General features: G+C 70.6%; 58 protein-coding genes and 2 pseudogenes (2 of these 60 cut by a window edge). 37 read left to right on the plus strand and 23 right to left on the minus strand.

The features are described from left to right. The 4 genes from ABZS61_RS26460 to ABZS61_RS26475 form a co-directional block, all read right to left on the minus strand. Window positions 1–557, minus strand: partial view of a response regulator transcription factor gene (locus ABZS61_RS26460; protein WP_356426187.1) — the 5' portion only. It extends 175 nt beyond the left edge of the window; the window shows 557 of its 732 coding nt (coding positions 1–557); the start codon lies at window positions 555–557; the stop codon falls past the left edge of the window. A 158-nt stretch (window positions 558–715) separates the two neighbouring features. Continuing rightward, window positions 716–1819 (minus strand): trypsin-like peptidase domain-containing protein, encoded by a 1104-nt coding sequence (locus tag ABZS61_RS26465; RefSeq protein ID WP_356426190.1) that lies wholly within the window; start codon window positions 1817–1819, stop codon window positions 716–718. 93 nt (window positions 1820–1912) lie between these two features. Beyond that, complete coding sequence (locus tag ABZS61_RS26470; protein WP_356426194.1) at window positions 1913–2956, minus strand: LacI family DNA-binding transcriptional regulator; 1044 nt, start codon at window positions 2954–2956, stop codon at window positions 1913–1915. Between the two features lie 24 nt (window positions 2957–2980). After that, window positions 2981–3784, minus strand: a complete 804-nt coding sequence (locus ABZS61_RS26475; protein WP_356426197.1) for a response regulator transcription factor — start codon at window positions 3782–3784, stop codon at window positions 2981–2983. Window positions 3785–4082: 298 nt separating this feature from the next. Between ABZS61_RS26475 and ABZS61_RS26480 the strand changes: the two genes are divergently transcribed. From ABZS61_RS26480 to ABZS61_RS26515, 8 genes are all read left to right on the plus strand, one after another. Continuing rightward, window positions 4083–5000, plus strand: coding sequence for an alpha/beta fold hydrolase (locus tag ABZS61_RS26480; protein ID WP_356426200.1), 918 nt, complete (start codon window positions 4083–4085; stop codon window positions 4998–5000). A gap of 41 nt (window positions 5001–5041) precedes the next feature. Beyond that, entirely contained in the window at window positions 5042–5296 is a 255-nt protein-coding gene (locus ABZS61_RS26485; protein WP_356426203.1) for a MoaD/ThiS family protein, read from the plus strand. Between the two features lie 10 nt (window positions 5297–5306). Then, window positions 5307–6656, plus strand: coding sequence for a hypothetical protein (locus ABZS61_RS26490; protein WP_356426206.1), 1350 nt, complete (start codon window positions 5307–5309; stop codon window positions 6654–6656). 143 nt (window positions 6657–6799) lie between these two features. Further along, the gene (locus ABZS61_RS26495) at window positions 6800–7495 is read left to right on the plus strand and encodes a DUF2993 domain-containing protein (RefSeq protein WP_356426209.1); all 696 of its coding nucleotides are present in this window, start codon (window positions 6800–6802) and stop codon (window positions 7493–7495) included. A 251-nt stretch (window positions 7496–7746) separates the two neighbouring features. After that, window positions 7747–7827, plus strand: coding sequence for a putative leader peptide (locus tag ABZS61_RS26500; protein WP_350310325.1), 81 nt, complete (start codon window positions 7747–7749; stop codon window positions 7825–7827). Between the two features lie 151 nt (window positions 7828–7978). Further along, the gene (locus tag ABZS61_RS26505) at window positions 7979–8818 is read left to right on the plus strand and encodes a sulfurtransferase (protein WP_356426212.1); all 840 of its coding nucleotides are present in this window, start codon (window positions 7979–7981) and stop codon (window positions 8816–8818) included. A gap of 48 nt (window positions 8819–8866) precedes the next feature. Beyond that, entirely contained in the window at window positions 8867–9154 is a 288-nt protein-coding gene (locus ABZS61_RS26510) for a DUF1416 domain-containing protein (protein ID WP_014154938.1), read from the plus strand. 122 nt (window positions 9155–9276) lie between these two features. Further along, complete coding sequence (locus ABZS61_RS26515) at window positions 9277–9537, plus strand: DUF3099 domain-containing protein (RefSeq protein ID WP_356426215.1); 261 nt, start codon at window positions 9277–9279, stop codon at window positions 9535–9537. 19 nt (window positions 9538–9556) lie between these two features. Here the strand turns inward: ABZS61_RS26515 and ABZS61_RS26520 are convergent, their stop codons facing one another. Beyond that, entirely contained in the window at window positions 9557–9919 is a 363-nt protein-coding gene (locus ABZS61_RS26520; RefSeq protein WP_356426217.1) for a DsrE family protein, read from the minus strand. A gap of 244 nt (window positions 9920–10163) precedes the next feature. On the opposite strand from ABZS61_RS26520, the gene ABZS61_RS26525 reads away from it, so the two are divergent. The 6 genes from ABZS61_RS26525 to ABZS61_RS26550 all read left to right on the plus strand — a co-directional run bounded on the left by ABZS61_RS26525 (window position 10164) and on the right by ABZS61_RS26550 (window position 15138). Beyond that, on the plus strand, window positions 10164–10937 hold the full coding sequence (locus ABZS61_RS26525; protein WP_356426220.1) for a hypothetical protein: 774 nt from the start codon (window positions 10164–10166) through the stop codon (window positions 10935–10937). A gap of 101 nt (window positions 10938–11038) precedes the next feature. Continuing rightward, window positions 11039–11833 (plus strand): hypothetical protein, encoded by a 795-nt coding sequence (locus ABZS61_RS26530; protein WP_356426566.1) that lies wholly within the window; start codon window positions 11039–11041, stop codon window positions 11831–11833. Further along, entirely contained in the window at window positions 11830–12771 is a 942-nt protein-coding gene (locus ABZS61_RS26535) for a hypothetical protein (RefSeq protein WP_356426223.1), read from the plus strand. The genes ABZS61_RS26530 and ABZS61_RS26535 overlap by 4 nt, the downstream gene beginning before the upstream one ends. A gap of 254 nt (window positions 12772–13025) precedes the next feature. Continuing rightward, window positions 13026–13598 (plus strand): FABP family protein, encoded by a 573-nt coding sequence (locus ABZS61_RS26540; RefSeq protein ID WP_356426226.1) that lies wholly within the window; start codon window positions 13026–13028, stop codon window positions 13596–13598. A 59-nt stretch (window positions 13599–13657) separates the two neighbouring features. Then, the gene (locus ABZS61_RS26545; protein WP_356426229.1) at window positions 13658–14152 is read left to right on the plus strand and encodes a transcriptional repressor; all 495 of its coding nucleotides are present in this window, start codon (window positions 13658–13660) and stop codon (window positions 14150–14152) included. A 20-nt stretch (window positions 14153–14172) separates the two neighbouring features. Further along, window positions 14173–15138 carry a folate-binding protein gene (locus ABZS61_RS26550; RefSeq protein ID WP_356426232.1) on the plus strand — a complete coding sequence of 322 codons (966 nt, stop codon included), beginning with the start codon at window positions 14173–14175 and terminating at the stop codon, window positions 15136–15138. Window positions 15139–15169: 31 nt separating this feature from the next. On the opposite strand, the gene dtd is transcribed toward ABZS61_RS26550, so the two are convergent. Further along, window positions 15170–15619, minus strand: a complete 450-nt coding sequence (dtd, locus tag ABZS61_RS26555) for a D-aminoacyl-tRNA deacylase (protein ID WP_329208738.1) — start codon at window positions 15617–15619, stop codon at window positions 15170–15172. Between the two features lie 115 nt (window positions 15620–15734). Here dtd and ABZS61_RS26560 point away from each other — a divergent pair, with 115 nt between their 5' ends. The 6 genes from ABZS61_RS26560 to ABZS61_RS26585 all read left to right on the plus strand — a co-directional run bounded on the left by ABZS61_RS26560 (window position 15735) and on the right by ABZS61_RS26585 (window position 23726). After that, on the plus strand, window positions 15735–16421 hold the full coding sequence (locus tag ABZS61_RS26560) for an ABC transporter substrate-binding protein (RefSeq protein WP_356426235.1): 687 nt from the start codon (window positions 15735–15737) through the stop codon (window positions 16419–16421). A gap of 54 nt (window positions 16422–16475) precedes the next feature. Continuing rightward, a complete protein-coding gene (locus tag ABZS61_RS26565; RefSeq protein ID WP_356426238.1) occupies window positions 16476–17444 on the plus strand; it encodes an asparaginase in 969 nt (322 codons plus the stop codon). 125 nt (window positions 17445–17569) lie between these two features. Next, entirely contained in the window at window positions 17570–18820 is a 1251-nt protein-coding gene (locus ABZS61_RS26570; protein ID WP_356426241.1) for a GNAT family N-acetyltransferase, read from the plus strand. A 213-nt stretch (window positions 18821–19033) separates the two neighbouring features. Then, window positions 19034–19984 (plus strand): GntR family transcriptional regulator, encoded by a 951-nt coding sequence (locus tag ABZS61_RS26575; protein ID WP_356426244.1) that lies wholly within the window; start codon window positions 19034–19036, stop codon window positions 19982–19984. A 133-nt stretch (window positions 19985–20117) separates the two neighbouring features. Beyond that, on the plus strand, window positions 20118–22583 hold the full coding sequence (locus ABZS61_RS26580) for an AAA family ATPase (protein ID WP_356426247.1): 2466 nt from the start codon (window positions 20118–20120) through the stop codon (window positions 22581–22583). 63 nt (window positions 22584–22646) lie between these two features. Continuing rightward, window positions 22647–23726 carry an aminoglycoside phosphotransferase family protein gene (locus ABZS61_RS26585; protein ID WP_356426250.1) on the plus strand — a complete coding sequence of 360 codons (1080 nt, stop codon included), beginning with the start codon at window positions 22647–22649 and terminating at the stop codon, window positions 23724–23726. A 70-nt stretch (window positions 23727–23796) separates the two neighbouring features. On the opposite strand, the gene ABZS61_RS26590 is transcribed toward ABZS61_RS26585, so the two are convergent. Together ABZS61_RS26590 and ABZS61_RS26595 are read right to left on the minus strand one after the other, a co-directional pair. Further along, the gene (locus ABZS61_RS26590; protein ID WP_356426253.1) at window positions 23797–24570 is read right to left on the minus strand and encodes an ABC transporter permease; all 774 of its coding nucleotides are present in this window, start codon (window positions 24568–24570) and stop codon (window positions 23797–23799) included. After that, on the minus strand, window positions 24563–25519 hold the full coding sequence (locus ABZS61_RS26595) for an ATP-binding cassette domain-containing protein (RefSeq protein ID WP_356426256.1): 957 nt from the start codon (window positions 25517–25519) through the stop codon (window positions 24563–24565). The genes ABZS61_RS26590 and ABZS61_RS26595 overlap by 8 nt, the downstream gene beginning before the upstream one ends. A gap of 98 nt (window positions 25520–25617) precedes the next feature. On the opposite strand from ABZS61_RS26595, the gene ABZS61_RS26600 reads away from it, so the two are divergent. Next, a complete protein-coding gene (locus tag ABZS61_RS26600) occupies window positions 25618–26412 on the plus strand; it encodes a TetR/AcrR family transcriptional regulator C-terminal domain-containing protein (protein ID WP_356426259.1) in 795 nt (264 codons plus the stop codon). A 19-nt stretch (window positions 26413–26431) separates the two neighbouring features. Next, on the plus strand, window positions 26432–27085 hold the full coding sequence (locus tag ABZS61_RS26605) for a TetR/AcrR family transcriptional regulator (protein ID WP_356426262.1): 654 nt from the start codon (window positions 26432–26434) through the stop codon (window positions 27083–27085). A gap of 43 nt (window positions 27086–27128) precedes the next feature. On the opposite strand, the pseudogene ABZS61_RS26610 reads toward ABZS61_RS26605, so the two are convergent. From ABZS61_RS26610 to ABZS61_RS26640, 7 genes and pseudogenes are all read right to left on the minus strand, one after another. Continuing rightward, window positions 27129–27729: pseudogene (locus ABZS61_RS26610) on the minus strand (HAD-IA family hydrolase). A gap of 51 nt (window positions 27730–27780) precedes the next feature. Further along, a pseudogene (locus ABZS61_RS26615) lies at window positions 27781–28449 on the minus strand (HAD-IA family hydrolase); the annotation flags it as partial. Further along, the gene (locus ABZS61_RS26620; RefSeq protein WP_356426265.1) at window positions 28446–28934 is read right to left on the minus strand and encodes a TIGR03618 family F420-dependent PPOX class oxidoreductase; all 489 of its coding nucleotides are present in this window, start codon (window positions 28932–28934) and stop codon (window positions 28446–28448) included. The pseudogene ABZS61_RS26615 and the gene ABZS61_RS26620, both read right to left, overlap by 4 nt. An 11-nt stretch (window positions 28935–28945) precedes the next feature. Further along, on the minus strand, window positions 28946–30388 hold the full coding sequence (locus tag ABZS61_RS26625; protein WP_356426268.1) for an MFS transporter: 1443 nt from the start codon (window positions 30386–30388) through the stop codon (window positions 28946–28948). A gap of 90 nt (window positions 30389–30478) precedes the next feature. Next, the gene (locus ABZS61_RS26630) at window positions 30479–30967 is read right to left on the minus strand and encodes a MarR family winged helix-turn-helix transcriptional regulator (protein ID WP_356426271.1); all 489 of its coding nucleotides are present in this window, start codon (window positions 30965–30967) and stop codon (window positions 30479–30481) included. A 72-nt stretch (window positions 30968–31039) separates the two neighbouring features. Beyond that, the gene (locus ABZS61_RS26635; protein WP_356426274.1) at window positions 31040–31369 is read right to left on the minus strand and encodes a deoxyxylulose-5-phosphate synthase; all 330 of its coding nucleotides are present in this window, start codon (window positions 31367–31369) and stop codon (window positions 31040–31042) included. Between the two features lie 68 nt (window positions 31370–31437). Beyond that, a complete protein-coding gene (locus ABZS61_RS26640; RefSeq protein ID WP_356426277.1) occupies window positions 31438–31800 on the minus strand; it encodes a hypothetical protein in 363 nt (120 codons plus the stop codon). Window positions 31801–31915: 115 nt separating this feature from the next. Here ABZS61_RS26640 and ABZS61_RS26645 point away from each other — a divergent pair, with 115 nt between their 5' ends. From ABZS61_RS26645 to rox, 4 genes are all read left to right on the plus strand, one after another. Next, on the plus strand, window positions 31916–32338 hold the full coding sequence (locus ABZS61_RS26645) for a helix-turn-helix transcriptional regulator (protein ID WP_356426280.1): 423 nt from the start codon (window positions 31916–31918) through the stop codon (window positions 32336–32338). Between the two features lie 10 nt (window positions 32339–32348). Then, complete coding sequence (locus ABZS61_RS26650; protein WP_356426284.1) at window positions 32349–32765, plus strand: VOC family protein; 417 nt, start codon at window positions 32349–32351, stop codon at window positions 32763–32765. A 135-nt stretch (window positions 32766–32900) separates the two neighbouring features. Then, on the plus strand, window positions 32901–35288 hold the full coding sequence (locus ABZS61_RS26655; protein WP_356426287.1) for an excinuclease ABC subunit UvrA: 2388 nt from the start codon (window positions 32901–32903) through the stop codon (window positions 35286–35288). Between the two features lie 382 nt (window positions 35289–35670). Next, on the plus strand, window positions 35671–37101 hold the full coding sequence (gene rox, locus ABZS61_RS26660; protein WP_356426290.1) for a rifampin monooxygenase: 1431 nt from the start codon (window positions 35671–35673) through the stop codon (window positions 37099–37101). A 104-nt stretch (window positions 37102–37205) separates the two neighbouring features. On the opposite strand, the gene ABZS61_RS26665 is transcribed toward rox, so the two are convergent. Next, window positions 37206–37667 carry an NUDIX domain-containing protein gene (locus tag ABZS61_RS26665; RefSeq protein WP_356426293.1) on the minus strand — a complete coding sequence of 154 codons (462 nt, stop codon included), beginning with the start codon at window positions 37665–37667 and terminating at the stop codon, window positions 37206–37208. Window positions 37668–37809: 142 nt separating this feature from the next. Next, window positions 37810–38544: an SMI1/KNR4 family protein gene (locus ABZS61_RS26670; protein ID WP_356426296.1), complete on the minus strand. Its 735-nt coding sequence runs from the start codon at window positions 38542–38544 to the stop codon at window positions 37810–37812. Between the two features lie 140 nt (window positions 38545–38684). Between ABZS61_RS26670 and ABZS61_RS26675 the strand changes: the two genes are divergently transcribed. The 3 genes from ABZS61_RS26675 to ABZS61_RS26685 all read left to right on the plus strand — a co-directional run bounded on the left by ABZS61_RS26675 (window position 38685) and on the right by ABZS61_RS26685 (window position 40299). After that, a complete protein-coding gene (locus tag ABZS61_RS26675) occupies window positions 38685–39194 on the plus strand; it encodes a helix-turn-helix transcriptional regulator (protein ID WP_356426299.1) in 510 nt (169 codons plus the stop codon). A gap of 28 nt (window positions 39195–39222) precedes the next feature. Continuing rightward, on the plus strand, window positions 39223–39852 hold the full coding sequence (locus tag ABZS61_RS26680) for a hypothetical protein (protein WP_356426303.1): 630 nt from the start codon (window positions 39223–39225) through the stop codon (window positions 39850–39852). Between the two features lie 111 nt (window positions 39853–39963). After that, window positions 39964–40299 carry a DUF2516 family protein gene (locus tag ABZS61_RS26685; RefSeq protein WP_356426306.1) on the plus strand — a complete coding sequence of 112 codons (336 nt, stop codon included), beginning with the start codon at window positions 39964–39966 and terminating at the stop codon, window positions 40297–40299. On the opposite strand, the gene ABZS61_RS26690 is transcribed toward ABZS61_RS26685, so the two are convergent. The 3 genes from ABZS61_RS26690 to ABZS61_RS26700 form a co-directional block, all read right to left on the minus strand. Next, the gene (locus tag ABZS61_RS26690) at window positions 40281–41621 is read right to left on the minus strand and encodes a fused response regulator/phosphatase (RefSeq protein ID WP_356426309.1); all 1341 of its coding nucleotides are present in this window, start codon (window positions 41619–41621) and stop codon (window positions 40281–40283) included. The genes ABZS61_RS26685 and ABZS61_RS26690 overlap by 19 nt on opposite strands. Window positions 41622–41866: 245 nt before the next feature. Beyond that, window positions 41867–42940, minus strand: a complete 1074-nt coding sequence (locus ABZS61_RS26695; RefSeq protein ID WP_356426312.1) for an NlpC/P60 family protein — start codon at window positions 42938–42940, stop codon at window positions 41867–41869. A gap of 222 nt (window positions 42941–43162) precedes the next feature. Then, a complete protein-coding gene (locus ABZS61_RS26700) occupies window positions 43163–43948 on the minus strand; it encodes a class I SAM-dependent methyltransferase (RefSeq protein ID WP_356426315.1) in 786 nt (261 codons plus the stop codon). Between the two features lie 195 nt (window positions 43949–44143). Between ABZS61_RS26700 and mshA the strand changes: the two genes are divergently transcribed. The 3 genes from mshA (at window position 44144) to ABZS61_RS26715 (ending at window position 47924) form a co-directional block, all read left to right on the plus strand. Further along, on the plus strand, window positions 44144–45496 hold the full coding sequence (mshA, locus tag ABZS61_RS26705) for a D-inositol-3-phosphate glycosyltransferase (RefSeq protein WP_356426319.1): 1353 nt from the start codon (window positions 44144–44146) through the stop codon (window positions 45494–45496). A gap of 37 nt (window positions 45497–45533) precedes the next feature. Next, entirely contained in the window at window positions 45534–46043 is a 510-nt protein-coding gene (locus ABZS61_RS26710) for a YbjN domain-containing protein (RefSeq protein ID WP_329208709.1), read from the plus strand. Between the two features lie 120 nt (window positions 46044–46163). Next, a complete protein-coding gene (locus tag ABZS61_RS26715; protein WP_356426323.1) occupies window positions 46164–47924 on the plus strand; it encodes a glycosyl hydrolase family 28-related protein in 1761 nt (586 codons plus the stop codon). 25 nt (window positions 47925–47949) lie between these two features. On the opposite strand, the gene ABZS61_RS26720 is transcribed toward ABZS61_RS26715, so the two are convergent. Genes ABZS61_RS26720 through ABZS61_RS26730 form a run of 3 tightly spaced genes read right to left on the minus strand, consistent with a single transcriptional unit; the run spans window position 47950 to window position 49459 of the window. Next, on the minus strand, window positions 47950–48954 hold the full coding sequence (locus tag ABZS61_RS26720) for an aminoglycoside phosphotransferase family protein (RefSeq protein ID WP_356426326.1): 1005 nt from the start codon (window positions 48952–48954) through the stop codon (window positions 47950–47952). A gap of 17 nt (window positions 48955–48971) precedes the next feature. Further along, entirely contained in the window at window positions 48972–49214 is a 243-nt protein-coding gene (locus tag ABZS61_RS26725; RefSeq protein ID WP_356426328.1) for a hypothetical protein, read from the minus strand. Then, window positions 49211–49459 carry a hypothetical protein gene (locus ABZS61_RS26730; protein WP_356426331.1) on the minus strand — a complete coding sequence of 83 codons (249 nt, stop codon included), beginning with the start codon at window positions 49457–49459 and terminating at the stop codon, window positions 49211–49213. The genes ABZS61_RS26725 and ABZS61_RS26730 overlap by 4 nt, the downstream gene beginning before the upstream one ends. A gap of 313 nt (window positions 49460–49772) precedes the next feature. On the opposite strand from ABZS61_RS26730, the gene ABZS61_RS26735 reads away from it, so the two are divergent. From ABZS61_RS26735 to ABZS61_RS26755, 5 genes are all read left to right on the plus strand, one after another. Continuing rightward, window positions 49773–50711: a MerR family transcriptional regulator gene (locus tag ABZS61_RS26735; protein ID WP_356426334.1), complete on the plus strand. Its 939-nt coding sequence runs from the start codon at window positions 49773–49775 to the stop codon at window positions 50709–50711. Between the two features lie 677 nt (window positions 50712–51388). Further along, a complete protein-coding gene (locus ABZS61_RS26740) occupies window positions 51389–53020 on the plus strand; it encodes a diacylglycerol kinase family protein (protein ID WP_356426569.1) in 1632 nt (543 codons plus the stop codon). Window position 53021: 1 nt separating this feature from the next. After that, window positions 53022–53975 (plus strand): YihY/virulence factor BrkB family protein, encoded by a 954-nt coding sequence (locus ABZS61_RS26745; RefSeq protein WP_356426337.1) that lies wholly within the window; start codon window positions 53022–53024, stop codon window positions 53973–53975. Then, window positions 53976–54779, plus strand: a complete 804-nt coding sequence (locus tag ABZS61_RS26750) for a phosphatase PAP2 family protein (protein ID WP_356426340.1) — start codon at window positions 53976–53978, stop codon at window positions 54777–54779. It begins immediately after the preceding gene. Window positions 54780–54818: 39 nt separating this feature from the next. Next, window positions 54819–54959, plus strand: the beginning of a protein-coding gene (locus tag ABZS61_RS26755) for an ATP-grasp domain-containing protein (RefSeq protein WP_356426343.1). The gene runs 1176 nt beyond the window's last position; 141 of the gene's 1317 nt are visible here — the first part of the coding sequence; it begins with the start codon at window positions 54819–54821; the stop codon falls past the right edge of the window.

Raw genomic sequence — 54959 nt, forward strand, 5'->3', positions numbered from 1 at the left:
GTCAGCACCTGCCGGGGGTGGGCCAGGAACATCTCCAGCAGGGTGAACTCGGTGCGGGTCAGCTCGACCCGGCGGGTGCCCCGGGTGACCTCGCGGGTGTTCAGGTCCATCCGGAGGTCGGCGAAGGCCAGTACGTCGTTGTCGGGTACGGCCCCGCCCGCCGCGACCGCGTACGAGCTGCGGCGCAGCAGGGCCCGGATGCGGGCGAAGAGTTCGTCCAGCTCGAAGGGCTTCACGAGGTAGTCGTCGGCGCCCGCGTCGAGGCCGGTGACCCGGTCGCCGACGGTGTCGCGGGCGGTGAGCATCAGGATGGGGGTGGTCGTGCCGGTGGCCCGGATGCGCCGGGCGGCGGTGAGGCCGTCCATGCGGGGCATCTGGATGTCCAGGACGATCAGGTCGGGGGCGTACGACTCCGCCTTGGCGAGGGCGTCGTAACCGTCCACGGCGACCTCGGTGCCGTACCCCTCGAAGGCGAGGCTGCGCTGCAGTGCCTCGCGCACGGCGGGCTCGTCGTCGACGATCAGGACGCGCTGCGGATCGTCTTCGGCGGGGCTCATCGCTACGTCGTCCTCTTCCTTCGTGTGACGGTTCCTGTGTGCTGTGCTCTCAGCCTCGCACGGCCGTCGCACGGCGTCGCGCGGCGCGGCGCCCGCGGCCGGTGGTGGCGGTGCGGACCGCCGCGGTGTCGGTACCGGGGTTCATGGCGACCTCCTCGTCAGGAGCCGTTGCCGGCGCGCAGGGTGTCCAGGTCGGCCTTGACGGTGTCGACCGGGATGGCGAAGCCGAGGCCCACGCTGCCCGCCGCCGAGCTGCCTGAGCCGCTCGCCGAACTGGGGGAGTACATGGCGGAGTTGATGCCGATGATCTCGCCGTCCATGTTGATGAGCGCGCCGCCGGAGTTGCCGGGGTTGAGCGAGGCGTCGGTCTGGAGGGCCTTGTACGTGGTCTTGGACGTGCCCGTGTCGCCGTTGAACTGCTGCCCGCCGAACTCGAACGGCCAGTTTCCACCGCCCTGTTGCTGCTGCTGTTCCTGCCCGGAACTGTCTTCGTCCTTGGCGACCGTGACATCGCGGTCCAGGGCCGAGACGATGCCGCTGGTGACCGTGCCGGTGAGGCCTTCGGGCGAGCCGATCGCCACGACCTGGTCGCCGACCTTCACCGAGGAGGAGTCGCCGAGGGAGGCGGTCTTCAGCCCGCTCGCGTCCTGGAGCTTGATGAGCGCCAGGTCCTTGTCGGCGTCGGTGCCGACGACGTCGGCGGTGTACGTCTTGCCGGTGCTCAGGGCCACCTTGATCTGAGAGGCCCCCGAGATCACGTGGTTGTTGGTGATGATCTCGCCGTCCGAGGTGATGACGACGCCGGAACCGGTCGCGTCACCCGCCGAGGACGTCGCGCTGATCTCGACGATCGCCGGTGACACGGCCGCCGCCACGCCGGAGACGGTGCCCGCGCTGCTCTGCGAGACGTTGGTGCCGCTGACGACGCTGCCGGTGCCGGTGCTGTTCGAGCCGCCGTCCGCGAGTTCGCCGATGAGGGTCGCGGTGCCGCCGCCGATCGCCGCCGCGGCGATCGCCACGGCGGCGAGGAGGGCGAGGGGCCGCTTGACCCTGCGCTCCGGGGCCGGGGCCGGGGCGTGGGCGTGGGCCGGGTCCGGTGCGGGGACGGGGGCGGGCTCCGGGGCGGGCCAGGCGTGGGGGCCGGGCTCCGCGGCGGCGTGCTGTGGGGGTTGGTACGCCGGCGGCGGCGGGTAGGCCGCCTCGCCGTTGCCGTACGAGGGGTACATCGGGTACTCGCCGCTCGGGCGGTGGCTGTCGGTCATGACTACGAGAGTGGACAGCGAACATGAGAAGGGCCTGAGTACGTCCTGAGAAGCCCGGCAGAACCGTGTATGCCCCACATAAGGGACGCGCGGCTACGGCGCGGTGACCGTCGGTTCCCCGCAGCCGCACGAGCGCCGCACCACGAGCGCGGACGGGAACTGCTTCAGACGCTCGCGCCGGGACCCCGAGACCCGCAGGGAGTCGTCGAGGACCAGGTCCACGGCCGCCCGTGCCATCGCGGGACGGTCGGAGAAGACGGTCGTCAGCGGCGGATCCGTCAGGCCCGCCTCCTTCACGTCGTCGAAGCCCGCGACCGCGAGCTCCCCGGGCACATCGATCCGCAGCTCACGGGCAGCCCTCAGCACACCGATGGCCTGGTCGTCCGTCGAGCAGAAGATCGCCGGCGGTCTGTCCGGGCCCGCGAGCAACTTCAGGGCCACCTGGTAGGCGTCGTAGCGGTTGTACGGGGCGTGGAAGAGCCGGCCGTCCGTGGACCGCCCCGACTCGTGCATCGCCCGGCGCCAGCCCTCGATGTGGTCGGCGACCGGGTCGCCGACCACCGGGGTCGACTCCATGCCGCCGAGGCACGCCACGTACTCGTTGCCGTGCTCCAGGAGGTGGCGGGTGGCGAGCTGTGCGCCGCCGATGTCGTCCGTGACGACCGCGACGTCGTCGATGGCCTCGGGCCGCTCGTGCAGCAGCACGACGCGGGCGTCCCAGGCCTCTATCTCGGCCGCCGCCCGCTCGCTGGGGCCCTGGCTGACGAGGATCAGTCCGGATACCCGCATGCCGAGGAAGGCGCGCAGGTAGTGGACCTCGCGCTCGTCGCGGTAGTCGGAGTTGCCGACGAGCACCATTTTCCCGCGCTCGGCGGCGGCCTGTTCGACCGCGTGCGCCATCTCCGCGAAGAACGGCTGGCGCGCGTCCGGCACGATCATGCCTATGAGGTCGGTCCGCCGCGAGGCCATGGCCTGGGCGACCCTGTCGGGCCGGTACCCCAGCTCCTTGATCGCGGCGAGTACCCGCTCGCGCGTGGCCGGGGCAACCGGCCTGGGTCCGTTGTTGATGACGTAGCTGACGACCGCGGTCGACGTCCCCGCCAGTCTCGCCACATCGTCCCGCGTCACCTTGGCCACGCGCGGCAGTCTACGCGGATCGACCTACCGCTTGGCAGGTCGGACCGGGGCTTCTTCCGTGATCCCGGCTTTCACGGACTGCTCCGAACGGGTTACGCCGTCCTCCACCGGCTTCGCTGCCGCCCTGGCCTTGGCCTCCTCGGAGCCCCGTTCCACCTTCTCCGGTGCGACGAAGCGGTAGCCGACGTTGCGGACGGTGCCGATCAGCGACTCGTGCTCGGGGCCGAGCTTGGCGCGCAGCCGCCGTACGTGGACGTCGACCGTGCGCGTACCTCCGAAGTAGTCGTAGCCCCAGACCTCCTGCAGCAGCTGGGCGCGGGTGAAGACCCGGCCCGGGTGCTGCGCGAGGTACTTGAGCAGTTCGAATTCCTTGAAGGTCAGGTCGAGGACCCGGCCCTTCAGCTTGGCGCTGTAGGTCGCCTCGTCGACGGACAGATCGCCGTTGCGGATCTCCATCGGGGAGTCGTCGGCGGTGATCTGCTGGCGGCCGGTGGCCAGCCGCAGCCGGGCCTCGACCTCCGCGGGGCCCGCGGTGTCCAGCAGGACGTCGTCGATACCCCAGTCGGCGGTGACGGCCGCGAGGCCGCCCTCCGTCACGACGAGGATCAGGGGACAGCCGGGTCCGGTGGACCGCAGCAGCTGGCACAGCGAACGCACCTGTGGGAGGTCCCGGCGGCCGTCGATGAGGATGACGTCGGCACCAGGGGTGTCGACGAGAGCGGGTCCCTCGGCGGGGGCGACCCGCACGCTGTGCAGCAGAAGGCCGAGGGCGGGGAGCACCTCCGTCGACGGTTGAAGGGCATTCGTCAGAAGCAGCAGTGAACTCATCGCCGCCCACCTGCCTGGGTCGTCGGTCGATCGTGCACGGTTCGCTCGCCCATTACGTCGGTCCTCCTCGTTCCCTGCGAGAGGGGCACTCCCGGGGTGGACCCGGGGGAGTATGCGGCACTGCTTCGTACTCGGTACGACGTTCCGCCCTGCGGCGGCCGTCATGCCGTTTTTACGGTGCGGCCCCGCGCCCCGGGACCGCTGAGCTTGTTGAAACGTCTCCGTAACAACGCGCGGAAAGCACAAAAGGACCCGGGGGCAACTTTGCCCGGATCCTCTTCGCAGCAGAATAGCCCACATGAGTTCTGTGTCCGAGGGTCGATTCACGAGTTCTTTTGTTCCCTCGATCACGCCGACGGCCCGGCGCACGACATTGCTGACCGGTGACGGCGTCCGTATCGAGGCGGTGTACACGCCCTGTACGCCAGGTTCCGGGGCTGCCGTCGACGGAAGGTCCGCCGGTACGGCGATCGTCGTCGCGCACGGCTTCACCGGCTCCGTCGACCGGCCGGCCGTGCGGCGCGCCGCCGAGGTGTTCTCCCAGCGTGCGGCCGTGATCACCTTCTCGTTCCGGGGCCACGGGAGGTCCGGTGGGCGGTCCACGGTGGGCGACCGCGAGGTGCTGGACCTGGCGGCCGCGGTGACCTGGGCGAGGTCCCTGGGGCACCGGCGGATCGTTACGGTCGGCTTCTCGATGGGTGGTTCCGTGGTGCTCCGGCACGCTGCTCTGTATACGGCGCCGGAAGCGCAGGAATCCCCGGGGAAGGGTCCCGGGGCAGGAGCCGAACGAGTGGTCCGGCGCGCTGGGGCGCACGCGGGGCGCACAGAAGCGCACACGGACGCGGTGGTCTCCGTCAGTGCCCCCGCCCGCTGGTACTACCGGGGTACGGCTCCGATGCGGCGCCTGCACTGGGTCGTCACCCGCCCCGCCGGCCGGTTCGTCGGCCGCTACGGCTTCCGCACCCGGATCGACCGCGGTGACTGGGACCCGGTCCCGCTCTCCCCGGTCGAGGCGGTCCCGCTGATCGCACCGGCCCCCCTGCTGATCGTGCACGGCGACCGGGACCCGTACTTCCCGCTCGACCACCCGCGGATGCTGGCGGGAGCCGCGCGGGGCAGGGCGGAGCTGTGGCTGGAGCGCGGGATGGGGCACGCGGAGAACGCGGCGGACGAGAGCTTGCTCACCCGTATCGCCGACTGGACGGTGACGGCGTGATTCATGATGGAGAGCTGACGCACGAGGAAAGGGGTGTCGCCATGGCAGCGGGGACGATCCGCTACTGGGCCGCGGCCAAGGCCGCCGCAGGAACCGCGGAGGAGCCGTACGCGGCGGCGACGCTGGCCGAGGCGCTCGACGGGGTGCGGGAGCGGCACCCGGGTGAGCTGACGCGGGTACTGCTGAGGTGCTCGTTCCTGATCGACGGAAACCCCGTCGGGACCCGTGGCCATGAGACCGTACGGCTGGCCGAGGGCGGCACGGTCGAGGTGCTCCCGCCGTTCGCAGGAGGGTGAACCGCAGACCATGAGCAACAGTGATCAGCAGTATCCGTACGGGCAGCAGCCGCCCCAGTACGCGCAGCAGGACCCGCAGTACGGGCAGCAGCAGGACCCGCAGTACGCGCAGCAGGCGCCGTACGGTGACCAGGCGCCCTACGACGCCGCCACCTACGACTCCGCGCCGTACGACTCGGCTCCGGAGGGCTCCGCGTGGCCGGCCGGTCAGGGAGACCAGCAGCCCGCAGTTCCGCAGGAGCCGGTGATCCCGCAGGGCAGTGCGGGCGGGCACCCCGACCAGGGTGCGACCCAGACGTGGCAGGGCCAGACCTGGGACACCCAGTACCAGCCGACGATCCGGCCGGAGCAGCAGGCCGCGTACCAGCAGGCACCGCCCGCTGACCCGTACCAGCAGCAGGCGGGATACCAGTCGGCCGCGCAGCCCGTTCCGCAGCCGGCCCCGCAGTCCGGCTCGCCGTTCGCCTCGCAGAGCAGCACCTCGGGCTCGTACCCGCTGCCGCCCGAGGTCCCGTTCGTCCCGGAGGCTCCGGCCGGCCCTACGGGCGCCCCCGTACAGGGCGGCTCCGGCTACGGCGCGCCCACCACGCTGGGCAACAGCCGGATCACCGACGCCCAGCGGGCCCGCGCCGAGGGGCGGTCGCCGATCATCGCGCCCGGGATGCAGCCCGCCGCCATCACGGCGGCCCTCGGCCTCCTGATCGCTCTCGGCGCCGCGATCGGGCCGTACGCCCTGCTCGTGCCGCTGGTCCTGCTCCAGGCCGTGACGGCCGCCGGCTGGTTCCGACTCAACGGCATGTGGCCTGCCCGGCAGGGCATCGCACTCGCGTTCGCCGGTGGGTTCGTCGCGGACGTCGTCCTGCTCGCGGCGGGCCGGGACAACGCCCCTGCGGCCATCCTCGGCACGCTCGCCGTGTGGGTGCTGCTCACGCTCGTACTCCAGCTGCGCAGTCATGCCGGGGCCGACGAGCGGATGTACGGCCTGACCGCCACGGTCGCTTCGGCCGCGCTCGCCGTCCTGGCCGCCGGGCACCTCGCGGCGGCCCCGGACGCGGTGACGGTGGGCGGGATCGCGGTCGCGGTGGCCGTGCTCGTCAGGGCCCTTCCGCTGCCGGGCCCGGCCTCGGTCGTTGTCGCGCTGCTCGTGGCGGCGGGCGCCGGAGCCGCTGTGGGCGGGCTGACGGGTATCGGCACGCAGGGCGCGTTCCTCGGGCTCACGGCCGGCGGCTGTGCACTCATCGGTCTGCGGGTGGCGAGCTACGACTACCCGTCGAAGTTCGTGCACATGACGGCCGGAGTGGCGCTGCCGCTCACCGCCGCGGCTCCCGCCGTCTATCTGATCGGCCGTGCGATCGCCTGATGCCGACCGTGCCGCTCCTCCCGTTTCCGATCGGGGGGAACCGGCCGGGCCGCTCGCTCGTCGATCACTCCGGGCGCGCCGCGCAGCGGCAGTAGGCTCACGGGCACGAGGGTCCGGCCGGTCGGAATGGGGGAGCAACAGGCATGCGCGCACTGCGAATACTGCTGATCATGGCTGTGGTACTGGGTGGCATATTCGTCGCCCTGGACAGGGCGGCGGTGTACTTCGCGGAGTCCGAGGCCGCGGACAGGGTCTCGTTCGGCGGGGCGGAGACCGGTTCGACCGAGGTCGACATCAAGGGCTTCCCCTTCCTGACCCAGATCGCCGGATCGGAACTCGACCAGGTCGACGTCAAGGTCAGCAGCGTGCGGACCAGCGCGGGCGGCCGTTCGCTACGGATCAGTGAGATCCAGGCCCAGCTGCACCAGGTGAAGCTCGGCGCCGGCTACACCAGTGCGACGGCCTCCCGGGCCACCGGGACGGCCGTCGTCTCGTACGCGGACCTCACCAAGGCGGCGGACGAGGGCGTCACCGTCGCGTACGGCGGCAACGGCAAGGTGAAGGTCTCCGGATCCGTCGAGATCCCGCTGCTGGGCCGTTCGGTCTCGCGCAGCGTCCTGTCGACCGTCACCCTCGTCGACGGCGACACCGTCAAGGTGCGCGCGGACGAGGTGCCGGGTGAGGGCATCCCCGGTCTGGAGGAGATCATCCGCAAGAAGACCGACTTCCAGCGCGAGATCGGCGGTCTGCCTGCCGGGCTGAAGCTGGAGAAGATCGAGGTGGCCGAGGACGGCCTGCGGATCTCGGTGACGGGCTCGGACATCGAACTCGCCGGGTGACTGCCGCACTTGGAGCAGTGGCGGATAGCCGTGGGCGGGGCGGGGTAGGGGCACCGGGCGGGCGGATGTGACGGCCGATCCAGATACTGAGACGGCCGCGTCCGACCTGTAGATGACTGTGCGGCCGGAACCCCCGGTACACCCGTCCTGCGCGCTACCGATCGGTACCTCGTCTCGTATCGCGGACGATCGTGTCTCACGATCCGACACGACGGTGACATCTCCGCCCGTACCTCCCTACGATCGGACACATGAAGCGACAGGCGGACCTCACGAAGCGGCGGGCAGTAGACCTGTGCCGCGTCGCCGCCATGCTCTGTCGCACTTTCTGAGCGGGACGTTCTCCCGTTTCGCCCGGCCCTTCGACGATGTCAGGGCCGAACCCGTGCCTTCCCGTACGCGTCCGCTCCCAGCACCTGCGCGTACACCTCGCACGTCGCACACCGCACCACCCCGCCGCAGACTGCCCCGGAGGAGAAACACATGAGCCGCGCAGACGTTCTGGTCGACGCCGACTGGGTCGAGGCCCACATCGACGACCAGCAGGTAGCCATCGTCGAGGTCGACGAGGACACCTCGGCGTACGAGAAGAACCACATCAGGAACGCGATCCGGATCGACTGGACGAAGGACCTCCAGGACCCGGTCCGCCGTGACTTCGTCGACCAGGCCGGCTTCGAGAAGCTCCTGTCCGAGAAGGGCATCGGGAACGACACCCTCGTCGTCCTCTACGGCGGCAACAACAACTGGTTCGCCTCCTACGCGTACTGGTACTTCAAGCTGTACGGCCACGAGAACGTCAAGCTGCTCGACGGCGGCCGCAAGAAGTGGGAGCTCGACTCCCGCGACCTGACCGACGCCGTCCCGACGCGCCCGGCCACCGAGTACAAGGCCAAGGCCCAGGACGAGTCGATCCGCGCCTACCGCGACGACGTCGTGAAGGCCATCGGCAGCCTGAACCTGGTCGACGTGCGGTCGCCCGACGAGTTCAGCGGCAAGCTGCTCGCCCCGGCGCACCTCCCGCAGGAGCAGTCGCAGCGCCCCGGCCACGTGCCGAGCGCCCGCAACATCCCGTGGTCGAAGAACGCCAACGACGACGGCACGTTCCGCTCGGACGACGAGCTCAAGGCGCTCTACGAGGACGAGCAGGTGGACCTGTCGAAGGACACCATCGCCTACTGCCGCATCGGTGAGCGCTCCGCGCTCACCTGGTTCGTGCTGCACGAGCTGCTCGGCCAGGAGAACGTCAAGAACTACGACGGTTCGTGGACCGAGTACGGCTCCCTCGTCGGTGTGCCGATCGAGCTCGGCGCCAACAAGTAATTCCGCAGGATCCGATCAGCAGGACCCCGACCAGAAGGACTGAACACCATGTGTGGAGCACAGGCCGGCGGCCCCGACGCTTCGACGATCAAGCCGGGCGAGACGACCATCCAGGGCAGTGTGACCCGTGACGGCGAGCCCGTCACCGGCTACGTCCGTCTGCTGGACTCGACCGGTGAGTTCACCGCCGAGGTTCCGACCTCGGCGACCGGACAGTTCCGCTTCTACGCGGCCGAGGGCACGTGGACGCTCCGCGCCCTGGTCCCGGGCGGCACCGCCGACCGCACGGTCGTGGCGCAGACGGGTGGCCTCGCCGAGGTCGCCATCGCCGTGTAGTTCCCGCGCACGACCGGCCGGAGGGCCGCACCCCAGGGGGTTGGACGCCACCTGAGCAGGGGTGCGGCCCTTCGCGCCGTCCGGGCCCCGCCGGACGGCCGGATCCGTTCTACGCTGGAGTCATGTACGCCCGACGCCGTCGCGCCTACTTCCTGCTGATGGGCGGATGCCTCGTCCTCTTCGTCTCCGCCTGGGCCTTCGTGCGCCTCTGGTCCGTCCCCGCGGCGGTCGCCATGTGCGTGGTCGCCATGGTCATCCCGCCCGTCGCCGCCATGGTCGCCAACCGGCGGGGGCCGGAGGACCGTTGGTGGGACGATCCCTCCGGCGACCCGAAGTCGGACGAGTGGTGGGACGAACTCGACGACAAGAAGCGCCGCCGGTAGAGCCGCTTCCGTGCGGCGGTCAGTAGACGAGGGCCTGCGTGCCGTCCGCCATGGCCTCCTGCACGAACACCTGGGCGCCCGCGATGCGTACGCCCTCCAGGACGTCCTTCTCCGCGATGTCGCGCCGTGCCGCGCACTGCGTGCAGAGCGTGATCCGGCCGCCGGCCAGGATCGACTCGATCAGATCGGGCAGCGGCGCGGCGTGCGGCAGTTCGAACTCGGCGGCACGGCCGGGCAGCGCGAACCAGGCGGATTCGCCGGTCAGCCAGAGCGAGACCTCGACCCCACTGGCGACGGCCACGGCCGCCACGGTGAACGCCTGTGAGCAGCGCTCGGGGGAATCGGCCCCGGCAGTCACCTTGATCACGAGCTTCTTCGACATGTACCGAACTGTAATCGTCGGGCGGGCAACCTCCCCCGGGACCTGTGGGTCAGTTGTGTGCGCAGGTAATGGAACCTGCGCTTCAGGTCTCTATGGGGGGACCCTTTTGGAACCGAACGACACTGTTCCTGCAGTGCCTGCCGAACCGGCAGCACCCGCAGGACCAGCAGCAGTGCCTGCCGAACCGGCAGCACCCGCAGCACCCGCAGCACCCGCAGCGCCTGCGGCACCCGCCGTGTCCGCAGTGCCCGATGGCCCGGCTGAGCCGTCCGCCCCATCCGTACGCGTCCGCCCGCGCGGGCGGACGACCCTGCTGATCGCCGCGGCGGCGCTGCTCGGGGTCGCGGGCGGTACAGCTGTCGGCTACGGCGTCCAGGCCGAGCGCCCCCCGACACCGCCGGCGGCGCTGTCGCAGGCGGTGCTGGCCTACCCGGCGAAGTCGCTGCCCGCGGACAAGGTCCCGGCCCCCCTGCCGGCCTCACAGGACCGGCTGGTGCGGACGGACGGCGATCTGCGCAAGCTGATCATGAAGCGGCCGGCCGGCTGGAGCGACGACAAGGACACGGACTGGCTGATCGACGGGTGGGTGAGCGTGGACACTTACGCGCGGGACTTCGAGCATGAGGACTCCCAGCTCGAGTACCTCCTGGAGTCCGACGTCCGCCGTGTCGCGGGTGCCGCCTGGAAGAAGGGCGCGCACCGCGAGGCCAACGTGCGGCTCGTCCAGTTCCGCTCCGGGGCGATCGCCGAGGCGGCGTCGTACGCCGACGGCCAGCGCTCGTACATGCCCTCGGAGGAGCGCGGCGCCGGCAACGACGGCGATCCGGTCAAGGGCAGCGGCAGCGGCCGCTATTACGTGTACGCCGTCGACCGGGAGCCCGGCTACATGCCGTTCTACCGCGCCAGGGCAGTCATGCACCGCGGCGACATCATGATCGAGGTCAACGTGTTCGACACCGAGCCGATCAGCAAGAAGGACATCCGGACGCTGGCCGAGCGACAGCTGGAGCTCCTGTGAACGACGACATCCCGCCCACCGCCGAGGCGCCTGCCGCGCCCGCCACGCCCGCCACGCCCGCCACGCCTGACGCGACTGCTGAGGCGCCCGAGGCGACCGACGTGCCCGCCGAGGCGCCCGACGCGCCTCCGCTCCAGGACGCCCCGGCGCAACCGGGGAAGGTCCGCCGGATCCTCCTCACCGCGCTTCCCGTCGTCCTGGTGATCGGTGCCGTCGGCGGCGCGGCCGCGTACACGAAGATCACCGTCGACGGCGCGGACCGGTCCGTGGAGACGACCGTCTGGGACCTGGCCGATCACGGGCCCCTCAAGGACCCGGCAGCCGACACCGGCCGGGGCCGGGCCGGCACGGAGCTCAGCAAGCTGATGCTGCCCGTACCCGCCGGTTACCGGCTCGGACCCGATGTCGAGGACCTCGGCAACGACGGCGAGGTCAGCGGCAAGGAGGCCGCCGCCGCGATGAAGCAGTCCAACCGCGGGCTCGCGGGCAAGCAGCGCCGGGAGTTCGACAAGCGGGTGGACAAGCTCCGCGTCCAGGGCTTCGTCGCCCGCTCGTACGTGTCGGAGTCCAATGACCTGGTCGTGAGCACCCAGATCGTGCGGATGAAGGACAAGAAGGCCGTCCGGGATCTCTACACCTTCGAGAAGGGGCTCTTCGACGCGATCGGCATCTTCCGTGACGGGCCGAAGATCAAGGGCCAGACGCGCAAGGCCACGTGCTTCCTGATGCCCAAGGACAGCAAGGACAAGCTCGAGAACATGATCTGCATGGCTTACGAGGGCGAGCTGAGCATCAGCGTCTCGGCGGTCGGCATCAAGCCCTTCGACAAGGCAGCCGTCGCCGAACTGCTGAAGGAACAGCTGGAGCACATCACGTCCCCGGGGGAGTACATATGACCGAGAAGACGGCGGAACAGACCGACGAGGCCGCCGCCCCCGCCGCGGACCTCCCCCCGCTGCCTGCGATGCCCCCGGTGCCGCAGGACCCGCCGCAGTCGGACCCGCCCCCGCAGGGTCTTCCGCAGTCGGCACCTCAGCATGACCTCGCGCAGCAGGGCCTCCCGCTCGTTCCGCCCCGGCGGCCGTGCCGGGTGCTGCGGGCCGTCGCCCGGTGGACCGCCGCCGTGCTGGTCCTCGGAGGTCTCGGCACGGGCACGGCCATGGGTATCGCGTCGATGGAGCGCACCGACGTACCGGGGCTGGCCACCGAGGACGACGGGCGCTGGGACTACCCCCGGCTGACCCTGCCCGCCCTCCCGGCCGACGCGCCCCGCCCGTTCAGCGACGCCAACACCGCAGAGGTCCACCACGCCGATCTGCGGCGCCTCCTCCTGCCGGCCCCGGCCGGTGCGAAGGTCGACAAGAAGGCCGACGGCTGGGTCACCACCGCGCAGTACGTCGCCGAGTACCCGAAGGACGACCGGGCGGAGCTCACCCAGCGGCTGAAGGACTCCGCCCTGCGACACATCGCGGCCCGCAGCTGGACCATGCCGGACGGCACGTCGTCCCGGGTCTATCTGCTGCAGTTCAACTCGGTGGCGTACTCCACCGAGTTCCAGGACGAGCTCTTCGGGGACGAGTCGTACCCGCAGCCGCTCGCCGGACTCACCGAGGCCGCCACCGACGACGAATGGCCGGGCACGGGCGGGGTGGAGTACACGACTCCCCGCGTGTACTCCGAGGCGCAGCCGTACGGCGCGGAGCAGGTCCGCCACGCGTACGTGCTGGCCGGGGACACCGTCGCCCTCGTCGTCCACGCGCGAAAGGGCGCGGCGGGCACGGAGACCGTTCCGTTCCACCAGACCGTGGTCCTGCAGAACCAGCTGCTGGGCTGACCGCGCCCGGGGAAACCCCCGACCGCCGTGCCGGGCCCCCACCCATTAGGCTGGGGGCCCGGTCCTGTACTGCCGTCACGTCGTTCGTCCCGAGGAGCTCCCCGTGCTTGAGGCATTCTTCTCCGCCCTGCTGATCCTGGTCTGCGTCGGTGTGCTCGCCTTCTCCGTAGTGACCGTGAAGAAGCTCTACCAGGGCCAGCGCTGACCCTCGCCGCACACCTGCCCGTACACCTCACAGATCGACTGAGCCGCTCATGATCGAGATTCCGTCCGACCTCCACCCGGACCTCGTGCCGCTGGCCTTCCTCCTCGGCAACTGGGCGGGTGCGGGCGTCTCCGACTTCCCCGGCGCCGAGAAGTGCAACTTCGGCCAGGAAGTCACCTTCAGCCACGACGGCCGGGACTTCCTCGAGTACGTCTCGCACTCCTGGGTGCTGGACGCCGACGGCCGGCAGGTCAAACCGCTGGAGACCGAGTCCGGCTACTGGCGCATCGACAAGGACCGCAAGGTCGAGATCGTCATGGTCCGTGACCAGGGGATCGTCGAGATCTGGTACGGCGAGCTGGCCAAGCAGAAGCCGCAGATCGACGTGGTCACCGACGCGGTGGCCCGCACCGCGGCCTCCGGCCCGTACAGCGGTGGCAAGCGGCTCTACGGCTATGTGAACAGCGACCTGATGTGGGTCGGCGAGAAGGCCACCCCCGATGTGGAGCTGCGGCCGTACATGTCGGCGCACCTGAAGAAGGTCGTCACCCCGGAGCAGGTCGCCGAGATGGCGAGGGGCCTCGGGGACCTGCCGGACGACGGCATCGCCTTCTTCAAGTAGGAGCTGACCGGCTTTCCGGCACAGACGTGCCGGTTCCTGCTCCGCCCTACACTGGGCCTGTGGTGAGCACCGACTGGAAGACCGATCTTCGGCAGCGTGGCTACCGGCTGACGCCGCAGCGTCAGCTTGTCCTGGAGGCTGTCGACCGGCTGGAGCACGCGACGCCCGACGACATCCTCTGCGAGGTGCGCAGGACCGCGTCGGGCGTGAACATCTCCACCGTCTACCGGACCCTGGAGCTCCTGGAGGAGCTCGGGCTCGTCAGCCACGCGCATCTGGGCCACGGGGCTCCGACGTACCACCTGGCCGACCGCCACCACCACATCCACCTGGTCTGCCGGGACTGTACGGACGTCATCGAGGCCGATGTCGACGTGGTCGCCGACTTCACCGCGAAGCTCCGCGGCGCGTTCGGCTTCGAGACCGACATGAAGCACTTCGCGATCTTCGGCCGGTGCGCGGACTGCGCGGCGAAGGCGGCGGACGCGGCGAACGAGGCCGGGGCCGGCCCCGAGGGGGCCGCTCCGGCAGAGGCACCCCGTAGCGAGTCGTAGCCGAGTCGTACGCTGGTCGCATGAAGAGCCCCTTGCTGTCCCTGCCCGGCGCCGTCCCCGCCGAAGGGCGCGACGAAGGCGTCGCCGCGCACTACGGCGACCTGTTCCGCGAGCAACGCGCGCTTGCCGACGGCCGCGGCCTCGTCGACCTCTCGCACCGGGGAGTCGTCACGGTCACCGGCGACGACCGGCTGACCTGGCTGCACCTGCTGCTCACCCAGCACGTCAGCGACCTGGCGCCGAACCAGGCGACCGAGGCGCTGATCCTCTCGGCCAACGGGCACATCGAGCACGCCCTCTACCTCGTCGACGACGGCACGACGGTGTGGATGCACGTCGAACCGGAGACGCAGGGCGAGCTGATCGCCTACCTGGAGTCGATGAAGTTCTTCTACCGGGTCGAGGTCGCCGACCGCACCGAGGACTTCGCCGTCGTCCACCTGCCGGCCGGTTCCATCGCCGAGGCCCCGGACGGCGTCGCCGTGCGGGAGACGCCGCACGGCCGCGACCTCTTCCTGCCGCGCGCCGACCTGGAGACGTACGCCGCCGGGCACGGTCCCGCCGTCGGCATCCTGGCGTACGAGGCGCTGCGCATCGAGTCGCACCGCCCGCGCCTCGGCTTCGAGACCGACCACCGCACCATCCCGCACGAGCTGGGCTGGATCGGCACCGCCGTGCACCTGCAGAAGGGCTGCTACCGGGGGCAGGAGACGGTCGCCCGTGTCCACAACCTGGGGAAGCCGCCGCGCCGCCTCGTCTTCCTGCACCTGGACGGCAGCGAGGTGTTCCTGCCCGGCCACGGAACGCCGGTGCGGCTGGCCGCCGACGGTGAGGAGGGCCGTCAGCTCGGCTTCATCACCACGTCGGCCCGCCACCACGAGCTGGGCCCGATCGCCCTGGCGCTGGTGAAGCGGAACGTCGCCGTGGACGCGGAACTGATCGCAGGTGACACCGCGGCGGCCCAGGAGACGGTCGTCGAGCCGTAGACGCCCTACGCGCGACCGTCCACCCGCGCTGCTACACGTCGATCAGTACGGTGAACGGGCCGTGGTTCGTGAGCGAGACACGCATGTCCGCCCCGAAACGGCCCGTCTCCACCTGCGCGCCGAGCGCGCGCAACTGCGCCACCACCTCGTCCACCAGCGGTTCGGCGACCTCGCCGGGGGCGGCGGCATTCCAGGTGGGCCTGCGGCCCTTCCTGGCGTCCCCGTAGAGAGTGAACTGCGAAATGACCAAAAGTGGTGCATTCACGTCCGAGCAGGACTTCTCGCCCTCCAGGATCCGCAGGGTCCAGAGCTTGCGGGCGAGCTGCGCCGCCTTCTCCGCGGTGTCCCCGTGAGTGACCCCCACCAGCACACACAGTCCCTCGCCGACGATCTCACCGACGGTTCCCGCCCCCGACGGATCGTCGGAGGTGCCCGCGACGGCGACGCTCGCGCCGTCCACTCTCTGTATCACTGCACGCATACAGACCAACCTATCTTGGGCTGAACGGGTACAGAGCACCTGCGTGAGCACCGTGCGTAGTGACACGATGCACGATGTCGGTGTGCCGACGCACCGGTCGAGGGGACGGAACATCATGACCACACATGGAACCGGGCCATCACCCGGAGTCGTACCGGTGACACGTACTCCCGGTACCGTGCGCCCACCCGTACAGCGGACCGGCGCCTCGCCCGCACAGGGCCCGTTGCCCGCGCAGCTGCCCACGACGCTGACCGGACCCCTGTCCGTACCGGGACAGACGGGGAGCGGCGGGGCCGGGGAAGGACTCGCCTCGGTGCGTCCACAGCCCGAGTTCCGCGGACTGAGGCTGCCGGAACTGCGCACGCTCCGCCGTGACGCGCAACGCGACGAAGCGGACCTGAGTTACGTACGCCGTCTGGTCCAGGGCCGGATCGACATCCTGCGCGCCGAGCTCGCCGGCCGGTCCGGGCCGGAGTCGCCGGTGGTGGACCGGCTCTCGGAGATCCTCGCCGACACCCCGTCCGTCCACCGCTCCTCGGCGCGGCACGTCACCCTCACCACGCCGCGCAGCGACGAGTACCGGCAGCTGGCCGCGGACACGCTCGCCGAGGTCGAGCTGTCCGACCTCGACGCCCGGACGGACGAAGAGCTGCTCACCGCGATGGGACGGCTCGTCCGCTACGAACAGCAGGTCTCCCGGCGCCGGCACCGGCTCCAGCGCACCGTCGACGATTGCAGTGCGGAGATCGCCCGCAGGTACCGTGACGGAGAAGCACAAGTAGACGATCTGCTCGCCTGAAGCGACCCTTCCGGGGGCAGGTCCCGCCCCGCCCCCGGAAGGCCACCCGCCACCATGACCTCCATATCCCCCGCCGCGTCCCCCGCGCTCCCGGTCCTGGCCGAGGTCGAACGGTCCGGTTTCACCGAGGGCCACCACCGGGGATCGCTGGTCGTGCTGGCCGCCGACGGACGTGTGGAGTACGCGCTCGGCGACCCGGCGGCCCCGGTCTTCCCCCGCTCGTCCAACAAGCCGATGCAGGCCGCGGCGATCCTCCGGGCCGGGCTGGACCTGTCGGGGGAGCGGCTGGCACTGGCCGCCGCGAGCCACTCCGGGGAGGACTTCCACCTCGACCTCGTCCGCACGATGCTCGCCGAGCACGGACTGAAGCCGGACGACCTCCAGACCCCGCCCGACCTTCCGCTGGACCCGGTGGAGGCGGAGGCGTACCTCGCCGCGGGGCGGGTGCGGGAGCCGCTCACGATGAACTGCTCCGGCAAGCACGCGGCGATGCTCGCCGTGTGCGTACAGAACGGCTGGGACACCTCGACGTACCTCGACCCGGCACATCCCCTGCAGGAGCTCGTCGGCCAGGTGGTCGCGGAAGCCGCGGGCGAGCCGGTCGCGGCGGTCGGCACGGACGGCTGCGGGGCGCCGCTGATGGCGATCGGGCTGGTGGGCCTGGCCCGCGCGTTCCGTACGTTCGTCCTCGCGGAGCCCGGCACCGCGGAGCGCCGGGTCGCCGACGCGATGCGGGCGCACCCGGAGTACGTGGCGGGCACACGGCGCCCGGACACCTGGCTGATGCGCGAAGTGCCGGGCACGCTCTCGAAGATGGGCGCGGAGGCGGTGCAGGCCGTGGCGCTCGCGGACGGCAGGGCCGTGGCCTTCAAGATCGACGACGGCTCGACGCGTGCGCTGGGCCCGGTGCTGGCCCGTGCGCTGGAACTGCTCGGCGTCGACGCCCCGGTGGCGTCCCGCATCGGCAGGGCACCGCTGCTGGGCGGCGCCGCGGAGGTCGGCCGGATACGCGCGGCGTTCTGAGGGGCGGGCCGTCGGTGGGGGGCTGTCGGGGGAGCCCGTCGGTGGGGGACCGTCGGCGGAGGGCCGTCGGTGGGGGGCCGAAATCCGCGCGACATTCCCGATACGGTGTGCCTAGCGTGGTGGGCATGAGCACCGAACTCCGTACCGTCACCGCGTCCGACTACCCCGACTGGCTGCGCGCCGTGCACACCGGGTTCCTGCGGCCCCTCGCGGACACGGAGCAGGACGTCGCGGAGCGTCTCGCGCACACCGATCTGTCCCGTGTCCAGGGCGTGTTCGACAACGGACGCTGTGTGGCCACCTTCCGCTCCTTCCCCCAGGAGCTGACCGTCGTGGGCGGCGCCACGGTGCGGGCCGACGCGATCTCCGCCGTGACGGTGACGGCCACGCACCGCCGCCGCGGACTGCTCCGCCGGATGATGACCGCCGACCTGGCGGCGGCGAAGGAACGCGGCGACATGGCCGCCTCACTCATCGCGGCCGAGTACCCCATCTACGGGCGGTACGGCTTCGGACCGGCGACCTGGACCACCGAGTGGGAGATCGACGTCCCCCGGGCCGGCCTGGACCCGCACCGGCCCGCCCTCTCCGAGGCGGACGGCGGCAGCGTCGCGCTCGTCGACGGAGCGGACGTACGCAAGCTGGGCCCCGAACTCCATGCCCGTCTGGCGGCCCGGCAGCCCGGCGTCGTCAGCCGCGACGAACGCTGGTGGGAGCTGCACACCGGCGTCGGCGTACCGGCGCACGAAGGGTGGACGGAGCCGTTCTACGGGGTGTACCGCACGGCGGACGGCGCGGTCGACGGGCTGATCGTCTACCGCGCCGGCACCGAATGGAGCGACTCCAAGCAGCCGCTCAACAAGGCGACCGTCTCGGGCCTGATCGCCGTGACCCCGGCGGCGGAACGCGCCCTGTGGAGCTACGTCTGCTCGATCGACTGGATCACCAGGGTCCGCACCGGCCACCGCGCCCCCGACGACCTGCTCCCCCTGCTCCTCCCGGACCCCCGTGCGGCCCGCACCGTGACGCAGGCGGACTGGCTGTGGCTGCGCCTCCTGGACGTACCCCGGGCCCTGGAGGCCCGCACGTACGCCACCGAGGCCACGCTGGTCCTGGACGTCCACGACACGACGGGGCCGGCGGCCGGCCGTTTCCGGCTGGACGTCTCCCCGTCCGGCGCCTCCTGCACCCCGACTACGCAGAGCGCCGACCTCGCTCTGGACGTACGGGAGCTGGCGACGCTGTACCTGGGCGACGAGTCGGCGCTGCGGCTCGCCGCGCTGGGCGGGCTGGAGGAGAACCGGGCGGGGGCCGCGGCTTCGGCGGACGCGGTGTTCCGTACGGCGCGGCGGCCGTGGTGCCCGGACGTGTTCTGACAGGTGCTGAGGTGCGGCACGCGTCCCGGATCGGAGTTCGGTCGGGTGCTCGGCCGCCTGCGGAACCGGCTGCCTAAGGCCCTGAGGAAGTCCAGCAGGTACTTGTCGAACCCCTCGTTAGCGCCCGAGATGAGCGTGACCCCGTGCGGGCCGCCCTCGCACCGGCGGCGCGGCTTCATCCGCTCGTGCAACGGTTGCGCGAGACAGCTCTGCGTGCCTGCGGAGCAGTTGTATGTTCACGGCGTGACGAGTCATGATTTCAACCCGCGTGATTTCAAGTTCCCGTACTTGCGGGTCGCTGACGAGCTGCGCAAGGAAATCAACAGCGAGGTCCGTCAGCCCGGCGAACGCCTACCGACGCAGGAAGAGCTGGCCGAGCGGTTCGGCGTGTCCCGGGCGACGATCAATCAGGCGCTCTCCCTGCTGCGCAAGGAAGAACTGATCGACACCCGTCAAGGGAGGGGGTCGTTCGTGGCCTCTGAGACACGTCAGGTGCCCGTGCCCTCCGGGAGCCCGGAGGGCACGGTGTGGGGCGTCGTCTCCGAGCGCGTACCGCCTGTGTTGCTCAAGCCGTATCTAGTTGAGGCGTTCGAGGCCAACGCGGTCAAGCTCGACGTCTTCTCGATGACGACGGAGTCGCTCGCCGCCCGGGTCGTCGACCAGAAGGACCGCATCCTCGCCGGGGAGGTCAGCCCGCCCCGGAGTATCACCGCGCGGCTTCTGCTCCCGAACACCGAATCGAAAGCGCTAGCGATCCCCCGGCAGGTATCGGGGGAGGACGACCCTCGGGTGCGTGAACGGCTCGGCGGGATCCTGCGCAGCCACGTGACCATGATGCGGTCCGCCCTGTTCGAACTCCGACGGCTCAAGCTCGTGGAGGAAGTTGATGTGCAGGTGCGGCTGGTTCCCTTCGCACCCCAGTTGAAGCTGTACATCCTCAACAACCGTGTGGTGCTTCAGGGCTTCTACATCCCCGAGGAAGGCACAGTTGCCCTGCCGGACGGGGAGGACGTCGCGACCTACGACGCTTACGGTACGGGGGCGACGCTGTACCCTTTCCGGGCCTCGGCCGACTCCACTCCCGAGCAGGCAGGAGTGGTGCGGACTGCGCGGAAATTTTTCGATGCCACCTGGGACAACCTCGCCACGAAGATACCGTTCTGAATGTGCGCGCCCCCGCGCATCCTGGTCGCCATCGGCGATGGGCAATATTTTGGGGGCGCGGTTCCGGGACTCACGCAACTTCCCTGTGGGTAGGACCAGTTGGGTAGTCAGACGTAGGGCCGGGGGCAGGGGGATGGCTGTGTCGGGAGTGCGCCGCGCAACCGGGAGGAGCAGGCCGTTCGTCGACCGAACGGAGTTGATGGAGCGGTTTCGCAATGAGCTGACACGGTCCGCTGAGGCACCGAGACTGCTGAACGTGCACGGGCTCCCCGGGGTGGGCAAGTCCCGGCTGCTCAAGGAGTGGAAGCGGGTGGCCGACGGTAGCGGGCGCACGGCCCTATTGGACCTACGCCTGCCGGGCAGCCATCAAGTCGAGTCAGCGCTAGCGCAGTTGCGCGCCGAGTTCGGTGCGCAAGGAGTGACATTCGACCGTTTCGATGTGGCTTACGCGGCGTTCTGGCAGAAGATCCATCCTCTTGAGACCCTTCGCCGTCCCGGTGAGCTGTTCGGTACGAACGGTGACGCAGCGGCGAGGATACTCGAGGGGGCATCGGGAGCCAGCGTCATCGGCGCGATTGCTGCCGGCATCCGCTTCTCCATTACAGGCTTCGCCGCGATCAAGCGGAACCGGCTGGTCAAGGCGGAACCCGATCTGGGCGCCCTGGAGGACATGCTGACGGCCGACCTTCTCGACACGGTCACACGCATGTTCGTGCAGGATCTGGCCGACGCGAGCGTGGCGGAGCCCTACGTCCTGTTCGTCGACAGCTACGACGTGCTGACCGTGGTGCAGGGGGAGGAAGGGAGAACCTTTCGGGACGCCTGGCTGCGGGATCTGCTGGAGCAGTTGCGCCATGGCTTGGTTGTACTGGCCAGCCGAGAACCGGTGCGCTGGCAGGAGTGGGTCGGCCAGATGGACTCGTGCAACGTCCTGCCTCTGGAAAGCAGGTACTGCCAGGAACTGCTCTCCAACGCCGGCGTGCAGGACACGGCACGTCAGGCGATTATCACCAGGGCAAGTCAGGGAATCCCGTTCTATCTGGAGCTCGCTGTTGACACTCCGGAACGCGCCGCAGGGGAACGGGAAGTGCCCCAGGACCGGATCAAGGACCGCTTTCTCGACCACGTTCCTGCGGACCGGCGCAGAGTCCTCCAGCACCTCGGGCTGGCCAGGCTTTTCAATCGCTCCATGTTCATGAGGTTCGTGAAGGACGACACGCTGTGGGACGAGCTGATCCAGTACTCCTTCGTGCAGCAAGTCTCGGGTGACTGGTATCAGCTGCACCAGTTAATGGTGGACGCGTTGCACGCCCAGTGGACGCCGGAACGGCAGAGGCCCGCGCACCAGATACTGCAGCTGTTCTGGGAGGAGTACGCGGACGATCCGGAGCCGCACGCACCGAACGCCTGGCAGACCGCCCGCCCGGCTGTCGGCTTCGCACCTCTGCAAGAGGCGGTTTACCACGGACTGCGGGTGGGGCAGCTGTCCCCCGAAAGAGTGTTGAGCTACGCCGACCGCACCAAAGCCGTGTTCGGTAGCCAGTCGGTCAACGGCATCGTCAGCGACATCAGGACGTATTTGGAGCAAGTTGGTCGGATCGCCGGTGAGGATCGTGAACTCGATTGCGTAGCCCGGTGTCTTGCTGCCGAAGATCACGTCCTTCGGGGCCGAGGGCGAGAAGCGCAACAGGTACTCGCCGGCCAGGATCCGGATACCTCCACCCCTTTGGGGGCCAGGACGGCACTGGCGGCCGCTCATGCCCACCGTCTGGTGGGAGAGAGTTCGGCGGCGCGTGGCACCTTCGAGGTCCTGTGGACGGGACCCGAGGAGGCGGTGAGAGGGATGGCAGGCTTCGCGCTGGCCGACATCACGATGTGTGCCGGTGACTTCCGAGGGGCGTTCACGCTGGCCGCGGAAGTGCATGAAAGTGCGGGTCCCGGTGAATCGGTCCGGCGTGCCGAGGTCAAGCGTCTGATGCATTTGGCCCACCGCTTCCTGTTGGACTTCCCGGCCGCCTGGGAACTGCTGGAAGAGGCAGAAGAGCTGTTCAGGGAGAGTAACTCCATCCATGGTCTGGCGGACCTTCAGACGAACACTGCCGAGCTTCTGGCCCTTACCGATCCGCTGACCGCGGTGACGGCTGCGGACACGGCCCTTGAGACGCAGCGGTCATTGGGCGTCGGGCATGAGGTGGGTAAGGCGCTAACCGCGAGAGCGATCGCCCAGACGCGCCTGGGTCGGCTGAGCGATGCCCAGGATTCCTTTGCCGGTGCCGTGCAGGCGCTGGAGGCCGTCGGGTACCGGTCCGGGCGGGCGAGAGCGGAACTCTTCCGTGGATTCCTGTATATACGCATGGGGGATGAACGTCAGGCTGTGAGCAGCCTGACGTGGGCGGCGCAGAAGCTCGAAGCGGCGGGGGTCTATCCGTTTCTCTCGGTCATGGCCCACAAGGTCGCGGAGCGTGTTGGCTACGCCGATGCGACGCTGGCCGCTATTCGTCAACGTTCGGAGGATCTCGTGATACCTCTAGTCCCTTACGTGATCTACGAGCGTCGAGTAGACGATTTGATTGACATCCTGTTGCCGAGTCGGGGTTAGTGCTGATGCATCCCCCATGAGCCTGGTGCAGGGCCGGGGTGTTGACCAGTTGGAGGAGTCTGTATGCACCGCGAAGCCCTCGACTACAGGGGCATGTACAAAGCGGCGATGCGCCAAGGTGACGCTGCTTTGGGGAATTATCACCGTAATGTGCGGGTGGTGGCTGGCGGCGAGTCCTTCATGGTTCGGGTTGCGATGGATGACTCGCAGGTGATGGACTTGGCTGTGTGGCCGGAGGAAGACATTCTGGCCGCGATCCATCCTCATGTGACCCACGCACCGCGACTCATTTTCTCGCAGCGAAGGAGCGGTGGCCAAGGAAATGCGCGTGCCGGTACTGGGGCCGCAGAAAGTCTTACACTCGAGCCTGAATTTCAGGTCCACAGCTTCATCGAAGGCGAATCAATCGACGGACTGTACCCTCATGGGTACGAGATCCCGGTGCGAGTTTCGAACGACATCGCAGAGTTTTTCGGTGAGCTCTTGCGGTTTCCGCAGGATGAACTGCCCGGACTGCCATCGGATTGGCCAACGGATGGTGATTCCCACGGGTTCGGTCGGGTTCTCCTGCAATTCGGCCGCCTTCTCCGGGGTAATCACGGTAAGTCTTCTCCTGGCTTGTTCGAGATGCTTGAGATTCCCGTGGATCCGTTTGCTCGGTTGGAAGACGCTCTGGTCACTCTGGCGGCAAGGCCGTTCCAGTTGTTGCACGGGGATATCCACCGGGGCAACATGATCTGGGGGAACGGACAGACGTTCTTCCTGGATTGGCAACTGGCTTTGTGGGGCGACCCTGTGTACGACCTGGCCGATCATGTGCACAAGATGGGGTACGAACCCGCGGACGAAGTGCGCGCCATCCATGACTGGGTCCGCGTGGCACCCGACCGCTGCAGTCGGGGGTTAGGCGAGGGTCTCGATTTCTACCTCGCCTACGAAAGAGTCAAGTCAGCCGTCGTCGATGCAGTTCGTTGGTCGCATCGCATCGCCAGAGAGACAGAAGGATCTGATGCGCAGAATGTGGCGGTGCGTCAGCTGGCCGAAAAGATCAATCAGGCGAGACCTTATTGGGGACGGGAGTTCACGGCACCGTTGACACCGGCCAGAGTGGCGCGTGCCGTAGCGGAGGGAGGTCGAGGTTGAGGGTGTTCGGCGACTCCCGTATCCGCAGTGGCCGTCAGGGATACGCCCGTGCACGTTCCGGCCACCGCCGTCACCGCGTCCGCACCCTGAACAGCACCCCCGAGAGCCCCACCGCGAGCACCAGGATTCCCGTCGCCCACGCGAGCGCGATCCACGGGGTGTTGCCCACCGGCTGGTTCAGCAGGAGGCCGCGCAGCGATTCGATCGCCGGGGTGATCGGCTGGTGGTCGGCGAAGCCGTGGAGCCAGTCGGGCATGCTGTCGACCGGGACGAACGCGCTGCTCGGGTAGGGCAGGAACGACATGAAGAAGGTGAACCCGCCGGCCGCTTCCGGGGTTCTGGCGAGGAGTCCGATGGCCGCCGAGATCCAGGACAGCGCCGTGATGTAGGCGAGGAGTACGGCGGCGACGGCCGCCCAGCCGGCCGGGGTGGCCGCCGGGCGGAAGCCGATCAGGACGGCGACGCCGAGGACGAGGGTGGTGGAGACCAGGTTGCGTACGGTACTGGCCACGACGTGTCCGGCGAGCACCGGCGTACCGCCGACGTCCAGGGAGCGGAAGCGGTCGATGATGCCGCCCTTCATGTCCTCGCTCACGGCGACCGCGGTGGTGGAGGCGCCGAATCCCGCGCACAGGAGCAGGACTCCGGGGACGACGTACATGACGTACGAGTCGTAGGCGGCGCCCGTGTCGATCGCGCCGCCGAAGAAGTAGACGAAGATCAGCATCAGCATGATCGGCAGCATCATCGAGGTGATGACGGCGTCGACGTTGCGGCGGCTGATGCGCAGGCTGCGGCCGGTCATGACCGCGGCGTGGGTCAGTACTCCGGGTGCGTCAGACATGGGCGGGTGCCTCCGTGGTCTGTGCGGTGAGGGCCAGGAACACGTCGTCGAGGGTCGCGCTGTGCACGGAGAAGCGCTCCACGTGGGTGTGGTGCGGGTCGATCTCGTCGAGCAGGGCGCGGACATGGGATGCCGTGCCGTCCGTGGGCAGGCCCAGGGTCAGCGTTGCGGGGGAGTGGTGCACTGCGGTGGTGGCGAGCCGGAGGTAGGCCTCGCGGCTGGTGAGGACCACGTCGAGGCGGTGGCCGGACGTGTGCGACTTCAGTGTGTCCGGGGTGCCTTCGGCGACGATCCGGCCCTGGTCCAGTACGGCGATGCGGTCGGCCAGCTTGTCGGCCTCCTCCAGGTACTGGGTGGTGAGCAGCACTGCGGCTCCCCGGCCCGCGAGGTCGCCGACGACCTGCCAGAGCTCCCGGCGGCTGCGCGGGTCGAGACCGGTGGTGGGCTCGTCGAGGAAGAAGACGCCGGGCTCGGGCGAGCCGACCAGTCCCGCCGCGAGGTCGAGGCGGCGACGCATGCCCCCGGAGTACGTGCGGGCCGGGCGGCGGGCGGCGTCGGTGAGGCCGAAGCGGACGAGGAGTTCGTCGGCCCGCTGTCCGGCCTGCTTGCGTGAGAGGCCTGTCAGTCTCGCCGTCATCCGCAGGTTCTCCTCCCCGGTCTGGGCTTCGTCGACGGAGGCGAACTGCCCGGTGAGGCTGATCGCGCGGCGCGCCCGGCTCCGGTCGGCGACGACGTCGTACCCGGCGACGCGTGCCGTGCCGGAGTCGGCGGTGGTGAGGGTGGCGAGGATGCGTACCGCCGTGGTCTTGCCCGCGCCGTTGGGGCCGAGCAGTGCGAAGACGGAGGCGGAGGGGACCTGGAGGTCGATGCCGTTCAGGACGCGGACCCTGGCGGCCGGTCTTCCGTAGGACTTCGTGAGGCCGTGGGCCTCGATCATTGCGCCTGGCATGGGAGTCCACCCTTCTGCGTATGTCATACGCGTTACTGCGTAAGCATTACGCAAACCTAGGATGAAGGTCAAGGCAGGACTGGGAGAGGCGGCTTCGGGTGACGGAGAAGAACGGCGCAGCGGGCGGCACGGGCCTCCCGGCCAGCATCGAGGCCGCCTGGGGTCTGAGGGACCGCCCGGTCAAGGGGCCGAAGCCCGGGCTGACCCTCGACCGCATCGTCGCCGCGGCCGTGGCCGTCGCGGCTTCGGAAGGACTCGCGGCCGTCTCGATGGGGCGGGTCGCCAAGGACCTCGGCGCGTCCACGATGTCGCTCTACCGGTACGTGTCCGCGAAGGAGGAGCTCTACGTCCTGATGCAGGAGGCGGCCATGGGCGAGCCCCCGCCGCTGCCCGCCCTGGAGGCCGGGGAGGGCTGGCGGGAGGCGATCGGCCAGTGGGCATGGGCCCAGCGGGAGATGTTCCACCGCAACCTGTGGGCGCTGCGCATGCCGATCTCGGGCCCGCCCGCCAGCCCGAACTCGGTGGCTTGGTGGGAGCAGGGCCTCCAGGCGCTGGAGGACAGCGGACTGAACGAGGGCGACAAGATCTCCGTCATCCTCCTCATCGCCGGTTTCGTACGGAACGAGGCGCTGCTGATGAGCGACATCGCCGCGGCCGTCGCGGCGAAGGGCGTGCCCGCCGAAGAGGTGATGGCGCGGTGGGAGCGGACCATGGGCCGACTGGTCGACCCCGTACGGCACCCCGCGCTCACCAGGCTGATGGGCAGCGGTGTCATGAGCGAGCCGGACGACCCCGACTACGAGTTCGTGTTCGGACTCGCACGGCTGCTCGACGGGACCGAGGCCCTGATCCACCGGCAGCGCACGGAAGGCCAGGACATCAAGTCCGGTTGAGGTCGGGGGCGTACGCTTCATGGTCATGAGCGGAGAGAAGACCGGCCCGGTGGCGCTCGCGCCGACAGGTCTGCGCGAGCGCAAGAGGCAGCTGACCAGCCGGGCGGTCTCCGATGCCGCGATCGAGATGTTCCTGGACCGGGGCTTCGGCAAGGTCTCCGTGGCCGAGGTGGCGGCTGCGGCCGACATCTCCAAGCCGACGCTGTTCCGGTACTTCCCGGCCAAGGAGGACCTGGTGCTGCACCGGTACGCCGAGCGCGAGGACGAGGCTGCCCGGGTGGTCTCCGGCCGGGGCCCCGGTGAATCGCCCCTGGCCGCGCTGCGCCGCCACCACCTGGACGGTCTCGACCGGCGCGACCCGGTGACGGGGCTCTGCGACACCCCGGCGGTGCTGGCGTTCCACCGGCTGCTGTACGGCACCCCGTCCCTCGTCGCCCGGCTGCACGCGTACCGGGGGCGTTCCGAGAAGGCCCTCGCGCGCGCCCTGGGCAACGGGATGCCGGCGCGGCTCGCGGCGGGGCAGATCGTCGCCGTCCTGCGGATCCTCGCCGAGGGGAACTGGCGGCGGATCGACGCCGGGGAGAGCGCCGGGCAGGTGTACGGGAGTGCGGTGGCGGCGGCCGAGAACGCCTTCGTCCAGCTGAGGACGGGGCTGGAGCAGGTCAGCCGCTGACGGGCTGGTGCAGGTCAGCCGTTGGCGGGGCGCCCCTCGTCGCTCACGCGTCCGCCAGGTCGAGAGCGAACCCGAACGGGCCGTGCAGATCGCGCGGTTCACGGAAGAGCACCCCCGTCATCCCGAGGGCGACGGCCGCGTCGATGTTCTCCTGGCGGTCGTCCACGAAGAGGCACCGGTCCAGCGGCACGCCCGCGCGGGCGGCGGCGATCCGGTAGATCTCCGGGTCGGGCTTGGCCACGCCCTCGACGGCGCTGCTGACGACGTGGTCGGCCAGGTCGCCGATCCCCAACGCTGCCAGGTCGTCCTCCAGTTGCGGGGTCGCGTTGGTGACCAGGACGAGCGGCACCCGGGCCCTGACCCGTCGCAGCATGGCCACGACCTCCGGGTCAGCCCGGAACGGCGCCCGGGCGAGCGCCCGGCCCAGCTCACGGGCCCGGGCCTCGTCCACCCGGCCGACGAGTCCGGACACGATGGCCTCGACCCACTCGTCGGGGGAGATCCGGCCCAGGAGCAGCGGGAGGTCGGTCTCCGGGGCATAGGCGATCTCCTCGGTGGTGCCTTCCGGGAGGGCCCGCGGCCCGTTCCAGCGAGGCCAGGTGCGTCGTGTCGTAGAAGCGGATGACGTTGTCGAGGTCGCACAGGACCGCGTCACAGGGCCGGTCGGCCGGTTCCTGCGCGGCGGCGGACGAGGAGGCGAACGCGAGGATGTCGCCCACCGCATCGCCCAGTGCGGCGAAGCGCCGGTGCGCACCCGGCTGCGTGACCGGAGCGGCCGGGCCCGCCTGCGTGCCGCCGGTGGCCGGGGCGTTCACCGACCACACCGTCATCCCGGCCCGCAGCCCGGCCCGCACCCCGGACGGAGCGTCCTCGATCACCAGGCAGTCCTCCGGGCGGGCTCCGAGCCGCTCGGCCGCCAGCAGGTACGGCGCCGGGGACGGCTTGCCCTCCTCGACCGACGCGGCGTCCACGATCACCTCGGGCACCGGCAGTCCCGTACGGGCGAACCGGCCGCGTACCCGGTGCTCGTAGTTGGACGTGACCAGGGCCCAGGAGCCGGCGGGAAGGGCCGTCAGCAGTGCCGCGGCGCCGTCGAACGCGGTGTAGTCGCCGGTACGGACGTCCTCGTCCTCCAGTTCGTGCAGGAGGTCCAGGCAGGCGTGCGGATCCCGGTCCGGGGCGACCTCGGCGAAGGTCTCCACGGGCCGCGTGCGCAGCGCCGTCCGGTAGACCTCGTCGGGGTCGAGGCCGTGCCGCAGCGCCCATGTGCTCCAGACCCCGCGCTGGTTGTCGAGCGCGTCGATCAGGGTGCCGTCGACATCGAACAGCACGTACTTTCCGGGCACCTGCATGGCCGTTCTCATTCCGCCTCGGGGATGTCCAGGGCCGTTCCGTACAGGTGCGAGACCCGGATGCGGATCACCACGCGGCGCTCCGCCACGGCCTGCGCCAGGAAGGCGGCCTCGTCCGCCGGGTCGTCGAAGCCCGGCGTCAGGGAGAGTAGTTCACGCCCGATCGCGTCACCGGCCACGACCGACTCCTGCGACACCTCCGCCTCGCCCTCGGCCACCGCGAACGACCAGTCGTCAGCACCCCGGACGTGCAGTGAGGCGTGCGGATCCCGGCGCAGCATGCGCGCCTTCAGGCGGTCGGCGGTGGTGGAGACGCGTACCGTGCGGTCCTCGCCGGTCCAGCGGTACAGCACGGTCGACAGGTGCGGGTGGCCGGTGCTGCGGACGGAGGCGAGCACGCCGAACTGCCGTTCCCGCAGGATCTGTGAGAGCTCCTGGTCGGTGAGGACGCGGGGTGCGGGGCCGCTCTTCTCGTCGGATGTCTCGACGGCGTTCATGGACATACCTTTCAGGAGCGGGCGGGAGCGGGGCGCAGGACGAGGAGTGCGAGGGCGAGGGCGGCGACGAGCAGACCGGTACCGACGGTGAAGGCCAGTTGGTAACCACTGGTCAGCGCATCGGCCCTGCTGTGGCCTTCGGCCAGCAGCCGTTCGCTGCGGCCCGCCGCGAGTGTGGACAGCACCGCGACGCCGACGGCCATGCCGATCTGCTGCGTGGTGTTGAAGACGCCCGAGGCGAGCCCGGCGTCGTCGTCCCCAGCGCCGGACATGCCGAGCGCCGTCAGGGCGGGGAGGGCGAGCCCGAAGCCGGCGGCCAGGAGCATCACGGGGAGCAGATCGGTCACGTACTGAGCCTGTACGGGAACCCGGGTGAGGAGCCCGAGGGCGCCGATCAGCAGCAGGATCCCGGCGAGCAGGACGGCGCGTTCGCCGAACCGGGCGTTCAACCGCGCCGAGACGCCCAGCGATACGGCTCCGATGACGGCGGCGGCCGGGAGCATGGCGAGGCCGGTCTCGGCGGCGCCGTATCCGAGCACGTTCTGCAGGAAGAGCGCGACGAGGATCTGGAACGAGAACAGGGCGGCCACCATGAGGACCTGGACCAGGTTGGCTCCGGCCACGCTGCGGGACCGGAGGATCCGCAGGGGCATGAGCGGCGTCCGGGCGGTGGCCTGGCGGACGACGAACCCGACGAGGAGTACGAGGGTGAGTGCGCCGAGCCCGAGCGTGGGCGCGGAGGCCCAGCCGTACTCCTCGACCTTGACCACGGTGTAGATGCCGAGCATCAGGCCTGCGGTGACGAGGGCCGCGCCGATGACGTCGGCGCCGGCGGCGAGGCCGATGCCGCGGTCGGCGGGCAGGACGCGGCGGGCGATCAGGAGGGCCGTGATGCCGATCGGCAGGTTGATGAAGAAGATCCAGTTCCAGGTGAGCGCGTCGGTGAGGCCGCCGCCGAGCACCTGCCCGATCGACGCTCCCGCCGCGCCGGTGAACGAGAACACGGCGATGGCCCTGGCGCGTTCCCGTTGCCCGGTGAAGAGGGTCACGAGGATGCCGAGGCCGACGGCGGAGGCCATCGCGCTGCCGACGCCCTGCAGGAACCGGGCGGCGATCAGTATTCCGGGGGTCGCTGCCGCGCCGGCCAGCAGGGAGGCCGCGGTGAAGACCACGGTTCCGGCGACGAACATGCGCTTGCGGCCGATCAGATCGCCGAGCCGGCCGGCCAGCAGGAGCAGGCTGCCGAACCCGATCAGATAGGCGTTGACCACCCAGCTGAGGCCGGCGGAGGTGAATCCGAGGTCGCGCTGGATGGCGGGCATCGCCACGGTCACGATGGACCCGTCGAGGGTCATCATCAGCATCCCGGAGGCGATCACTCCGAGGGCCAGTCGGCGGGTGCGGGCGGTGGGCCCGGCGGTGTCGCGCGGCGGAAGGGGCGCAGTGACGGACATGGGTCTTCTCCTGTCGGAACGGGGTCGACAGGAGTGACCGTAGCAGATGGTTTTGTTGCAGACTATATTTAACGGTCCTACTGGCTGGGGCTAACTCTGCCCCTGGCGGGCGCGCCGGACCGGGCGGGGGTTCTCGACGGGGGTGGCCAGGTGCTCCTCGGCCAGCTGGTTCAGGGCCCGCAGCAGCGCGGCGCGGTCACTGTCCGGGAGTGACGACAGGGCGTCCTTGTGTACCTGGTCGACGATTCTCTGGCTCCGCACGGCGAGCCGGGCGCCCTCCTCGGTGACGGCGATGATCCGGGCCCGCCGGTCACGGCTGGACGGCCGCCGCTCGGCGAGCCCTGCACTCTCCAGGGCGTCCACGGTCACCACCATCGTCGTCTTGTCCATGTCGCCGATCTCCGCCAGCTGGATCTGGGTGCGCTCCCCCTCCAGTGCGTGGACCAGGACGCAGTGCATCCGTGCCGTCAGCCCGATCTCGGCGAGGGCGGCGGCCATCCGGGTCCGCAGGACGTGACTGGTGTGGTCGAGGAGGAAGGAGAGGTCGGGTGCGGTGCTGGCGGGCGTCATGGCGGTCATGTCGGCCAGCGTAACAATTCGGTCCGTGGCGGATCATCCGGAAGAGACGCACCATGTCTTCGGGTGCCCTGGCTAGGGGAGCGCACCCCGGAGAAGGGCGCGGGCGAACGGCTCTCCGGTGGCCTCCGCGTACGCCACCCGCTCCTTCACCTCGCGCAGGGTGCGCGGGCGGTAGCCGGGGCCGCCGCAGCAGCTCTTGTGGAAGCGGATCCCCGCGTGCAGGAGCACCGAGAGCGCACGCCACGCCGCGGTGTCCCGTCGGCGCGGCGGGGCGAAGGCGGACCCGACGTGGATCAGCGTCCCGGCGCAGCGCGGACAGACGCGCTCCCGGTCCCTGTCGTACGGCTGCTTGTACGAGGCCCGGCAGGGCAGGCAGACGTACGAGGTCTTTCCATGGGGCATGAGGGCAGCGTAGGGACTCGGTCCGGCGCGTTCGAGTCGTTTTCCCACCGGTTCCGCCGGGGCCCGGATCAGCGGCTACGCCACAGACGCCCGATGCGGCGACGGAGGCCGCGCCGCGGGCGGCGGGGCCGCACCGGCGACGCCTCCGGACCGCACTCGCCCGGACCACCCTCGCCCGGACCCCCACCACGTCGGCGCCCCCACGGATCGTCCGGCGACAGCATCGGCACCTTGCGCTCCGCCTGCGCCTGGATCTCGTAGTGGGCGTCATGAGCGGTCACCCTGAACGCCTCGTCGTACGAGGCCATGGCGGCACTGATCGCCGCGCCGGCGACACCGCGGCGGCGGACACGGGACGCCAGCCACGTGAAGAAGCCCAGGACCGCGGCGAGTGCCCCCGCGCCTACCAGGAGCGGCATGACCTCACTCATGGGCGCAGCCTACCCAGGGCCCGGAACGGGGCCCGCGGATCGCCTGCCGGCAGAACCCCGCCCCGGAGCACCGAACGCCGGGACGGGGCACATCCGCCGTGCCATGCTGGTGGGCATGACCCCCCTGGAGGACCTGGTGCGGCTGCGCCGCGTCCGGGACATGATGGACCGCGACTACGCGCAGCCACTGGACGTTCCGGCGCTGGCGAACGCCGCCCTCATGTCGCCCGGACACTTCTCCCGCAGCTTCCGTGCCGCCTTCGGGGAGACGCCCTACAGCCACCTGATGACCCGCCGCGTCGAGCGGGCGAAGGCGCTGCTGCGGCGGGGCGACCTCAGCGTCACGGACGTCTGCTTCGCGGTCGGATGTACCTCGCTGGGATCGTTCAGCTCGCGCTTCACCGAGCTGGTCGGAGAGAGCCCCAGCGCCTACCGGGCCCGCTCCCACGAAGCCGGCGCCGCGATCCCGGCGTGCGTCGCCAAGATCATCACGAGACCGGTCAGGAACGGAGAAGCGAATCGCGCCGCCGACTCGTAGCGTCGAAGCCATGAACATCAACCTCTCGCAGTGCTTCATCGCAGTCGACGACCACGACAAGGCGCTCGCCTTCTACCGCGACGCCCTCGGCCTGGAGGTACGCAAGGACGTCGCCTTCGAAGGAATGCGCTGGGTGACCGTCGGCTCGCCCGCGCAGCCCGGCGTGGAGATCGTCCTCGAACCGCCGCTTGCCGACCCCAACGCCTCCGAGGCCGACAAGCAGGCGATGGCCGAGCTGCTGGCCAAGGGCAACCTGCGCGGCGTGATCTTCTCCACCGACGACTGCGACGCCACCTTCGAAAGCATCAGGACGGCAGGCGGTGAGGTGCTGCAGGAGCCGATCGACCAGCCGTACGGCGTCCGCGACTGCGCTTTCCGCGACCCGGCCGGGAACATGATCCGCTTCACCCAGTCCCGTACGGCATAGGCAACGGCGGACCGTCGCCGACAGCTCCCCCGCATGCAGAGCCGGACGTACGTGCTCGAAGCCGGGCGGATCCGACCGGGTGACACCGGCCGGACCGCCCGGCGGCCCCGCCTCACAGATGGAGAGACGATAAGCATGGCCACGAAGAAGGACACGCAGTCGCCCGCGCTGCACGATGCCGACAGCCACGACCTGATCCGCGTGCACGGCGCGCGCGTGAACAACCTCCAGGACGTCAGCATCGAGATCCCGAAGCGTCGGTTGACGGTGTTCACCGGTGTCTCCGGATCGGGCAAGAGCTCCCTGGTGTTCGGCACGATCGCCGCGGAGTCGCAGCGGCTCATCAACGAGACGTACAGCACCTTCGTGCAGGGCTTCATGCCGACCCTCGCGCGGCCCGACGTCGACGTACTCGACGGACTGACGACCGCGATCAGCGTCGACCAGCAGCGGATGGGGTCCGACCCGCGCTCCACGGTGGGCACCGCCACCGACGCGAACGCGATGCTGCGCATCCTCTTCAGCCGCCTCGGGAAGCCGTACATCGGCTCGGCCAAGGCGTTCTCCTTCAACGTCGCCTCGATCAGCGGTGCGGGCGCGGTCACGGTGCAGCGCGCCGGGCAGACCGTGAAGGAGCGGCGCAGCTTCAGCATCACCGGCGGCATGTGCGCACGCTGCGAGGGCCGGGGCAAGGTCTCCGACATCGACCTCACCCAGCTGTACGACGACTCCAAGTCGCTCGCGGAGGGCGCGTTCACCATCCCCGGCTGGAAGTCGGACAGCCAGTGGACCGTGGGGGTCTACGCCCAGTCGGGCTTCCTCGACCCGCACAAGCCGATCGCCGAGTTCACCAAGAAGGAGATGCAGGACTTCCTCTACCGTGAGCCGGTCAAGGTCAAGGTCAACGGCATCAACCTCACCTACGAGGGGCTGATCCCCAAGATCCAGAAGTCGTTCCTGTCCAAGGACAAGGAGGCGATGCAGCCGCACATCAGGGCGTTCGTGGAGCGCGCGGTCACCTTCAGCAGCTGCCCCGAGTGCGACGGCACCCGACTCAACGAGGGCGCCCGCTCCTCGAAGATCAAGCGGAAGAGCATCGCCGACGCCTGCTCCATGGAGATCAGGGACCTTGGCGACTGGGTGCGCGGCATCGAGGAGCCGTCGGTGGCGCCGCTGCTCCTCGCGCTGCGGCAGACCCTCGACTCGTTCGTGGAGATCGGCCTCGGCTACCTCTCGCTCGACCGGCCGGCGGGCACGCTGTCCGGCGGCGAGGCGCAGCGCGTGAAGATGATCCGTCACCTCGGCTCCTCGCTCACGGACATCACGTACGTCTTCGACGAGCCGACGATCGGGCTGCACCCGCACGACATCCAGCGGATGAACGGCCTGCTCCTGCAGCTGCGCGACAAGGGCAACACGGTGCTCGTTGTCGAGCACAAGCCGGAGGCCATCGCGATCGCCGACCACGTCGTCGACCTCGGTCCCGGCGCCGGTACGGCGGGCGGCACCGTCTGTTACGAGGGCAGCCTCGAAGGGCTGCGGTCCAGCGGCACCGTCACCGGCCGCCATCTCGACGACCGGGCCTCCGTGAAGGAGACGGTGCGCAAGGCCACCGGTGCCCTGAAGGTCCGTGGCGCGAAGGCGAACAACCTGCGGAACGTGAACGTCGACATCCCGCTCGGCGTGCTCACCGTCATCACCGGTGTCGCCGGCTCCGGCAAGAGCTCGCTCGTACACGGCTCGATCCCGGCCGACGAGGGCGTGGTGGCGGTCGACCAGGCCCCGATCAAGGGTTCCAGGCGCAGCAACCCGGCAACGTACACCGGACTGCTCGAGCCGATCCGCAAGGCGTTCGCCAAGGAGAACGGCGTGAAGCCGGCGCTGTTCAGCGCCAACTCCGAGGGCGCCTGCCCCACGTGCAACGGCGCCGGCGTCATCTACACCGACCTGGCGATGATGGCCGGCGTGGCCACCACCTGCGAGGACTGCGAGGGAAAGCGGTTCGACGCCTCGGTGCTCGACTACCACCTCGGCGGCCGCGACATCAGCGAGGTGCTCGCGATGTCGGTGACCGAGGCCGAGAAGTTCTTCGGTGCCGGTGAGGCGCAGACTCCGGCCGCCCACAGGATCCTGGAGCGGCTCGCCGACGTAGGCCTCGGCTACCTCACGCTGGGCCAGCCGCTCACCACGCTGTCCGGCGGCGAGCGGCAGCGGCTCAAGCTGGCCACCCACATGGGTGACAAGGGCGGCGTCTACGTCCTCGACGAGCCGACCACGGGCCTGCACCTCGCCGACGTCGAGCAGTTGCTCGGTCTGCTGGACCGGCTGGTCGAATCCGGCAAGTCGGTGATCGTGATCGAGCACCACCAGGCGGTCATGGCGCACGCCGACTGGATCATCGACCTCGGTCCGGGCGCCGGCCACGACGGCGGCAAGATCGTCTTCGAGGGCACACCGGCCGACCTCGTCGCCGACGGCTCCACCCTCACCGGGGAGCACCTCGCGGAGTACGTCGGCGCCTGACCGGACACGCGCGGACGCCCGCAGCACAGGCGGAGACAAGGAGGTGGAGCCGGCACGGCCGGTTCCACCTCCTGTGCGTGCGGCGTGACCGACCCACGGGCGTGACCGACCGGGGGTGGCGATTCCATCAACTGGGCACGGGTGTCAGGCAGTTCGATGCCCGGGCACGCCAAGCAAACCTGGGCTCCGGGTCGGGTTCGGGGGAGTTCTCACCCCGTGGCAGGAGGCTGATCACTCCTCTCCACTCTCAACATATAGCGCACCGGGGGGCTTGCGGCAAGGCCCGGGGCCTGCCGCAGAATGACCGGCCGAGGCCAGGACCTGCGGACACCAGGTATGCGCGAAGTGCCTCTCCTCCGGTCGAATGGAATGGGCGTTCTGAATGATTGACGTGATCGTGGTCGGCGGCGGACCCGCCGGCCTGATGCTGGCCGCCGAGTTGCGGCTGCACGGCGTGCACGTGGTCGTGCTGGAGAAGTTGACCGCGCAGACCGAGCAGTCCCGGGGGCAGGGCCTGCACGCGCGCAGTGTCGAGGTGATGGACCAGCGAGGCCTGCTGGACCGGTTCCTCGCGGTCAGCGAGAAGTTCCAGGTCGGCGGTCTTTTCGGAGGCATCACGAAGCCGTGGCCGGACGGGCTGGACACGGCGCACCCGTACGGTGTCGCCACCCCGCAGCCGGTCACCGAGCGGCTGCTCAACGAGCACGCCCTCGACGTCGGCACGGACCTCCGCCGCGGCTGCGAAGTGGTCGGGCTGAGTCAGGACGAGGACGGGGTGGGCGTCGAGCTGGCGGACGGTACGCGGCTGCGTTCGCGCTACCTCGTCGGGTGTGACGGCGGCCGCAGTGCGGTGCGGAAGCTGCTCGGCGTCGGCTTCCCCGGCGAGCCCGCCAAGGTCGAGACGCTGCTCGGCGAGATGGAGGTGACCGACGATCAGGAGACGATCGCCGCTGCCGTCGCGGAGGTCCACAGGACCCAACTGCGGTTCGGTATCGCCCCACCCGACGAGAACGGGGTGTGCCGTGTGGTCGTGCCCGCCGACGGGGTGGCCGAGGGCCGGGCGGCCGAGCCGAGCCTCGACGACTTCAAGAAGCAGCTGAGGGCGTACGCGGGCACGGACTTCGGTGTCCACTCGCCGCGCTGGCTGTCCCGGTTCGGCGACGCCACCCGGCAGGCGGAGCGCTACCGGGTCGGCCGGGCGTTCCTGGCCGGCGACGCGGCGCACATCCATCCGCCGACCGGCGGACAGGGGCTCAACCTCGGTGTGCAGGACGCGTTCAACCTCGGCTGGAAGCTGGCCGCGGCGGTCAACGGATGGGCCCCGGAGGGGCTGTTGGACAGCTATCACGTCGAACGACATCCGGTGGGCGCCCGCGTGCTGGACAACACCCGGGCACAGATCACGCTCCTCGGGGCCGATGCGGGGGCGACCGCGCTGCGGGAGCTGTTCTCGAAGCTGATGGACTTCGAGGAGGTGAACCGGTACGTGACGGGGATGATCACCGCGGTCGACGTCAGCTACGACTTCGGGGAGGGCCACGAACTGCTCGGCCGGCGGATGCGGGACGTGGAGCTGAAGCAGGGGCGCCTCTACGAGCTGATGCGCGGCGGCCGCGGGCTGCTGCTCGACCGGACCGGCCGGCTCTCGGTGACGGGCTGGGCGGACCGGGTCGACCACGTCGTCGACGTCGGCGGGGAACTCGACGTGCCCGCTGTGCTGCTGCGGCCGGACGGCCACGTGGCGTGGGTCGGTGACGACCAGCGGGACCTGCTCGGCCGGCTGCCGAAGTGGTTCGGCGCCGCCGCCGGCTGAGCGTCGGCCGAGGCGCGGCAGGGGGCGTCGGGGCGGGGCGCGGCAGGGGGCGGTCGGGGCGGGGCGCGTGACGGCCTCCCCGCCCCGGTCAGCTGCTGGTGGACTCAGTTCCGGATCAGCCCGCCTGCCGGGACGGGAGCGACGTGGCCCGTCGGCGGCAGGGTCTGTGCCAGGGCGAGGCCGATGTCGACCAGCGATGACCGGTACAGGCCGGCGACGTCGGGAAGCGGCGTCCAGACCGACTCGGTGGTCTCGCCGTTCGGCTCGGGCCGGAGTCGGCCGCCGGTGATGCGGACCTGGTAGAAGATGCCGACGTTCTGGTGGTCCCGTTCGCCGGGGGCGGTGCGTTCGGCGGCGGGGATCACTCTTGAGTCCACGCCCAGCAGGCGTTCGACCACGGCGTCGCAGCCGGTCTCCTCGGCGACCTCCCGGATGACCGCGTCGAACGGGTCCTCCCCGTGCTCGACCATGCCGCCGGGAAGGGACCAGTTCCCTGAGAAGTGGTGGGCGAGCAGCACCCGCCCGTCCTCGATGCACACGGCGTACGCCGCAAGTCGGAAGCTCATACCCGTACCTCCCCACCCGGACACCGTCTCCATGCCTGAGTGGCGGGGTGAGGTGTCCGTGCCCTGTAGGAGTGGCGGAGAGCGGCGCCTCCGACCAGGAGCCCGTCGGTCGGAGCGGGACGCTGTGAGTTGTCAGCCGTTCTTACATTCCCGACCCATGTACCCAGTGGCCTGGGAGGGCGGCACAGAGTGACTCCAGGTCGGCGAACGTACGACCCCGGACGTGCAGCCAGCTGCGATCACCCAGTCCGTCGAGCCGCAAGAGCTTCCCCGGTGCGGAGAACCAGCACACGGGTGACTCCTCCTTTCCCGTCCACATCGGGTACTCGGGGAACTCCACCCGCGCGAACCGGGTCGGCAGCTCCCGAATCAGGCCGGCGGGAAGCTCGCACGCGTTGTAGAGCCGCCCTCGGCCGCCCAGCAGTGTTTCGCTGAGTACGAGCTCGACGCAGGCCAAGGAGACGCGCTCCAGGAAGGGGATCCAGCCATCGCGGGACTGGACGAACACCGGCGGATCGTCTCGGTCGAGGTCCCGCAGCCGCACCCCCCAGAGAGCACACCCCTGGTTCTCGTTGCGGAAGACGAGCACTCCGCCGAACTCGTCGTCCACGAACAGTTCGGAAGGCTGCAGCAGCGGGTCCTGGTTGCCGGTGAGGTCGTGACGCGTACCGAGAAGCGCGTACGCCTCGCGCAGCGCGGTCGGCAGCGCGAGCCCCAGCGTCCCCTCGGCCCGCTCCAGCTCCTCCGCCCGCGTACCCGCGCCGTCGGTGAGCGGTTCCGCCCAGGCTGCGGCGAAGTCACGGACGAAGGCCCAGGCGTGCGCCCTGACGGGTGTCCCGCCGCGCAGAGCCCGCGACACGTCGAACTCGTCAACCATGCCGTGGACCGTACAGGCCGGTCAGCGTCGTGGGGACTCCGCCAGGGCGTTCGCCGGGATCGCCGCCGACCCGCGTGGTCCCGAACACTTTTGCAAGCAGGCGCTTGCAATAGTTAGCAAGGGTGTTGCACTATCGAGTCATGGCATCACTCAACGTCGGCAATCTCGGCGAGTACCTGCGTGAGCAGCGGCGTACCGCGCAGCTCTCCCTGCGGCAGCTCGCCGACGCCGCCGGAGTGTCCAATCCGTATCTCAGCCAGATCGAACGCGGCCTGCGCAAGCCGAGTGCCGAGGTTCTGCAGCAGGTCGCCAAGGCCCTGCGGATCTCCGCCGAGACGCTCTACGTGCGGGCCGGGATCCTCGACGAACGGGAGCGGGAGGAGCTGGAGACGCGAGCGGTCATATTGGCCGATCCGTCGATCAACGAGCGGCAGAAGAACGTACTGCTGCAGATCTACGACTCCTTCCGCAAGGAGAACGGTTTCGACGTCGTGCCCGACACCGGCGCCGAGGTACACGGTGGCGCGGATGCGGGGAGCAGAATCGATGCCGACGCGGAAAGCGGTGCCGGTGACAAGAACGGCGCCGGTACGGATGCCCGCGGCCCCCGCACGGCCGGCGGCAGTGACGCAGACACACCTCTGAACTGACTTCTGATGATCCGGGAGGACCACAGTCATGGCCATCACCGATGACCTGCGCAAGACCCTCACCGACCGCACCCCCTTCTACTTCGCCGCGGGTACGGCCGACCTCGCCGTCGAGCAGGCGCGCAAGGTTCCGGCGCTGATCGAGCAGCTGCGGGCCGAGGCGCCCGAGCGGATCGAGGCCGTGCGCAACACCGACCCCAAGGCCGTCCAGGAGAAGGTGGCCACGCAGGCCAAGGAGGCCCAGGCCACCGTTCAGGCGAAGGTGACCGAGGTCATCGGGGCGCTGGACACCGACCTGAAGAAGCTGGGCGAGAGTGCCCAGGACCTGGCGCTGCGGAGCGTGGGCGTGGCCGCCGAGTACGCGGTGCGTGCCCGTGAGACGTACGAGAAGGTCGCCGAGCGCGGCGAGAAGACCGTGCGGACGTGGCGCGGCGAGGCGGCCGACGAGATCGTCGAGATCGCCGCCGTCGTCGAGGCGGAGCCGAAGTCGGTGCCGAAGCAGAAGTCCGAGGCGGCAGCCCCCCAGACGAAGCCGGCGCCTCCGGCCCCGAAGAAGGCCGCGCCGAAGCCCGCCGAGGCCAAGGCCGCGCCCGTCAAGAAGCCTGCGCCGGTGCGCAAGCCCGCGGCGAAGAAGACCACTCCGCCGTCCGCGAAGTAGCGGGGGTTCCGGGACGGCCGGGAACGGTCCGGGCACCTTTGTGGGTGGCCGGGTCGTTGTCCCGGTACCTTGGCCGCGAGGCGCTCATCCACTGACTAGGCGGTGCTCACCATGCTGCTCGAAGCATTCGGCTCGTTCCTTCAGATGCTCTACCTGGGCATGCTCGTCCTGGCCGTGGTCGCGCTGATCTTCGCGGCGACCGCGCGCGAGGACGCCTACCGGGCGGCGGACAAGCAGAAGAAGTCCTTCTGGCTGATCATCCTCGGGATCACCGTCTTCGTGAACCTGATCATCCCGATCCTCTTCCTGCAGATCGCGGGCGTGATCGCGTCCATCGTCTTCATGGTGGACGTACGGCCGGCGATCAAGGCGGTGACGGGCGGCGGAGGCGGCCGCGGCGGTTCCAGCAGCGACGGACCGTACGGCCCCTACAACGGCGGGCGCTGAGCGCTCGCGGGTACGGCCGAGCCGGGGCGGGAGCGCGCAGCGCTCCGGCCCCGTCCGCGTATCCGGGCCTCGTCGCGGTCGAGCAGCAGGACCGCCACGTCGTCGGTGAGCTCGCCGCCGTTCAGCTCCTGCACCTGGGTGACCGCTGCTTCCAGCAGCGTCTCGCCGCCGAGTCCCCGGTCGAGCTGGCCGTTGACCATCGCGACCATGCCGTCCTGGCCGAGCCGCTGGGTTCCCTCGGGTCCGACGCGCCCCTCGATCAGCCCGTCGGTGTACATCATCAGGCTCCAGGAGCCGCCCAGCTGCACCTGCCGTCGTGGCCAGCGGGCGTGCGGCAGCAGGCCGAGTGCCGGGCCGCCGTCCTCGTAGGGGAGCAGGTGCGCCGCCCGTCCCTGGCGTGCGATCAGCGGTGCGGGGTGCCCCGCGAGGCAGAGACCCGCGCGCCGGCCGTCGGGTGCGATGTCGACGGTGCAGACCGTCGCGAAGATCTCCTCGCTCTGCCGTTCGTGCTCCAGGACCTGCTGCAGCGTGGAGAGCAGTTCGTCGCCGCAGAGCCCCGCCAGGGTCAGCGCCCGCCAGGCGATGCGCAGCTCGACGCCGAGCGCCGCCTCGTCCGGGCCGTGCCCGCAGACGTCGCCGATCATCGCGTGGACCGTGCCGTCCGGCGTGCGGACCGTGTCGTAGAAGTCCCCGCCGAGCAGGGCGCGGCTGCGCCCCGGCCGGTAGAGGGCGGCGAAGCCCAGGTCCGATCCCTGGAGGAGGGGAGTGGGCAGCAGCCCGCGCTCCAGCCGGGCGTTCTCCTGGGCGTGCAGCCGGGATTCGGTCAGCTGGTGCTGGGCGATGTCCGCGCGCTTGCGCTCCACCGCGTACCGGATGGCACGGCTGAGGAGGCGCCCGTCGAGTTCGCCGCGGAAGAGGTAGTCCTGGGCGCCGACCCGTACGGCCTCGGCGGCCCGCTCCGCGTCGTTCTCCGCCGTGAGGGCGAGGACCGCGTGGCGCGGCGCGATGCGCAGGATGTGTTTGAGGGTGGCGAGCTCGTCCGGGTGCGCGGAGCCGTCCTTGGGGGCGTCGGTGCGTGCTCCGGTGGGCAGGGCCAGGTCGAGGTCGAGCAGGATGCAGTCGACGTCGTCCGTGAGGAGCCGCCCCGCCTCGGTGAGGTTGCGGGCGGTACGGACACGGACCCGGGTCCCGGCGGCGGACGGCAGCTCGGGGACGGTGAAGGTGCCCGCAGGGTCGTCCTCGATCACCAGGAGGGTGAGGTCGGCGCCATGGGTGGTCTCCGCAGCGGGAACAGCACGTTGCTGCGGTACGGGTACGGGCATCGGTTCGGGTTTCCTTCCCTCCCCCCGAGGGCGCGGCGGGACGACGATCGACGACCCGCCAGACCGGGACGATAGCGGGCCGCGGCAGGGGAACGGAATGGCGCTCGAAGATCGGCCGCTGTCATATGCGCGGCCATAAGCCGCTTCCCGTCACGGATCCGGCGTGATGAGCGTGTGCGAAACGGACAGGGGAGCCATGACAAACATCACGCGCCACGGGGGGTGGGCGGCCTGCGCCCGGTCGGCTACTTGTCGGGGCGGACCACGCCGAGTATGGCCATGGAGCCGGCGCCGGTCAGCGTGACGTCGCGGCCGGGCCTCGGGGCGTGGACGATCGCGCCGTCGCCGACGTACATCCCGACGTGGCTGGCGTCGCTGTGGTAGATGATCAGGTCGCCGGGGCGCATGTCACGGATGGCGATGCGCGGCAGCAGGCGCCACTGCTCCTGGGACGTCCGCGGGATCGGCCGCTTCGCCGCCGCCCAGGCCTGCGAGGTCAGACCCGAGCAGTCGTACGACCCCGGTCCCTCGGCGCCCCACACGTACGGCTTGCCGATCTGGGCGGTCGCGAAGGCGATGGCCTGCCTGCCGCTCGCGCTCGCCTCGCGGTTGATGTCTTTCAGCGCGCCGGAGGACAGCCAGGCGGCCTGCGCCGTGGACGCGGCCTGCTGCTCCAGCTCGAGGAGCCGGGCCTGCTCCTTCTTCTCCAGCTGTGATTCGAGCTTCTTCGCCGCGGCGATCTGCGCGTCTATGCTCTTCTTGGCCTTGGCCTGCTTGACGCGGTTGGACTCGAGCTTCGTCCAGTTGATACTCGCGTCCTGCGTGTACGTCTCCAAGTCCTCCTGCGTCCGCTTGAGTTGGGCGAGGACGCTCTTGGCGGCCTGCTGGCCCTGCCTGACCTGGTTCACGCCGTCGAGGAAGAGCCGCGGATCGTTGCTGAGCACGAGCTGTGCGCCCGGCGGCAGTCCGCCGTTGCGGTATTGCTCGCGGGCCTGGGCGCCTGCCTGGCTCTTCAGGTCCGCGATCCGTGCCTGGCCGTCGGCGATCGCCTTGGCGAGCTGCACGATCTCGCTGGACTGCTTCTTCGCCTGTTCCTCGGCGAGGTTGTACGCGTCCGTGGCCGCTCCGGCCTTGCGGTACAGGGTGTCGATCTCGTCGCGTACCTGTTCGAGGGTCTTCTTTCCTGTCGCCGGGACCGTCACCGGGGCGGTGGGGGAGGGCTCGGGCACGGGTGCGGCCATGGCCTGGACCGGCGCGGCCAGTACAGCGAGCGCGCAGACCAGTGTGAGCGCGGCAGCGGCACAGTGGCGTCGGTTCACGGGCTACCCCTCCGGACGGACAGCAGTAAAGGTACGGAACGTCGGATGGCGGACATCTGACTTACCGTCAGTAACGTTCTGGCGACGTCGCGATCGTGCCATGTCGTCCCGTAAAGCAACAGAGGCAGTCCCCAACCGGGGCGGACACCCGCCGATACTCACACGAACGGTGCCCCGTCCGGGTTCCCGCAAGGGCCGGATCGGGCACTTTTCCGGGTTCGTTCAGCGCGCGTTGGGCCGCAGGGCGGACCACCGCACCGTGATTTCACCCTGCCGCCACCGCCGCACCCCGTCCGCCAGCGGCCAGTCGGCGGAGACCGCCCGCACCGCCGTGATCCAGCGCTGCCGCGCGCCCAGCGAGGCGTACGGGGCGGCGGCCGCCCACGCCCGGTCGAGGTCCCGCAGGAAGGCGTGGACCGGTTCGCCGGGCACATTGCGGTGGATCAGGGCCTTGGGGAGGCGCTCGGCGAGGTCCGAGGGGCGGTCCAGGGAGCCCAGGCGCGTCGCGAAGGTGACCGTGCGGGGCCCTTCGGGGCCGAGGGCCACCCAGACGTGCCGGCGTCCGATCTCGTCGCAGGTGCCCTCGACGAGCAGTCCGTCCGGGGCGAGCCGTGCGCACAGTCGCTGCCAGACCGCGGTGACCTCGGCCTCGTCGTACTGGCGCAGTACGTTCGCGGCCCGGATGAGGGCGGGCCGGCCGGGCAGGGGGACCTCGAAGCCGCCGTGGACGAAGGTGAGGCCCTCGCGCTCGTACGGTTTCGCCGCGGCCACCCGTTCCGGGTCGATCTCGATGCCGGCGACCGTGGTGCGGGGTTCGGCGGAGCGCAGCCGTTCCAGCAGCTCGACGGCCGTCCACGGGGCCGCGCCGTAGCCGAGGTCGACCGCGACGGGGGAGTCGCTGCGGCGCAGGGCGGGGCCGTGGGTGGCGGCGATCCAGCGGTCCATGCGGCGCAGCCGGTTGGGGTTGGTGGTCCCGCGGGTCGCGGTGCCGATGGGGCGCTGGGGCATGACAGCGAGCGTATGCGAAGCCGCGGACGGGGCAGGCGGGGAGCCGTGGGCGGGCCGGCGGACGCGGGCCGCGCCGGTCGGATGGCAATCATTTGGCAAAGCGGAAATGAAAGGCCTTGTTCCGCTGTTCTGGCCCTTGAGAGGGGCCGTGTGCCCCCGACGCGTGATGCCCCGAGCGAGGAGGAGCGGACCCACGTGAGCCAGTACGTCTCCCGGCTCGGCAACAGCCGTGTGGCACCCCGCATCCGCTTTCCCGGCGGTTTCTCCGGCGGCCACCGCAAGCCCCGGCGTGTCGCGATGCTCTCCGTGCACACCTCCCCGCTGCACCAGCCGGGCACCGGCGACGCGGGCGGCATGAACGTGTACATCGTGGAGCTGGCCAAGCGCCTGGCCGCGATCAACATCGAGGTCGAGATCTTCACCCGGGCCACCACGGGCGCCCTGCCCCCGTCGGTCGAACTGGCACCGGGCGTCCTGGTCCGGCACGTCGACGCGGGGCCGTACGAGGGCCTGGCCAAGGAGGAGCTGCCCGCTCAGCTCTGCGCCTTCACCCACGGCGTGATGCAGGCATGGGCCGGTCAGCGCCCCGGCCACTACGACCTCGTCCACTCGCACTACTGGCTCTCCGGCCAGGTCGGCTGGCTCGCCGCCCAGCGCTGGGGCGTTCCCCTCGTCCACGCCATGCACACCATGGCGAAGGTCAAGAACGCGGCGCTCGCCGAGGGCGACACCCCCGAGCCCGCCGCGCGGGTCATCGGCGAGACGCAGATCGTGAACGCCTCCGACCGGCTCATCGCGAACACCGCGGAGGAAGCGGACGAGCTCGTCCGCTTCTACGAGGCCGACCCGGCCGCCGTCGCCGTCGTCCACCCCGGGGTCAACCTGGACCGCTTCCGTCCCGCCGACGGCCGCGCCGCCGCGCGGGCCCGCCTCGGACTGCCGCAGGACGCCCTGGTTCCTCTCTTCGCCGGCCGCATCCAGCCGCTGAAGGCCCCCGACGTGCTGCTGCGCGCCGTCGCCGTGCTCCTGGACCGCGATCCTTCGCTGCGCTCCCGGATCGTCGTGCCGGTCGTCGGCGGCCCCAGCGGCAGCGGGCTGGCCAAGCCGGAGGGCCTGCAGAAGCTGGCGGCGCGCCTCGGGATCGCGGATGTCGTGCGCTTCCACCCGCCGGTCGGGCAGGACCAGCTCGCCGACTGGTTCCGGGCGGCGTCCGTGCTGGTCATGCCCTCGTACAGCGAGTCGTTCGGGCTCGTCGCCATAGAGGCCCAGGCCTCCGGTACGCCCGTGATCGCGGCTGCGGTCGGCGGTCTTCCGGTGGCGGTACGGGACGAGGTGAGCGGCTTCCTGATCCCGGGCCACGATCCGGACGCGTACGCGCAGGCGCTGGGCCGGTTCGCCGAGAGCCCGGAGCTGGTCGGCCGGATGGGTGCGGCGGCCGCCGCACACGCCCAGTCCTTCGGCTGGGACACGGCGGCCTCGGCCACCGCCGACGTGTACACGGCAGCGATGTACGAACACCGCCGCAGGGCACGCGCGCACCACGGCTGAGGTCTCGCTCCCGGTACCTCTGTCGTACGCTCGCACCATGGCTGACGTATCCGACGAAGCAGCAGTGGCGCAGGTCATCGAGGCGACGCTGAACGACGCGGAGCTCGAGTGGGAGAGCCCCGAGCCCGGCACCTTCGTCGTGAAGCTGCCCGGTACCCGGAAGCTGTCGACGACCTGTTCCCTGCGCGTCGGCAAGCACTCCCTCTCCCTCAACGCGTTCGTCGTCCGGCACCCGGACGAGAACGACGCGGCCGTGCATCGCTGGCTCCTGGAGCGCAATCTGCGCCTGTTCGGGGTGAGTTACGCGATCGACCCGCTCGGCGACGTCTACCTCGTCGGCAAGTTCCCGCTCTCGGTGGTCACCCCCGAGGAGCTCGACAGGTTGCTGGGCACCGTTCTGGAGGCTGCGGACGGCGCCTTCAACTCCCTCCTCGAACTGGGCTTCGCGAGCGCGATCCGCAAGGAGTACGCCTGGCGGGTCGAGCGGGGCGAATCCACCCGGAATCTGGACGCGTTCACCCACCTGACCCAACGCCCGGCCAACTGACCTTCGACTCCCGTTAATTCGGCAGCGCAGCCATCTTCCGCTGTGCTGTCGCCCCGTGGCATGCTCGCCGCCGACGCAGACATGAACGTCGTTCATATACCTGAAAGGCGGTTCGGGTTCATGGGGAACCTCAGCAGACGCCGGCTGCTCGGCAGCGCCGTCGCCGTCACCGCGGCGGCCGCCACCGGGGCGCTCGGCGGCGCGGGCTCGGCACGGGCCGAGAACAGGGCCGGCACGGCCCGCGCGGCGAGCGGCGCCGGTGCGGAAGGGGCGGGAGGGACGGCAGGCGCGGCAGGTTCCGTGGCCCGGACCCCGGGATCGTCGCCCCTGTGGCGGGAGTTCACCGCCGCCCCGTTCACCCACCCCCAGATCCCGTACATCGGCCGCGCCGGCTACCGCTCGGGCTCCGCCCTCCCGCGCCGGGCCGCCCGTCCCTTCGTCGCGGACGTCCTGAAGTACGGGGCCAGGCCGGACGGCTCGGCCGACGCCGCCCCCGCGATCAACCGTGCCATCGCCGCTGCCGGAGAGCGTGGCGGTGGCACGGTGCTCATCCCGGCAGGGACGTACCGCATCGACGACATCATCCGCATCGGCCACAGCAACGTGGTGGTGCGCGGCGCGGGCAGCGGTGCGACGAAGCTGTACGCGACCAGGAACCTCACCGAGCTCATCGGCACCTACGGCAGCCGCTACGGCGGCGACAAGTCCAGCTGGTCCTGGGCAGGCGGCCTCATCTGGCTCTGCCCGGAAGACCGCTGGACCTCGCTCACCGACGCGATCAGGGCGAAGGCCTGGCCCTTCGAGGGCTGGACCGGCAACAAGCGCGACGAGTGGCAGACCCTGGCCACCGTCGCCCCCGCCCGCCGCGGCGACCGGACGGTCACCGTCTCCTCCGCACGGCGCCTGGAGCCGGGCCGGCTGGTCCTCCTCCGCCTCGCCGACGACGCCGGCCACACGCTGCTGCGGCACATGGCGGGCGACAGCGAGGGCGCCGCGTCGTACGTCTGGGACGACAAGACGAAGCTGACCTCGTACGTCCCCTACGAATGGCCGGTGCGCATCACCGCCGTGCACGGGCGCAACGTCACCCTGGAGCGGCCCCTCCCGCTCGACGTGCGCCCCGAGTGGGACTCCCGTCTCACCACCCTCGCCACCCCGCTCAGCCACTCCGGTGTCGAGGGACTCACCCTCGAAGCGGTCGAGACCCCGCAGTCGCCGCACCTGCTCGACAAGGGGTACAACGGTGTCGCCTTCCAGTGCGCCTACGACTGCTGGGCGGACGACATCACCGTTCGCCACGTCGACAACGGCTTCGGGCTGATCGGCGCGTCCGCCTGCACCCTGCGCCGTACGAAGGTCACGGGCCGGGGCGCGCACCATCCGTACTACTGCCGCGAGGGCTCGCACGACAACCTGATCGAGGACTTCACCATCGAGGAACGCACGGTTCCGGCGCCCGCCGGGACCCAGCTCCACGGCATCAACGTCGAGGGCCTGTCCAGCTACAACGTCTGGTCGAACGGGCGGATGGACATGGGTACGTTCGACTCCCACCGGGGCATGCCGTTCGCCAACGTCCGTACGGACATCACGGTCGACAACAACGGGCGCCACGGCGGCGACGCGAGCGCGGGCCCCCTCTTCGGCGCCCGGTTCACCCACTGGAACATCCGGGTCACCAACGGCCGCGCGGGCCTCATGCGGATCGACGGCCTCGCCCCGTACAGCGCGACGGTCGGCATCAGCGACGTGACGGAGTTCGACCAGATCGACGTCCCCGACTTCACCGGCGACCTGCACACCCGCCTGGAGGCGTACGGGACGCCCGAGGCCGTCCGCCCGCACAACCTGTACGAGGCCCAGCGCGCCCTGACCCGCTGAGGCCCCCGCCGCACCGGCGCCGCGCTCACTCCCGCGAGCGCGGCGCCGACTCCACCGACTCCAGCGCCGCCACGAGCCGCGGCGCCACTTCCCTCCACGTCCACTCCAGCGCGTCCGCCGGTGCCTCCCGGGGGACCGTCTCGGTGAGCATGATCAGGTAGAGGTAGCTGCGGTAGAGGGCGATCCGGAGCCGCACCGACGCGGTGAACGCGACCGGGCCGCCCGTCACGGACGCGTACCCGGCGAGGAAGTGCTTGTCCTCCTCCAGATCGCCGAACAGGGCCGTCGAGACGAAATCGGCCACCGGATCGCCCCAGAACATCCGCTCGCCGTCGATGATCCCGCCGACGGAGCGGGTACCCGGCTCCCCGGTCACCAGCACATTGCCCTGCCACAGATCGAAGTGGACCAGAGCCGGAACGGTCACCTCGTCCAGCACCCACGCGGCGGCGTCCAGCACCGACCGGATCTCCGCCACCGGGCGCGGCAGCCTGGCCCCGTACGTCTCCGCGTCGGCGAGCACCGCACCGGTCATCTCGGTGAACGCCTCGCGCCAGGTGGGGGCGAGCGGTCCCAGCGATTCGGCGGGATACCCGAATCCGGCCGGTCCCCGCACGGTGTGGAGACGGCCGACGATCCGCCCGAGCTCCGTGCGCAGCCGCTGCTCCTCACCGTCCAGCAGGTCGTCGGCCATGTCGTTCCAGGGCCGCCCCGGACATGTGGTCATGACGACGTACGCGCCCGCCGGTGCCCCGGAGTCGAGTTCGCTGTGCACGACCTGCGGGATCCTGCCGCCGCCCACTGCCGCGGCGGCCTCGTAGAAGGCGACCTCGTTGACCAGCAGGCGCTGTTCGTAGCTCATCCCGGTGGCGTGGAGGGGCGGGATCTTCACCACCCAGTCGCTGCCGTCCCGGAGCGTGACGCGGGTGACGGTGTTGTACGTGCCGCCGGTGAGCGGCTCGCTGGAGGCGACGGCGCCCTCAGGGACCCCGACGGCAGCGAGTACTGCGGCAGTTGCATCGGTAGGCATCGACGGATCCCCTCGGTTCACGGCAGTGGTACGAGTCTGACCACGGTGACCGTCAGCACGGATCCTGAGACGTAGTAGAGGACGATCGCCCCGTACACCGTCGCCTCGCGCCGGTCGTGTTCCCGTTTGACGGCGGACGACCCGTGCCCGTACGGATCCTTGGCCAGAGTGCGTGCCATCTCGTCCCGGAACGAGTCGCCGTCCCGCATCTTGGCCAGGGTGTCGTCGGCCGGCGGCGCGTAGGAGATGCGGAAAATCAAGCGACGCTCCGCCTCTCGGCCTCGTCCTGCGCCAGCCGTACCAGGATCCGCTCGGCCTCGGGATCGGGGACGGACTCCAGCATCCAGTGCCGCATGACGGCCTGGATCTCGTGGACGCCGGCCTCGTTGATCGCGAGGTCGAACTCCTCGCGTCTGTCCTCGGGCAGCGCGGCGCGGATGGCGGGGATGCTGTTGGGCACCTCGACCTCGGCACCGCCGACGAAGGTCTTCAGAGACTCGCTCATGATCGCTCTCCCCGATCTCCTTGCTCTCTGTGCACTGCCTACCCGCTCCGCGCTGCCTGAGCACCTGGAACAGGCGGGCACGGGCGTCACGTTAGCCTGTGCGGCCAGGGCCGGAGCCGAGCCCCCTGCATGCGGTCGACCCGCGGCACGGAACCCGGAACCTTTCACCGGAGCGGGAACCTCAGCCGCTCAGCGTGATGTTCGATTTCCCGCCGCTCGTCGCCCAGGGCCGCTCTCCGGATCGGGCACGACGGTCATCGGCCGCCCCACCGGGACTTGAGTCTCCAGTAGGGGGAGACACGAACATGGGGGCATGGACGGCGACACGCTCCACTCGATCGGCGAGCTCGCTCGGCGGACCGGACTCACGGTCAAGACCATCCGGTTCTACTCCGATCGCGGGATCGTGGCGCCGACGGACCGCAGCCCGGCCGGCTACCGCCTCTACGACACCGACGCCGTCGCACGCCTGGACCTCGTGCGGACCCTGCGCGAGCTGGGGCTGGACCTGCCCACGATCCGCAAGGTCGTGGACCGCGAGCTCCCGCTTCCCGAGGTCGCCGCGGCGCACGCCGAAGCACTGGCCGTGCAGATCCGCGTCCTGCGCCTGCGGTGCGCGGTGCTGACGGCGGTGGCCGAGCGCGGGTCCACACCTGAGGAGACGGAACTCATGCACCGACTGGCCCAGCTCTCCGAGGAGGAACGCCGTCGTCTGACCGGCGATTTCCTCGACGCCGTCTTCGGCGGTCCTGACACCGCCCCCGTATTCGCCGGGGTCATGCGCTCGATGACCCCCGAGCTGCCCGACGACCCGGAGCCGGAGCAGGTCCAGGCGTGGGTGGAGTTGGCTGAAATGTCCCTGGACCCGGAATTTCGCGCCGCGTTGCGACGGACGACCGAGTACCAGGCAGCTGAGCAGGCCAGGGGCGAGACAGCGGGCCCGCGCCCGGACATCGCCGCCGCCGTCCGTGACCGGGCAGGCCCGGCCCTGTCCGCCGGCATCGACCCGGCCTCGCCCCAGGCAGATCCGGTCGTCGCGGCGTTCACGGCGCACTACGCGCACCTCCTCGCCCGCCCCGACGACCTCGATCTGCGCCGCCGGCTGGCGGCTCGGCTGGAGAGCGTGAACGACCCCCGCAGGGAGCGGTACCTCCAACTGCTTGCCGTGGTCAACGGCTGGCCGGCCCCGGAGAGTCTGGCTCCGGTGCTGGACTGGTCCGTCCAGGCGCTGCGCGTCCGGACACAGCGATAGCGGCGCGGTCGCAAGGCACCACGGGCCGGACGCGGATCCCGCAATGCGCCAGTCAGCGGGCTCTGCGAGGGAAGGCGATTCCGGCGGGGCACGGCAGGTGCGGACACAGCAGGTGCGGCTCCGGGGCCTGAGGAGGGCGACGGACCGGAGCGTCTCGAACCACTCCACGGGAACGGATTCTGCCGTGCGTGCCATCCCGGGTCTTCCGGGCGGCCGCACGGCCTCGCGGGTACACGCGATTCGACTGCTGTGGAACAGAATCCCTGGTCGGACGCATCACGGTCACACCCCGTCGGCTTCCTGCAGCGCATGACCGGGGGCCGGCCGCCGCGACCGGGACAGCCGCCGGTCCGTGCCGGGGAAGGACACGGCCCAGGTGGCAGGTCTGGAGGGGCGAGGAGGGGGAACACGGCGAAACGCCGGGTGAGCCCCGGTTCCGCCCACAGCCCGCGGGCCACCGAGACGACGGGAACTCCATGCCGACCGACACACCGGAAAGACGCGCCGCCCTCCCCGGGGGGCACGTCTCCGCCACGACACCCCCTGCCGACGAGCACGTCCCCTCGCGGACCTCCCGGGCGTCCCGGCCTTCCTGGCCCTCCCGGGTGTCCCGGCCTTCGCAGCCATCCCCGGCGGACGCGGAGCGCTCGCTCCGTGCCCCGGAGACCGCCGGTGGCATGGGCCGGGCCGCAGGAATCATCGCTTCGACGGCGGTCTGCCAGGCGGCCCTGATGGTGGGGCTCGGGCTCCTGATCACCGGACCCGCGGCCCGCCTATGGCCACTGACGTCCGAGGACGAGGTCAACGACACGCTGGAGCACGCCCGTACCGGCACGCTCGACACCGTGTCCCTCGTCGTCTCCGAAGCGGGCAACACCGTCACGGTCATCGCAGGCACCCTCCTGACCTGCCTCGTACTCCTCGTGGTCCCGCGGCTCCCCAGGTGGCGTGACGCGGTCTTCCTGTCTGTCGCCGTCTCGCTCCAGTCCCTGGTCTTCCTGGTCATCACCGAAGCGGTGGACCGCACCCGCCCGGACGTCGAACGGCTCGACGCCTCACCACCCACCTCCAGCTACACCTCCGGACACACCGGCGCGGCGACAGCCCTGTACGCCGGCATCGCGGTCCTGGTCCTGCACCGGACGAAGGGGCCGTGGCGCAAACCCGTGGCGGTGCTCCTGTTCCTCGTGCCGCTGCTGGTGGGGATCGCCAGGGCCTACCGGGGGATGCACCATCCGACGGACATCGCGGGAGGTCTGCTCAACGGCGGACTGTCCCTGCTGATCGTCGGTCGCGCCCTGCTGACCGGACCGCACGTACCCGCCCCCGCGCCTGCCGACGCGGCGGCCCGTAAGGCACCGGCCCCCAGGGCGCCGGCCGGGCGGGCTCCCGGCCGCACCGCGGTGGTCTTCAACCCCACCGTCACCGACGAGGCGGCCTGTGCAGGCCTGCGACGGGTTCTCGAGGACCACGGTCACAGCGAAGCGGACTTCGTACCGACCACCGCCGAGGACCCGGGGGAGGGACAGACGGCGCGCGCGGTACGGGACGGGGCGGCACTCGTCGTGGTCTGCGGCGGCGACGGGACCGTCCGGGCAGCGGCGGAGGCGCTGGCCGGTACGGGCATACCGCTCGCGGTGGTGCCCTGCGGCACGGGCAACCTCCTCGCCCGCAACCTGGGACTCCCGGTGAAACCGGAGGAGGCGCTGGCCGTCGCGCTGCGCGGTGCTCCGCACCGCATCGACCTCGGGCGGATCGAGGGCGACGGCATGGCGCCCGCGCACTTCACGGTCATGTCCGGGGCAGGGCTCGACGCCGCGATGCTGGAGAGCACCAGCGACCGTGCCAAGGCCGTGCTCGGCTGGCCCGCCTATGTGGTGGCGGGCCTGCGGGAACTGCGCGCGCCCCGGATGCGCCTCACGGTCGGCCTCGACGGAGCGCGACCCCTGCGCCGCACCGCCCGGATGGTGCTCGTCGCCAACACCGGCAAGGTTCAGGGCGGTGCCGCGCTGGTCCCGGCGGCCCGGCCCGACGACGGCCTGCTCGACCTCATGATCCTCGACCCGCGCGGACCGATGGGCTGGCTGAGCGCCGTCGCCTCGCTGGTGCGCCGCAGGCCGGAGGGGGGAACCGGCCACGCCGGCCGGTCGCGTCCCGTGGAGTACTTCACCTTCCGCCACGCGGACATCCGCTTCGAGGCATCGCAGCCACGCGAGCTGGACGGCGACCCCGTGGCCCCGGGCCGGCGCCTCACCGCCCAGGTCAGGCCCGGCGCGCTGACCGTGCTCATGCCTGAGCGGGGAGAGTGAGATGGGCACCGCAACCCGGGTCCCGCAGACCCGCGACATGGTCGGCAGCGAACTCTCCGGCGACGAGGCACTGGCCACCCTGCGGCGCTACGGCCGATGGCCGCTGCTGCGCGACTCCTTCGTCCGCTTCCGGTACGCCGACGGCTTCAGCCACTCCCGGGCGCTCGCCCTGCAGACCGTGCTGGCCGTGGTGCCGCTGGTCATCGCCTTCGTCGGGCTGTCGACGGCCCTGCACACCGAAAACCTGGGCAGGGTGGCGGAACTGACGATCCACCGGATCACGGCGGGGCCCAGCGCCGCCGTGGTCGAGGACGCACTGGACCGCAGCCGGCAGAGGGCCGACGACGGGGCCCAGCTCGCCCTGTGGTTCGGACTGGTCTTCTCCCTGACCAACACGACGACGGCGATGTGCCAGATAGAACGCGGGGCCAACCGCATATACGGGGTCGAGCGCGACCGGGTCTTCCACCTGAAGTACCTGCGCGGACTGGTGATGTCGCTGACCGCCGGAATCCCGCTCGGCATCGGCTTCGTCGCCATGGTCGCCGGAGGCGACCTGGTGGCGGCCGTGGTCGAGGTGTACGACCTCGGGGCCGGTGCCCGGTCCGCATGGGACCTGCTGCGCTGGCCCGCCGGGGTGCTCCTCGTGGTCCTCTCGGCGAGCGCGATCTTCCGCCGTTCGCCGAGGCGCCGGCAGCCGGGCTACACCTGGCTGGCCTTCGGCGCCGCCGTGTACCTGGTGCTCTGGACCTCGCTGACCTGGCTGCTCAGCCTCTATCTCGAGGTCAGCGGTTCGTTCGACACCGTGTACGGCCCGCTCACCGCCTTCATGTCCCTGCTGCTCTGGGCCTACCTCACCTCCATCGCGCTCTTCCTCGGCCTTTCCTTCGCCGCCCAGCTGGAGGCGGTGCGGGCGAAGCGGCCCGGTCCCGTACAACCCGACCCAGGAGCCTGAATGACTGCCCGACCCGCTGCCCCGGCCCGCCGACGGAGCCGTAAGGACGCCGACCGCAGATTCGGGATGCGGCTGTTCGGCTCCGCGGCCGTCGCCGCGGCCGCGGCTGTCCTCTTCGGCCTCCTGTTCGTCCTCGTGGAGAGCGGCTGGGGTCCACTGCGACGCCTCGACGCGGGCGCGGCCCGGTGGCTGAACCGGACCGCCCTCGACCATCCGGCGTGGACCGGAACCCTGCGCTTCTTCTCCGACGTGGTGTGGGACCCGGTGACCCTGCGCGCGGCGGTCGCGGTGCTGACCGTGTGGCTGGTGTACCGGCGCGCCTGGCGTCTGGCCGCGTGGTCGGCCTTCACCGCGGTGGCGGGAGGGCTGACGGGGCTGCTCGTCAAGAGTGTCGTCGAGCGGGCGAGGCCGGACCTGCCGGACCCGGTGGCGCACGCCCCCGGCTTCTCCTTCCCCTCCGGCCACGCGATGGCGGCCACGACCTCGTTCGCGATCCTGCTGCTCGTTCTCCTGCCCCTGGTGCGCCCGAGCCTCCGTCCCCTGTGCTGGGCCGTCGCGGTCGTCTCCGTGCTGGGTGTCGGCTTCACCCGCATCGCCCTGGGCGTGCACTGGTTCAGCGATGTGGTCGGCGGCTGGACGCTCGGGCTCGCCGTGGTGGCGGTGACCGGCTGGTCCTTCGAGGCATGGCGCGCCGACGTGGGCCTCGGCCGGACCGAGATGGCGGAAGGCCTGGAGCCGGAACTGGACGGCGACGACGACCCGGAGTCGCCCTGCATGACGGACGATGCCCCGGGCAGGCGCTGAGGGGAGTGAAGGAACACTTCCTACCGAAAGGACCCCTCCGTGTCGAAGGAGCAGCCGAAGCACATCTTCGTCGTCGGCCTCGATGATGCGAACCTGCCGATGCTCGAAGCGGTCCCGGACGCCGACGCCTACCGGTTCCACCGCTTGCTGACCGTCGAGGAGCTGCAGGAGGGCGAGGTG

The sequence above is a fragment of the Streptomyces sp. NPDC005566 genome, assembly GCF_040605575.1.
Lineage (GTDB): Bacteria > Actinomycetota > Actinomycetes > Streptomycetales > Streptomycetaceae > Streptomyces.

Coding starts and splice junctions, on each gene's coding strand:
- ABZS61_RS26520 (WP_356426217.1), bottom strand. CDS start 9,919: ATGTCGAAGAAGCTCGTGATCAAGGTGACTGCCGGGGCCGATTCCCCC.
- ABZS61_RS26475 (WP_356426197.1), bottom strand. CDS start 3,784: ATGAGTTCACTGCTGCTTCTGACGAATGCCCTTCAACCGTCGACGGAG.
- ABZS61_RS26495 (WP_356426209.1), top strand. CDS start 6,800: ATGCGCGCACTGCGAATACTGCTGATCATGGCTGTGGTACTGGGTGGC.
- ABZS61_RS26690 (WP_356426309.1), bottom strand. CDS start 41,621: ATGCCCGTACCCGTACCGCAGCAACGTGCTGTTCCCGCTGCGGAGACC.
- ABZS61_RS26595 (WP_356426256.1), bottom strand. CDS start 25,519: ATGCCAGGCGCAATGATCGAGGCCCACGGCCTCACGAAGTCCTACGGA.
- ABZS61_RS26750 (WP_356426340.1), top strand. CDS start 53,976: ATGACTGCCCGACCCGCTGCCCCGGCCCGCCGACGGAGCCGTAAGGAC.
- ABZS61_RS26635 (WP_356426274.1), bottom strand. CDS start 31,369: ATGCCCCATGGAAAGACCTCGTACGTCTGCCTGCCCTGCCGGGCCTCG.
- rox (WP_356426290.1), top strand. CDS start 35,671: ATGATTGACGTGATCGTGGTCGGCGGCGGACCCGCCGGCCTGATGCTG.
- ABZS61_RS26535 (WP_356426223.1), top strand. CDS start 11,830: ATGACCGAGAAGACGGCGGAACAGACCGACGAGGCCGCCGCCCCCGCC.
- ABZS61_RS26735 (WP_356426334.1), top strand. CDS start 49,773: ATGGACGGCGACACGCTCCACTCGATCGGCGAGCTCGCTCGGCGGACC.
- ABZS61_RS26670 (WP_356426296.1), bottom strand. CDS start 38,544: ATGGTTGACGAGTTCGACGTGTCGCGGGCTCTGCGCGGCGGGACACCC.
- ABZS61_RS26665 (WP_356426293.1), bottom strand. CDS start 37,667: ATGAGCTTCCGACTTGCGGCGTACGCCGTGTGCATCGAGGACGGGCGG.
- ABZS61_RS26540 (WP_356426226.1), top strand. CDS start 13,026: ATGATCGAGATTCCGTCCGACCTCCACCCGGACCTCGTGCCGCTGGCC.
- ABZS61_RS26585 (WP_356426250.1), top strand. CDS start 22,647: ATGCACCGCGAAGCCCTCGACTACAGGGGCATGTACAAAGCGGCGATG.
- ABZS61_RS26550 (WP_356426232.1), top strand. CDS start 14,173: ATGAAGAGCCCCTTGCTGTCCCTGCCCGGCGCCGTCCCCGCCGAAGGG.
- ABZS61_RS26675 (WP_356426299.1), top strand. CDS start 38,685: ATGGCATCACTCAACGTCGGCAATCTCGGCGAGTACCTGCGTGAGCAG.
- ABZS61_RS26620 (WP_356426265.1), bottom strand. CDS start 28,934: ATGAACGCCGTCGAGACATCCGACGAGAAGAGCGGCCCCGCACCCCGC.
- ABZS61_RS26730 (WP_356426331.1), bottom strand. CDS start 49,459: ATGAGCGAGTCTCTGAAGACCTTCGTCGGCGGTGCCGAGGTCGAGGTG.
- ABZS61_RS26715 (WP_356426323.1), top strand. CDS start 46,164: ATGGGGAACCTCAGCAGACGCCGGCTGCTCGGCAGCGCCGTCGCCGTC.
- ABZS61_RS26630 (WP_356426271.1), bottom strand. CDS start 30,967: ATGACCGCCATGACGCCCGCCAGCACCGCACCCGACCTCTCCTTCCTC.
- ABZS61_RS26680 (WP_356426303.1), top strand. CDS start 39,223: ATGGCCATCACCGATGACCTGCGCAAGACCCTCACCGACCGCACCCCC.
- ABZS61_RS26480 (WP_356426200.1), top strand. CDS start 4,083: ATGAGTTCTGTGTCCGAGGGTCGATTCACGAGTTCTTTTGTTCCCTCG.
- ABZS61_RS26605 (WP_356426262.1), top strand. CDS start 26,432: ATGGTCATGAGCGGAGAGAAGACCGGCCCGGTGGCGCTCGCGCCGACA.
- ABZS61_RS26640 (WP_356426277.1), bottom strand. CDS start 31,800: ATGAGTGAGGTCATGCCGCTCCTGGTAGGCGCGGGGGCACTCGCCGCG.
- ABZS61_RS26645 (WP_356426280.1), top strand. CDS start 31,916: ATGACCCCCCTGGAGGACCTGGTGCGGCTGCGCCGCGTCCGGGACATG.
- ABZS61_RS26485 (WP_356426203.1), top strand. CDS start 5,042: ATGGCAGCGGGGACGATCCGCTACTGGGCCGCGGCCAAGGCCGCCGCA.
- ABZS61_RS26710 (WP_329208709.1), top strand. CDS start 45,534: ATGGCTGACGTATCCGACGAAGCAGCAGTGGCGCAGGTCATCGAGGCG.
- ABZS61_RS26510 (WP_014154938.1), top strand. CDS start 8,867: ATGTGTGGAGCACAGGCCGGCGGCCCCGACGCTTCGACGATCAAGCCG.
- ABZS61_RS26490 (WP_356426206.1), top strand. CDS start 5,307: ATGAGCAACAGTGATCAGCAGTATCCGTACGGGCAGCAGCCGCCCCAG.
- ABZS61_RS26745 (WP_356426337.1), top strand. CDS start 53,022: ATGGGCACCGCAACCCGGGTCCCGCAGACCCGCGACATGGTCGGCAGC.
- ABZS61_RS26560 (WP_356426235.1), top strand. CDS start 15,735: ATGACCACACATGGAACCGGGCCATCACCCGGAGTCGTACCGGTGACA.
- ABZS61_RS26590 (WP_356426253.1), bottom strand. CDS start 24,570: ATGTCTGACGCACCCGGAGTACTGACCCACGCCGCGGTCATGACCGGC.
- ABZS61_RS26500 (WP_350310325.1), top strand. CDS start 7,747: ATGAAGCGACAGGCGGACCTCACGAAGCGGCGGGCAGTAGACCTGTGC.
- ABZS61_RS26465 (WP_356426190.1), bottom strand. CDS start 1,819: ATGACCGACAGCCACCGCCCGAGCGGCGAGTACCCGATGTACCCCTCG.
- ABZS61_RS26720 (WP_356426326.1), bottom strand. CDS start 48,954: ATGCCTACCGATGCAACTGCCGCAGTACTCGCTGCCGTCGGGGTCCCT.
- dtd (WP_329208738.1), bottom strand. CDS start 15,619: ATGCGTGCAGTGATACAGAGAGTGGACGGCGCGAGCGTCGCCGTCGCG.
- ABZS61_RS26570 (WP_356426241.1), top strand. CDS start 17,570: ATGAGCACCGAACTCCGTACCGTCACCGCGTCCGACTACCCCGACTGG.
- ABZS61_RS26685 (WP_356426306.1), top strand. CDS start 39,964: ATGCTGCTCGAAGCATTCGGCTCGTTCCTTCAGATGCTCTACCTGGGC.
- ABZS61_RS26515 (WP_356426215.1), top strand. CDS start 9,277: ATGTACGCCCGACGCCGTCGCGCCTACTTCCTGCTGATGGGCGGATGC.
- ABZS61_RS26700 (WP_356426315.1), bottom strand. CDS start 43,948: ATGCCCCAGCGCCCCATCGGCACCGCGACCCGCGGGACCACCAACCCC.
- ABZS61_RS26505 (WP_356426212.1), top strand. CDS start 7,979: ATGAGCCGCGCAGACGTTCTGGTCGACGCCGACTGGGTCGAGGCCCAC.
- ABZS61_RS26650 (WP_356426284.1), top strand. CDS start 32,349: ATGAACATCAACCTCTCGCAGTGCTTCATCGCAGTCGACGACCACGAC.
- ABZS61_RS26565 (WP_356426238.1), top strand. CDS start 16,476: ATGACCTCCATATCCCCCGCCGCGTCCCCCGCGCTCCCGGTCCTGGCC.
- ABZS61_RS26580 (WP_356426247.1), top strand. CDS start 20,118: ATGGCTGTGTCGGGAGTGCGCCGCGCAACCGGGAGGAGCAGGCCGTTC.
- ABZS61_RS26740 (WP_356426569.1), top strand. CDS start 51,389: ATGGGCCGGGCCGCAGGAATCATCGCTTCGACGGCGGTCTGCCAGGCG.
- ABZS61_RS26655 (WP_356426287.1), top strand. CDS start 32,901: ATGGCCACGAAGAAGGACACGCAGTCGCCCGCGCTGCACGATGCCGAC.
- ABZS61_RS26625 (WP_356426268.1), bottom strand. CDS start 30,388: ATGTCCGTCACTGCGCCCCTTCCGCCGCGCGACACCGCCGGGCCCACC.